This is a genomic window from Pontibacter liquoris (assembly GCF_022758235.1).
Lineage (GTDB): Bacteria > Bacteroidota > Bacteroidia > Cytophagales > Hymenobacteraceae > Pontibacter > Pontibacter liquoris.
Genome location: NZ_JALEBG010000001.1, coordinates 2,822,394 through 2,880,064 on the forward strand (window position 1 = coordinate 2,822,394; position 57,671 = coordinate 2,880,064).

The following is a 57,671-nucleotide window of genomic DNA, read 5'->3' on the forward strand; positions in this document are numbered from 1 at the left end:
GGGTGGGCATCGGCTACAAAAGCCAGCAGGTCGATGTCCATGCGTTCGTCAATCACCCCAAAAAAGCCCATGCGGGGCAGCGGAATAGTTGCCTGGTCGGCAGGTGCCGGCTGCTTTGCTTTAGCTTTGCCAAAATGGGCTTTGTCGATGCTGCTCGGGAAGGCGTAAACCTGCTCGTGCTGCTCCTTTTTAACTTCATACAAGCTCTGGCCCCCGGTAAACACCAGGTCGGCTTTCTGAAACAACTTTGCTTCCAGCTCTTTCAGGCGCGTCGGGGCAAATTTAAAGGCCGCCAGTTCATCCATGCAGTCATACACCGTGAGCACCGGGTTAAAGTCTTCGGAAAAACCGAGCGCCATAGGCGTATAGTACCAGAACAGGTATTCCTCTATCTTATGTGTGTTCAGCAGCCCGGCCAGCAGCATTTTCTGCGCCTGCTCTATTTGCTCCGGGCTAAGGCCGTGCGGCAGATGGGGTGTAACGATCTGCAGCAGCTCGGACTTTTTCTCGTAGTGCAGGTAGTGCTCCGGTGAATTAGTATAAATTGGTTCTTCCACAAAAAAGAGCCTTCCTAAGCGGGCAAACCGCGAAAGCAGGTGCTGTGGCCGCTGGTACACAAAATTCCAGCGCAAATGTGAAAGGCACACCACATCGGGCATGTTTTCCCAAATGCTTGCGGCAAGCGGAATTGCAATACTTTCTTTATCTTTTTTTGTATTTTCTACCTCTAAATAAGGCGATGCATACATCTGGGTACCTGTTTCTTCTGTCTCCTCTGATACACGGGGTTGCGCGTTTGTTTTTAGCATGGGTTAATATTTTAGAAGTAGATGCTTTGCAACACAAGGCAAACGTTGCTGCGGCTTTATGGTCCATGTACATACGTAATATGGCCTTAGGCAGTTAAAGTATAAACACGGATTTAGCACTAGGTATATATACTTGTATACCTGTATTTTGTGTGACCGATGGCTGCGCAGAACCACAGCACAGCGGCCGGACCTCACTTTTCAACTGCCGTTGCCTATCTTTGCATTTGCAAAAACATGATAATGGGCAGCGGAGAACAAGAAACAGCCTCGGCAGAGGGCAACGGCATCGGTTTACAGAATGAGCGCTCGCTGCATGCAGGCATCAAGCAATGGTATGCCTTACCGGGCGATAAGTTTGAAGTGCCTCTCAGTACCTTTGTAATCGATCTGGTGCGGGGCACGCAGCTCGTCGAGATACAGACGCGCAACTTTACCGCCATCCGTGGAAAGCTAAAAGCGTTGCTGCAAAGCCATAAAGTGCATTTGCTGCATCCTGTTACAGCCGAAAAGTGGGTGGTGCAGGTAGACCGTTCCGGTAACAAGGTGCTGAGTCGGCGCAAGTCACCGTTCAGGGGCAACCTGACCGACGTTTTTGAAGAGCTGGTGCGCCTGCCCGAACTGCTGCTGCAGGAGAACTTCACGTTTGAGGTACTCTATATTAAGGAGGAGGAGGTGCGCTGCCGCGACGGCAAAGGGAGCAAACACCGCAAGCGTGAAAGTATAAAAGACCGCCGCCTGGTAGAAGTGGTGGAAACAATCCGGTTTAACAGCCCCGCAGATTTCATGCGCTTTTTGCCGCCCACGCTGCCCCGGCCGTTTTCGAACAAAGACCTGGCCCATGCCCTGCAATTGCCCCTGCACCGCTGCCGCCAGATCACGTATTGCCTCCGGAAAATGGAAACGATAACGGTAGCCGGCAAAAAGGTGAACGAGCTGCTTTTCCAAATAGCCGCTGAGCCCGGCAAAGAAGCTTGCTCGCCCATTTCCTAAGGCTTTCCTAAAAAAAGACTAGCAGAAGTTAAACAAGCACCCAATCGTTTAACAACCGCTAGCCTTTCACCTAAAGTTTTCACCTTATAGCTACCTATACGCCAGGCCTGCAACGGGGTAGTCCCTAATTACCGTAAACCCGTATTTACACACTGTTTATACTACTTTGTACGGAGAGGGCCTCTTTTAACGCAAAAAGGCCACAACGGCTAGCTTTCCTTCGGATCGTTCCGATGGCTATACTTTAAAACAATTTTGCCGGTAGCGGGGTTAGTTGAGGCCAGGCTGAATTTCGCACCCTGCTTTGCCAGGCACCGTACACCCAATCTCATGGCGTACTTAAGTTTAATATGCCTATTTGCAAACACAGCCAGCAGGTGCAATTCTGCCGGTTAATCAAACTACATCTAAAATGGCACGACTCTTTGAACCGCTAAAACTCCGAAGTATAACTTTAAAGAACCGCATCTCTGTTTCGCCTATGTGCATGTACAGCAGCGTTGACGGCTTTGCCACCGACTGGCATTTGGTGCACCTGGGAAGCAGAGCCGTGGGCGGGGCGGGACTTGTGCTCTCAGAGGCTGCTGCTGTGTCGCCTGAAGGGCGCATTACCCCTGATGACCTGGGCATCTGGAAAGAGGAGCACATCCCGATGCTCCAACGCATTACGGCGTTTATCTCGGCCCAGGACGCTGTGCCGGGCATTCAGCTGGCCCATGCCGGCCGGAAAGCCAGCCACCGCAGCCCCTGGAAAGGCGGAGCCGCCATACCTGCCGACCAGGAAGGCGGCTGGCAAACAGTGGCTCCGAGTGCAGTTTCTTTTCAGGATTCCGAGCCCGCCCCTGCCGAACTGACGCTGGAAGGAATACAGAAAGTGATCACCGATTTTGAGAAGGCAGCCATGCGAGCCCTGGAAGCCGGCTATAAAGTAATTGAGCTGCATGCGGCCCACGGTTACCTCCTGCATGAGTTTATGTCGCCGCTCAGCAACTTTCGCACTGATCACTATGGGGGCTCTTTCGAAAACCGCATCCGGCTGGTAGTAGAGATAACCGAGCGGGTGCGCCAAGTATGGCCGCAGGACTATCCGCTGCTGGTGCGCATTTCGGCAACCGACTGGACGGAAGGCGGCTGGACAGAGGACGATTCTGTGGCGCTGGCCACGATCCTGCAGGACAAGGGCGTAGACCTGATCGACTGCTCCACGGGGGGCAATGTGCCGAAAGCCGCTATTCCGGTGGGCCCCGGCTACCAGGTACGGTTTGCAGAAAGTATACGCCGCAAGACCCGCCTGCTCACCGGCGCTGTCGGCATGATCACGACCCCGCAACAAGCCGAGCATATCATTGCCAGCGGGCAAGCAGACCTGGTGTTGCTGGCCAGAGAGCTGCTGCGCGATCCTTATTTCCCGCTGCATGCAGCCCGAGAATTAGGTGCGGATATAGCCTGGCCACCGCAGTATGAACGGGCCAAACCCCGTCAGTAAGAAAAATCCCCTGCCCATATTTCATAATGGGCAGGGGATTCTTTCTTACTGCTTTGCGATACAGCTCTTAGTATAATGGTTCCAGCTGCCGGCTGATGTCGGTGCCGGCTTTCACCAGAAAGGCATCGTAATACCCTTGTTCCTTGCCCACGGCAACATGTATAAACATTTCTGCCGGTTGCAGCCAATCGCTGAGTTGGGGGCTTTCGCCACTGGAAAGAAATTCCGTGATACTCTCTTCCCGGCCGTTTTGTAAGCCAAAGAAACTTACCTGGGACGAAAAGTCGCCAAACATATCTTCCGGAAGTTCCTTTAATTGGCGGGGTGACGAGAGCCGGAACAACAGGCTCACGCCGGCGTCCGTTTCTGCGGCGGCAGGTTCAAACCCTTTGTCAATGCCCAATCCGGCAAAATCGTTGGCTACCACCTTATACGACCAGTTGGCGCGGGTCACTTTGTCCATAAAAGGTTTGGCCACCAGTTCGGGCGTATAACGCAGTAGGCAATAGGTAGTATGACTTTCCAGCAAACTACTGGCCCAGTCCAGGTAAGTATGCAGGCGTTGCTGTGCGCCATCATTTGGAGTGGCAGCAGGCGGAGGGGTTTCAGGTGCCCCTGACACCAGCTTGTAGCAAAACAAATTCCCTTCTCTATACTTTTTTACCTGCGCAGCCATTCCCTTTCAGTTATAATGCCCTATGCTGTTCCGTACGTAGGTCAGGTAAAAGCTGTTGGGTTCGGCTGGGCTAACGTGCCATACTGTCAGTGACCTTATATATATCGGTGCTCAGCTTTAGGATGAATTCCAGTTGCTCACGTAAGGCCGCATCGGCTACCTGCACGCGGGCGTTGCCCGGCTGCAGGGCAGCTACGGGCAGCTTTGCCAGCACATTGTCCGTAGCTTTAGGATCCAGTTTCCGCACGCCGTCATTCAGCGTGGCCAGTGCCCGCCTTACCGGCTTCAGGCTTTCGTTTACCAGAGTTACCTGGTTTCCCTCTTCTGTAACAGCGGTAGAGAGCGTGGCAATGTTGGAGGCTAAAATATAGTTCAACACCACAAACTTATGCACCTCCTTGCTGTAGCGCTGGGTGCGGCGGGGCTCGGAAACCATGCGCTGGAAGGCGCCGCCGAGGTTGGCCGCACTCACATATACCTCTTTGCGGGCCAGTTTATAGTCTGTTACGGTTACCTTTTCCCCGGCCAGGCTTTCGGCCAGTGTCAGCAGGTAATTCATATTCGCTTTCAGCATGGCTTGCACATAATCCTTGATTGTGTCTGCTTCCCAACTTGGAAAGATCAGATAGCTGGCAGCCAGCGCAATGGCTGACCCGATCAGGGTATCGACTACGCGCTCCTCTACCAGGGCCACGTGGCCGATGCCCAGAAAACTGAACAGGATAAGGATATAAGGCGTCATGAAAATAACGCTGATAATGTAATTAATGCGCATAAAGCTGTACGTGCCTACCATCAGGAGCAGCAGCAGCACAAACTGCACGGTTTTATCCGGAATAAAGGCCAGGATCAGAATACCGACGAAGCCTCCCACCAGCGTACCCACAATGCGCTGGTAATTGCGTTGCTTGGTGAGGCTGTAGCCTGGTTTCAGGATGACGATGATGGTGAGCAACACCCAATAGCTGTGGTGGCCATAGGCGATAAATTTGGTCACGATAAAGCCAAAGAGGCAAACAAGCGCCACCCGAACGGCATGCTTGAACACTGTGGAGCTAAACGTGAGGTTATCCCGGAATTTGCCCGGGTCAAACTTTTCGTGTGAGACAAAGCGCGTATACTCCACGTGGTTACTTCGGCGGGTCTGCGTGGCTGCATCCGGACTAAAATAGGCCTGGATGTCATGCAGGCGCTGCGTCAGGCTGCGGAGGTTTACCAATATTTTTTTGAGCACCAGCACGCTTCCCTCCTGCTCCTTTTCCTCCAGTTGGTCGATAGTGGTTTTCAGTTGCTCGAGTCCGGCACTCAGGTCCACACTTCTCCGGTAACGCGTATTCGACTGGATCGCTACGCCGGCATTGTCTAACTCGTCGGCCGTCTGCCTGATCAGGCGGGTGATCTGCTCCAGTACCCCGGTTCCCCCGAAACGCTCCCGAACCGAAGTATAATCGTAATGGCTGGCCGTTACCTGCTCATACAAATCCATGACATCAACAAAAGCCATCAGCAGCGTGCGGCTGGTAGTGGTCGATTCTTTGATGAGCTGGCGGCTTTTAAACATCACCTCCCGCACGGCATCTTGTTTCTCGCTCACCACTACCTGCTGGGCCACCTGCTTATTATAGCTTTGCTCCAGATCGGTGTCAGGCTCATAGATCATGGCCCGCAACCGCAGGAATTTGGCCACTTCGTGTATACACTCTCCGAGCGCCTGCTGCGCCTGCCGGTAGGGCCTTATCTGGAAAAACGATAGGCTGAGCACCATATACCAGAAGCCGCCCGCCAGTACAAGGGCGCTATAGCCGGGTACCTCGGCCGGCTCCAGGCGATTGTCCATCATCAGTACCATCACCAGCAGGGCCGCCGTTCCTATGGCCGCGGCCCTGTTGCCATAAACCACGAACATGGAAAAGAAGAAGCTAAGCAGGAGCACCTCCATACCCATCAGGTAAACATTTACGCGGACGTAGCCGGTCAGCAGCGCAGTGGCAAAAATAAACAAGTTGCAGTAGAGCATGCCGTTTCGCTTGTGCACCACCGGCCCCGGCGAGTCGACAATGCTGACGCACAGCGCGCCTAACGAAAGGGTAAGTCCCGTTTCAAAATCCCCTAACCAGGAAAAAAGCAGCGACGGGAGCAGGATACCCAGGGTAATGCGCAATCCGTCTGAAAAATAATGGCTGAAGAAGAAATATTGAATTTCCCGTGCCTTGTTGTTCATTCTGTTTGTTGTATTTGTGCCCGCATGCTGTTGTGCAGCACCCGGGAGATCAGTTAATTTAAGCTGCGGCCGCTGCAAGGGTTCATACCCGTTGCTTTTAGCTATACTTCCTGCGGCCTAAAAAGGACAGCTGCCACCTGCAGCCACGCTTTAGGCTGCAATTTCTACTCTTTTTCTGTAGCAGGGTTAAACTAAAATGAATTAATTGCGATATTAGCCTCAGCGGCAGCTTGCTGAAAAAGCAGTTAGCTGCCGTGCCATTACCTGTAAGCTTACTATAGCGACCCTCAGTAGCTAACAGACAAGGCTTTTATTCGTCTTCCGGCCTTGACTAGTTACCGACGATCCTTAAACGAAAACGCACCCTGACTTATTCCTGCTAGCATTTGCCCTTACGTATGAAAAACCGCTACACATCCCCTCTCCTGCTGCTGCTTGCCTTGAGCACGCTGGCCTGTACGAACAACAACCTCGTGCAGCAACAGTCAGCAGCTTCGCAGCAGCAGAAAGCAGGCGCCATTAAGGTAGAAATCCGCCAGGAAAACGGCGCTTTTCAACTATACCGCGGTGGCTCGACCTATTATATCAAGGGAGCCGGCGGAACAAACTACATGGACCGGTTGGCGGCATACGGCGGAAACTCTATCCGTACCTGGGGCACCGAAAACGGGCAGCAGGTGCTCGACCAGGCACAGCAACATGGCCTGACAGTTACCATGGGCCTGGATGTGGCCCGCGAGCGCCACGGCTTTGACTACAACGATACGGCCGCGGTGGCAAAGCAACTGGCGCAGCTCCGCACCGAAGTAATGCGCTACAAAGATCATCCGGCCCTGCTGCTCTGGGGCATCGGCAACGAACTGAACCTGCATTATACCAATCCCAAAGTATGGGATGCCGTGAATGACATTGCCACCATGATCCATGAGGTAGACCCCAGCCACCCGGTGGCGACGATGCTGGCCGGCTTGAATCAAAAAGAGGTGGATTATATCCGGGAAAAATGCCCGGCGCTGGACCTGATCGCCATCAACGCGTACGGCGATCTGCCTTCTGTGCCGCAAAAAGTGCAGGCATATGGCTGGAAAGGCGCTTACCTGATCACCGAATGGGGTCCTACCGGGCACTGGGAAGGACCGCAAACACCCTGGAAAGCTTCGGTAGAAGAAACCAGCTCTCAGAAAGCCGCCGTTTACGCGCAACGCTACCAGGCAACCATGAACCAGGACAAAGCCCGCTGCCTGGGCTCCTATGTGTTTTTGTGGGGCCAGAAGCAGGAAAGAACACCCACCTGGTATGGCCTGTTTACAGAAAAAGGAGAAGAATCGGAGGTGGTAGATGTGATGCAACACCTGTGGACGGGCAGCTGGCCACAAAACCGCGCGCCACACCTGAGCAGTTTTTTGCTGGATGGCCACCAGGCAACCGCTAATATCTACCTGGCGCCTAACAAAGGTTACACGGTGCAGGCCGCTGTAACGGACCCGGATCAGGACAAACTGACCTACCGCTGGGAACTTCTGCCCGAAAGCACCGACCTGAAAGAAGGCGGCGATGCGGAAAGCCGGCCCCAGGCGCTGCAGGGCCTACTGAATGCCACCACCCCGGGAGCGGCCACCCTACAAACGCCGACAAAAGAGGGCGCGTACCGGCTGTTTGTATATGCCTATGATGGCAACAATAACGTTGCAACCGCCAATATCCCGTTCTATGTTAAAAACTAGCTTGCCGGCTGCACGTACGTACAAGAATGGAAAAGTAGGTGGGAGGCGCGTTGCACGGTAATTAACGTATAAGCATGCCGAAGCCATCCCTGCGCAGGAAGTCACGGGTAGTAACAGCTTGTACCACTACTCGGGGGCGCAAAGAAAACCACAGGTATAAACACATTGATTTTAACCTTTTTACCACTACCTGGGCAGCTGCAGACCGAAAATACTGTATTGCCTTCCGTTAATTTAACTATCTTGTAGTCTATTTTAGCCGTGCAAAGTACATGCGTTATCTGCGCGGGCTTTTTACGCAAACAACCACCAACTTAAACAAATTGAAATGGCAGGAATCTCGCCTTCTACCAAAACTGAGCCAGCTAACGTTGGGTACGATACGACCCAGAATTACAGAGGGCCGCTGATCATTGTAACGCTCCTGTTCTTTATGTGGGGATTTATCACCTGCATGAACGACATCCTGATACCTAAGATGCAGGAGGTGTTTACGCTGCAGCACTGGCAGGCCATGCTCATCCAAACGGCCTTTTTCGGGGCTTACTTTATTATTTCACTGCTCTATTTTATCTTTTCCATGACCAAAGGTGACCCGATCATGCGCATCGGGTACAAAAACGGTATTATCGTGGGCCTGATTGTGGCTGCAGTGGGCTGTACGCTCTTTTACCCGGCGGCCACAAACCACAGCTATGGTTTCTTTCTGCTGGCTTTGTTTGTGCTGGCCTCCGGCATTACAATCCTGCAGATAGCGGCCAACCCGTATGTAGCCATACTTGGTCCACCAGAAGGTGCCGCCAGCCGTCTGAACCTGACACAGGCCCTTAACTCGCTGGGCACCACCGTGGCTCCGGTTATTGGTGGCTACCTGATCTTTGAAGGGGTGCAGGCAACAAACACTGCTGAATCGGTAAAACTTCCTTACCTGGGGCTTGCCGCGGCGCTCATTCTGATCGCCCTGTTTATCAAGCTTGCCAGGTTACCGCATGTAGCCGGCGAAGGAAAGATCATTCCGGATGCGGGCGCGCTGAAGTACCGCCACCTGGTGCTCGGTATTATCTGTATCTTTATGTATGTGGGTGGCGAGGTAGCAATCGGCAGCACGCTGATCAGTTTCTTTAAACTACCACAAATTGCCGGCCTTGATGAAGCCAGTGCCAAGCACTACCTGGCTTTTTACTGGGGAGGCGCTATGGTAGGCCGGTTCTTCGGGGCAGCTGCATTAACCGGGTCCGGCAATAAAAACACCAAATACCTCATCATTGCAGCTGTTGCCGCTGTTGCTTTTATTGCGGTGTTCAGCATCTATGGCCTCGATCAGGCCCTGATCATCCTTGCCCTGATCGCGGTAAACTTTGTGGTGTTGCTGATAGGTGGTTTTTCGGCAAGCAGAACGCTGGGCTTTTTTGCCACAGCCGTTATCATCCTACTGCTCATTACCTGCTTTGCAACCGGAAGCATTGCCATGTGGTCCGTTATCGCCATCGGCCTGTTCAACTCGATCATGTTCCCGACTATTTTTACGCTGGCCATCAAAGGGTTGGGCGTTCATACCAGCCAGGGATCTTCGCTGCTGGTAATGGCCATTGTTGGCGGCGCAATTATACCACCCCTGCAGGGCTATATAGCAGATGTTACAGACAACCTGCAGCTCTCGTTCCTGGTGCCCCTGGTTTGTTACGCCTACATCGTATACTATGGTTTTGCCGGTTCTAAGGTAAAGCAGGTAGCCCCGGAGGCAGAGGTTCAAGTATAACACCTGCATTCTGAAGAACAAAAGAGCCCCGGTGCAGCTGCGCCGGGGCTCTTTTGTTTTAAACCCTTTCCTTTTAGCTGTACAGGTATAAAATGGCTGCTTCGGAACGTCCAGGTACCAGTGCTTCTGGCAGAGTGCAACGCCCGGCCCAGGAAAGGCTATCCAAAAAATAAAGCCTGCAGGAGCTGCAGGCTTTAGGTATAGGCATTACTTTAAAACCGGAACAGTTTCAACTCCGGAAGCAAGGTTTTAGTTTGCGTTATGGCTCTCTGGGCCTTCCTCCTTTTTGCTGCCAGCATTATACCTGGCAAAGCCATACTGCTTCTGCACAGCACCAAAACCGGCAGGGCCATAGCAGCTGGTGCGGCCGCCCAGGTATATGTTGGTACCAGTGTCATTTCCTGCCTTTTTAATGATGTGGCCGGCGTTTACGGTATACTTCCTGTTCTCCCCGCCTCCTGCGTTGTAGGTAAAGTAAGCATTTGAAGGACCATGAAGCTGCTTGATGCTGCTGAGGGCTTCTGCGGGAGCACGCATACTACTACCGGTTGCAGGCTTCTGCACCGGGAAGGTCAGGTTGCCCGCCTCCTTTTCAGAGTCCCGGAAATGGCCCGGAACGGTAAACCGCCTGGTATGCTGCAGGTGATGATGCGGCAGGCTGCGCTCGTGCCCTTGCTCCCTGTCGGCCTTGCGTCCGTACCAGTTGTTATCCTCCGCCCGATGTTGTCTTTTCATGTGCTTCAAATTAGAATTCGTCATCTTCATTTATACAGTAAACAAGGTGCAAGGCAAATTGCACACGCAACAGTACGAAGCCATTGCTCTATTAGGGGTTAAAGGGGTTAGTTAAGTATAGGTGTTTAATATTTTTAATTTTACTGTATAACAGGAAGACGCATCTTTGACACTTCCGGCAATGTCCCTGCAGAAAAGCCCCGGAGGACCTTTAACGCAGTTTTTAATCTCTTTCCGGCCTTTTTCCAGCAGGTGCAAATCTTCTCAGGCAGGGTGGCGGCCCATTATCATTCAAATTCCTTACTACTTACGTAGCTTTTTATACTTTGTAGTAGAAAAACTTGTAAAATACGCACTTCTACGTACCTCCCGCTACCCTGTTATTGCATTAAAAATTACTACTTAGAACTATGTGCTTGGATTGCTCCGCATGGTGCGTAGTTTTTGTTCGTACGGCAAACCCGATGTTTAAAAGAAGTTATAGCAAGCCATGCATGGAAACAACAGCTAAACAAACAGATGATCACAAACAAAGATTCACTTATCGCCTTTTGTGCAGGCCATATGAGAGCATTGCTTGGAGAGATTATGGGTAGGATAGCATTACACATATTATACCCTCCTTTTGAGAGGTGAATAGTTACAGCAAGATATGATAACAAACAGCATCCGGGCTTGTGGAAATCCTGGGTGGCTCTCAGTGGTTGTTGGCCGGCGGGTTACGCGCCGCTTTCCGGCTATTGCCGGCAGAGGTGCAGCCGTAGTTGCTGATAAGCGGCAGCCAGTGCCCGTGGCGGAAAATGCGCATTCAGGCCACTGGGGTTAGGCAATACCCATACATGTGTGCTGCCGATGGTATGCTGCTGCAATCCGAAAGCAGCTTTGGGGTAGCCAAAGGCCCTGCGGTAGGCGGTGACACCAAGTATAGCCAGCACCTTTGGTTTATACCGGCTCACTTTAGCCACCAGCTGCCTCCCGCCTGCTACCAGTTCGGCAGCGGCCAGCTGATCGGCACTGGTCGTTGCCCGGTCCACCACATTCGTGATGCCATACCCCAGCGTTAAAAGTGCCCTGTCTTCGTGGGGCAGGAAAAGATGGGGCGTAAAACCGGCCTTATACAAGGTAGGCCAGAACCTGTTACCGGGACGGGCAAAATTGTGCCCCACAGCCGCGGTATACACGCTGGGGTTGATGCCGCAAAACAGCACCTCCAGACCCGGCGCTATAATGTCGGGTACGGTTTGGTTTTCGGCAGCAGCCAGCTCGGCTTTGGTTGGGGTATGATACGGATGCATGGGTATAGGGCAGTGCTGATCAGGGTTTACGAAAAGTGGCAGGCAACGGCTCTACTGCAGGAAAACGCTTCCTTATAGCTGCGCCGCTATCGTCCTTTTAGAATTTGAAGTGCTGAATACGGACTGCGTTCAGGATGGCGAGCAGCGCTACGCCCACATCGGCAAAAACAGCTCCCCACATGCTGGCCAGCCCCACAGCTCCCAATACCAGTATGACCGCTTTCACCCCAAAGGCCATGCCGATGTTCTGCCACACCACCTGCTTTGTTTTTTTGCCGATCTGTATAGCCGTAGCAATTTTATGGGGTTGGTCGGTCTGGATCACCACATCAGCCGTTTCAATGGCAGCATCAGAGCCCAGCCCACCCATGGCCATTCCGACATTAGCCAGTGTTATGACGGGCGCATCGTTCAGGCCATCGCCTACAAAAGCGACTGTGCGGCCCTGCGCCTGCAGCGCTTCCACTCTGGCCACCTTCTCCTGCGGCAGCAGGTTGCCATATGCGGCATCCAGGTGTAGGGTCGTGGCCACTTTCTGCACGATGGCATCCTTGTCGCCGGAGAGCATGACCAGTTGCTGCACGCCCAAAGCACGGAGCGAGGCCATGGCAACGGCGGCATCTTCTTTCAGTTGATCGGCAATAACCAGGTAACCGGCAAAGCGGTTGTTGATGGCTACCAGGATTGTGGTTTCAGGTATGGCATCCAGTTGCGGGTCGTAGGCAACGTTATACCTGGCCAGCAGCTTGCCATTGCCCACCAGCACTTCCCGGCCCTGCAGGCTACCGCGCAATCCTTGGCCGGCAATCTCTTCCACATCACTAGCCTGCAAAAGCGGCACCGCAGCGTCGTGACAGGCAAGTATAGCCTTGGCAATCGGATGCGTGGAATGCTGCTCCAGGGCGGCCACAGTTGCTAAAAACCCGGCTTTGTCTTCCGTCAGCGCATGTACCTCCTGCACCTGGAAAACACCTTCGGTCAGCGTACCTGTTTTGTCCATCACCACCGTATCTACCTGTGTGAGCTGATCCAGAAAGTTGGCTCCTTTAAAAAGTATGCCGTTGCGCGACGCTGCTCCGATACCGCCAAAATAGCCCAGCGGGATAGACACCACCAGCGCGCAAGGGCAGGAAATAACCAAAAATACCAGCGCCCTGTAAAGCCAGTCGCCAAACACATAACTTTCCAGCAGCAGGGCAGGCAGCAGCGTAATGCCCAGGGCCAGGAAAAAAACGATGGGGGTGTATACTTTGGCAAACCGGGTAATGAATCGCTGTGTGCTGGCTTTACGGCTGCCGGCCTGCTCCACCAACTGCAGTATCCTGGAAAGGGCGCTGTCTTCGTAGGCAGCAGTCACTTGCAGCCGGATCACTTTTTCCAGGTTGATCATACCTGCCAGCACCTGCTCGCCCTGTTTTTTAGTATCTGGCTTCGACTCTCCGGTAAGCGCCGCCGTATTAAAAGACGCTGCGGGCGTAAGCAGTTCGCCATCCAGTGCCACCTTCTCTCCGGGCTTCAGCTGGATGACAGCGCCAATGGCTACCTCCTGTGGCTTTACTGCCTGCAGCCCTTCTGCAGCTTCTACCAGGACCAGTTCGGGCCGATTATCGATCAGGGCTTTGATAGACCTGCGCGAACGCAGCACCGCCGCTTCTTGAAAATGTTCTCCCACAACATAAAACAACATTACGGCCACACCCTCCGCATAATCGCCCAGGTAAAAAGCCCCGGCCGTGGCAATCGTCATCAACAGGAACTCGTTAAAAAAGCTACTCCGCACGCTCCGAATCGCATGCCATACGACGCGCCAGCCCACCAGCACATAGGCAAGGCCATACGTCAGCAGCCTTACGCTCCCGCTAAACCAGGGCATCTCCAGGGCATCCAGCACAATACCGGCTACCAGCAACACAAGGCTGATGATGGTCGGCAAGTATGATTCCCTGGCCTCTTCAGCGGCTGCCTGGGGTTTTACGACCGCATTACAGGCACCACCCGAGCAGCAGGCGGCATTGGCAAGCTGCGGCCCGGGTACCTGGGCTGTTCTGGGGGAGGTAATCTTGAGGGGTTTAAACTCGATTGTTTTATCTGTTTCCTTCATAGTAGGCTTCTTATACCAGCTGTAGTGCAATCTTGTCTTACAACTATACGGAGTGCAGGTCAAATTTCTCATAAGCAGGAGTAAAACATCCGTATCCGGACAAAAGCCTGCCTGGTTGAAACAGGTTCTATACTATGCTATTCCGGTGATGAACTGCATAAGCTGCCTGCTGCACTGCAACCCCGTTTGCCTGGCTGGGTTACTACGGTATTTTCTTGCTCCTACAAAAGTAAACTATCTGCCGGGCATACGTTTACACAATTCGGATGAACTGTTATACCTTTTTTATGATGTGGTGATAACTGTAGCGGTAAGTTCAATAAAAAGCGCCTGCAACCCCGTTCGTAACTGACGCTTTATACCCGGGTAAATAGTCTGGCAAAAGGCGGTATACTTTAACAGGCTTGTTTTTACGGAGTCGGCGCTCCTCTTCTTCGAATCTTCTGTTTCTATGCCGGGCACGATGAAGTATGGCACAATCTAAATAGCCTTTCCGGTGGCCCGAAAGGGCTTTTTGAAGTTCCGATAAAAAAGCAAAGCCGCTTTATACTTGCACCCGCTTGTTGCAGGATCAGTATAAAGCGGCTTTTAGTATTAAAAACCGTGCTTAAAAAAAGCGCTTAGGCCATGTGTGAGTTTGAGAAGTATGAGAACACCTGCAACAGCAATACGCGGCTCAGCATGATCAGTAAGGCAGTAGTAAGGTACGTATACAGCAAAGGCAAGCCGGCTATGTTAGCAAAATCAAAGATCACGATGCTACTGCCCAGCAGAACGCCATGCAACAGGAACGCATTTATCAGGTTAGCTACCTCTTTTCCGCAGGAAACAAAGCTGTCGATACGGAAGATAAAGCTGGTAAACCTGGAAACCACACCCCAGGCTAGTGCAAACAATAAGAAGAAAAGGCTGTACTGGTAATCGCCCTGGTAGACGTCTGATATTTTAAAGGCTATAGTTATAAGGGTAATGTCCAGCATCAATGATAAATTTTTGTTGCTGCTGTAGTGGTGTGCGAGCTTATTCATGTTGCTTTAAATGAATTCGATTTATAATTGCTTTACTTTTATTACTTAAACTTACTTTCGTCGCATTATAGTATAGAGAAGGAACAGCGAAAGCGCAAATCACTAAACATATAATTTAACTAATATTAATTAATTGAACTACGCGGGAGGTAAACGGAATAATATTGCGCCTCTTTAATATTGTAGCCGATATCCCTTACGGTTACTCGCTTTAGAAAGTTTACGCTTGACAGGGCATAAATAATAAAAAAAGAATATTTTAGTATTCAACAATTAATATATTATAAGGCGCATATATAGATAGAAGGCGTGCCAGCGCATCTTATTAGTGCAATTCCAGCCCTTGCTGATTGGTCCAAACTATTGCATTATATTTTACCCCTTTCTTACATATGTCTTAATCTGCTTCACACCTGCCACCGGTCGCTTCTTATTTACAAGCAAACTTGCTGTTATAACAGAAAAACAGGCTTTTCTGCTCCTCCATCGGCAAGGTTTAGGCTTTAAATTCGGATTTATTTGATAAAAACCTGGCTTGGTCGCTCCTGATTATGTATTAGCATACTGCAATTAACGTTCGCAATCATAGCAGTTCATACTTCTTTATTTGCAGGCTTTTATTTGCGGATGGAACTTTCTTACACCAAATAATTCTTTCGTAAGAACATCTATATCTATACTTTAGTAGCCATTACAGAGCTTTAACTTATAAAGGCCTGCAAAGCGCCTAAGGATCATACTTAAAAGGTATTTACAAAATAAAATATTGGTATAATTCAATCATATGACAAAACGCTACTCCCCTTCCATTTTGCACAAAATTTCTTACCTGGCCTAAGCACTGGTTGTTTGGCAACTTCTGACAAAAGCAACCGGACCTGCTCTCGGCGTGCCTGTGCAGGTGCAGCCTGTTTTCTAGCTGGCCCACCGGTCGGCGCAATAACACCTGCGCCGAATTGTATGCTTTTACAGCGCAAAGCCAGGTTTTCTGTCATCAACCCAGCGGCATTTTAGTGCAAACACGCAAATTTCCCCATATATCTTTTAGCTATGCAGCCTTTGTATAAACGCCTACTGCTGTCCCTGCTGCTTTTTTTCCTCGGATTTTGGACCGGTGCTCCTGTCTATGCGCAAGACTGCATTCCCCAGATCTCCGCCTCGCCGGCGGAAGCCAGCCTTTGCAATAACAATGAAGTGACGCTTACGGCCACTGCCGCAGCTTCCTACCAATGGTCTACCGGCGCAACCACCCAGGTGCTTAAAGTAACGGCACCCGGCACGTACTCAGTAAAAACCACCAATGCTGATGGATGCCAGGGTACTTCGGAGGATTTTGTGGTAACGGGCCCCCCGGATGCCAGCATCTCGAACCCGGTATATGACTTTACTTACTGCAGCTACTCAGGCAGTTCGGCTGCCTTCCAGCTAAAAGTCAGTAACATTTCGACCACCAAAGCTACTAACCAGCAATATGTTATCAATTGGGGAGATGGCACCACCGACACCTATGATAACACCTTTGCCAACACGGCCCATACCTATAAAGCGGCCGGTTCTTATAACCTGGTGCTGACGGTAACCGGCACCGACGGCTGCACGAGTTCCAGCACAGAGCGCGTTTTTATCGGCAGTAACCCGGGCCTTGGCATCTCGAGCCAGGGCAACAGCACAGGCTGCGCGCCGGCCACCTTCGATTTTAAGATATCAGGTATCAACAATAACTCGCCCTATACCAATTACACCTTTCAGTTCGACGACGGCACGCCGGTGTTAACCTATACCCAGGAACAGCTGGAAAAATTACCACGCGACCCGGCCACCAACGATGTGATCCTGACCCATACGTTCTCCCAGTCCTCGTCGGGCAAGCAAAACGGCTTTACCTTGACCGGAACGGCCGAAAACCCCTGCAGCTCCTCGAAGGCGACTTTTGAAGGCATCCGCATTTCGAAAGGCCCGGAAGCAAAGTTCGGCGCCAGCAGCAGCACCGGCTGTGTAAATGTACCGATCATTTTTACCGATCAGTCCACAGGGGGCTATGATGCCTCTACCCGCACCAACGTGTATAACCGTAACTGGGAGATCAGCCCAGCTACCGGCTGGCAGTTAACCGGGGGCACCCTGGAAGATCCCCGTCCCAGTATAAAATTTACCTTGCCGGGAGTATATACCGTGAAACTGACCGTCTCGCCGCTGGATCCCAACTCCACCTGCACCGGGAGCTCCAAGGAAATGACTATCACTATCAGCGAACCGCCCAAAGCGGATTTTACGCTGACCGGAAACGGCACCTGCGCCCCTGCCACTTTCACTACGAAAAATTTATCTACGGGTGATGATCTGCGCTATGCCTGGCAGGTAAGCCCCACTACGGGCTGGAACTATGCTACAGGCTCCAGCGCCACTTCTGCAACGCCGTCCTTTACGTTCACCAAGGCCGGCACCTACAAGGTTATACTTGTAGCAAGCAATAATTGCAGCCCGAGCAGCCAAAAAGAAACCACGATCGTCATTCAGGAGAAACCGGTGGTGACGCTGCCTGCGGCCACTGCTTACTGCGGCCCGCAAACCATTGCCTTTGCAGTTGCTAACGCCGCCCATGCGCCGACTTATGATGCCAAAATGAGCCCTATCAGCGCCTACAACTGGCAGGTAACCGGACCGGCCGGCGCCTCCTTTACGGCTGGAACCAGCGCTGCCTCGGCCAACCCGAGCCTGCAGTTTACAACGCCAGGCGAGTATACCGTGCAGGTGGTCGCCACCAACGGCTGCGGTGATTCAGCGCCCGCTACCCAGCGCATCACCATCCACCCGCTGCCCCAACTCACCGCTTCTTCTCCTAAAGCAGCCATCTGCCTGGGCGAAAAAACCACCATCCAGGTAACAGGAGCAGATACGTATACCTGGTCGCCGGCAACCGGGCTGAGTGCCACCACCGGCAGCCAGGTAACCGCAGCGCCCACAGCTACAACCACCTATACCATCACCGGTAAAAACACGGCCACTAACTGCACCGCCACTACTACCTTTACCGTGGTGGTTAATAACCCGCCAGTGGTGAAAGCTACTGCCAGCGTGCAGCAGATCTGCCTGGGCCAGGGGACATCCACTCTAACCGCCAGCGGCGCTGATACCTATACCTGGGCGCCTGCCACGGGCCTGAGCAGCACAACGGGCGCCAGCGTGATCGCGACGCCGGCGACCACCACAACCTATACCGTAACGGGCGTGAACCAGGCCACAGGCTGTAGCAGCAGCACAAAGGTAACCATACAGGTAAACCCGCTACCCGTAGTCAATGCCGGGCCGGATATAACCATTTGCAACAAACCTGTTGCGACCAAACTGGCCGGCAGCCCGGAAGGCGGCACATGGAGCGGGGAGCATGTATCGGCGGACGGCACCTTTACCCCTCCTGTTCAAACCGGCACCTATGAGCTGACCTATACTTATGCCAACCAGCTTGGCTGCACGAGTTCCGATAAAGTAGTGGTTACCGTAGAGGAAGCACCCGTTGCAAATGCCGGATCAGACCAGGTGGTTTGCCTCAACAGCGGGGCCTTTTCCCTGCAGGGCTTCCCGGCAGGGGGCACCTGGTCCGGAAACCAGGTGGACAGCAAGGGCACCTTCACACCGGCGGCTACAGGTACGTTCCTACTTACCTATACTTTCGGCACCGGCAGTTGCGCCACCACCGACCAGGTGCAGGTGACGGTAAACGCGCTGCCCCAGGCGCCTGTAGTAGCTACGCCGCAGCCCGTTTGCCCGGGGTCTGGCACCTCGCTACAGGTAAGCAACCCGCAGGGGCTGATTGCCTGGTACGATGCCCCTACCGGCGGCCAGCTCCTGAAAGAAGGTGCTACGTTTGACACCCCTGTACTGGATAGAACCACCTCATACTACGTGCAAACCACGATAGCAGGCGGCTGCACCAGCACCCGGCGCATGGTTACCGTAACAGTGCATCCAGCTACGCCAGCGCCTGTGGTAGACCCGGTGCAGCTCTGCGGACCGGGCAACACCGCCACATTGGTAGCCAATGGCACAGCCACCATGTATGAATGGTATGATGCGCCCACAGGTGGTAACCTGATCTCAGATAAACGAACTTTTACTACCACAGCACTTCCCGCGAGCCGATCATACTATGTGCAGGCCATCATCAATGGCTGTATCAGCCCGCGCACGGAAGCAAAGGTGGAGGTTTACCCGGTACTCTCGCAAAACACACTGCAAGGGGTAGCCACCATTTGCGCCGGCCAACAGCCTGATGTGGTGCAAGGTTCTATACCGGCCGGAGGCGATGGCTCCTATACCTACCAGTGGGAAAGCAGCATTACAGGCGCTGAAGCAGGATTTGCAGCCATCCCTGGTACTGCCGCCAAAAACCAAGACTACGCTCCTGCCCCACTGGGTCGAAACACGTGGTTTCGGCGCGTGGTAACCTCGGCCAGTTGCAGCAACACGTCCGAAGCCATACTTGTAACCGTAACACCCGTTATCGCCGGCAACACCATTGCCCTTAGCGGAGAATCAGAGATCTGCCAGGGAAGCCAGGGCGGAGAGATCGTGGGCAGCGCGCCCGAGGGCGGCAATGGCACTTATACTTATACGTGGCAGGTAAGCGTTACCGGCGCAGAAGGCGTTTATACTGCAGCCCCCGGTGATAACCGCCAACCGAATTACCAGCCCGGCACGCTGACGCAGAGCACCTGGTTCCGCCGTATTGTAAACTCCGGCACCTGCCAGCAGCACATCAGCCAGCCGGTACGCCTGCTGGTGTATAAGCCCATTGCCGGCAACAGCATTTCAGGAGAACAAATTATTTGCGCTGCCTCCTCGCCCCTGGTGCTTCAGGGAAGCCAGCCCTCGGAAGGAAACAGCAATTATACCTTTACCTGGGAGATGAGCACGGATGGCCGCACCTTTGAAGTGGCTACCGGGCAGAACAACACCGTTACCTACAGTCCGGGCCCGCTGACCACTACCACCTGGTTTAGAAGAATTGTGAGCGGCGGCCCCTGCGGCATCAACGCCAGCAATACCGTTCAGGTAACAGTAAACCCTGTGATCACCAACAACACCATTACGCCGGTTACGCCTATCTGTAGCGGCCAGCCCGCGCCGGAACTGACAGGCTCACTGCCAGCCGGCGGAAATGGCAGGTATACGTTTGAGTGGCTTGCCAGCACCACCGGGGCCAATGGCACATTTACGAAAGCATCCGGAAATGCTACCAACCAAACCTACGCACCAGGCACCCTTACCCAAACCACCTGGTACAAGCGCGTGGTGAAATCAGGCGAATGCGCCAGCACCTCGCCGGTGGTAGAAGTAACCGTCATGCCGCTTCCGCAGGCCCCTACTGCGCTGCCGGTTACAATTTGCGAGAACACCACCGCCACCCTGGCGGTTACCGAACAAACGGGCACTTTCCGGTGGTATACTTCTGCTACTGCCGCAGACCCGGTTTTCACGGGCCGCACCTTTACCACACCAGAGCCGCTTACGGCCACTACCACCTATTATGTGGAAGCAGTGAACAGCAGCGGCTGCGCGAGTGCAACCCGCGTGCCGGTACAGGTAACCGTAAACCGGAATATCAGCAACAACACGCTCACGGCACCGGTTAACCAGCCGATCTGTGCGGGCCAGACACCGGCTGCCCTTACGGGCACGCAGCCGGCAGGCGGAAACGGTACCTACACTTACCGCTGGGAAAGCAGCACCGCAGGTCCGAACACCGGGTTTGCGCCGATCACTGGCGCGACAAACAGCCAATACCAGCCAGGAGCGCTGAGTGCCAATACATGGTTCCGGCGGGTGGTTATTTCAGGCCCCTGCTCCGAAAACTACAGCGCCGCCGTGCTGCTGGAAGTGGTACCTGTGATCAGCAACAACTCCATCACCGCTGCCCAAACTATCTGCGCCGGCGATCTGCCTGCTGCTTTCTCCGGCTCCGTACCGCAGGGCGGAACCGGCCAGTATACGTACCTCTGGGAAAGCAGCACCGATGGCACGACCTATACGGCAGCAGCCGGCAACAATGCCGAACAACAGTATAAGGCCCCTGCCCCGCTCACCCGCACCATCTGGTTGCGCCGTATCGTACTTTCAGGCCCCTGCAGCCGCCAGGAGAGTGCCCCCGTGAAAGTAACCGTACTTCCTGCCATTGCCGGAAATACGTTAACATCACCGGAGCAAACCATCTGCGCGGGCGATGCACCCCTTGCCCTGACGGGCAATACTCCCACTGGCGGTACCGGTATTTATACATATGTATGGGAGAGCAGCGAAGACGGCACGACCTACACTACCGTAGCCGGCATCAGCACAAATAGCAGTTACCAGCCCCAGCCCCTGGAAAAGACTACCCTGTTCCGCCGTAAGGTTACCTCCGGTGCTTGCTACAGCTACTCCGGCACAGTGCGGGTGGTGGTTAATCCGGGCATCAACCAAAACGAAATAGCCCAAAGCCAGGAGATCTGCACCGGATCAGTGCCCCTGCCCCTTACCGGCGCGCAGCCGACGGGCGGAAACGACCAGTATACCTTCCGCTGGGAGTATTCGCTGACCGGCGCGCCATCCTCTTTCAAAGCTGTCGCAGGGAATGGAACCCAGCGCGACTATACTCCGGATAAACTGACGACCACGACCTGGTTCCGCCGCGTGGTGGTTTCAGGCGCCTGCACCAGCGTCTCCAACCTGGTCAAAATCGAAGTATCTCCAGAAATCGCCCGCAATACCATCGTCCTGTCGCAGACCATTTATGCCGGGCAGATACCGGCACCGCTAACTGGTTCTACACCGATTGGCGGCAATGGCTCCTATACCTATGAATGGCAACTGAGCGAGGACGGCGTGACATATGCTGCGGCACCGGCACCTAATACAGGCAAGAATTATGCGCCGCCCGCCCTGAAAAAAGACACCTGGTTCCGGCGTGTGGTTACGTCAGGGGGCTGCAGCCATACGTCAGAACCTGTGAAAATAAGCGTAACGCCTGCCATCGGCACAAACAACATCCAGGCCGACCAGGTGATCTGCTACGGCAACCAACCGGCTATCCTGACAGGCACCAAACCCATGGGCGGCGAAGGCGATTACAAGTTTTTGTGGCAGGCTAGCACGCAGGGCCCGGAGGCCGGCTGGGTAACAGCAGCAGGCAACAGCAGCAGCCAGGACTACAGCCCCGCACCGCTCACCCAAACCACCTGGTTCCGCCGCATCGTTATCTCCGGCACCAACACGGATATGAGTGCGCCGGTGATGATCACGGTGAAGCCGGCGATGAGCAACAACAAGATTAGCACCAGCCAGATAATCTGCTACAATACCGCGCCGGCTACGTTGGCTGGCTCGTTGCCAACCGGCGGAAGCGGCACCTATACTTACCTGTGGGAGATGAGCACGGACGGACCTGCAGCAAACTTCAAAACCGCCCCGGGCGCCAATAACAGGCAGGATTATACTCCGCCACCGCTCACACGCACCACCTGGTTCCGCCGCATCGTGACATCAGAGTCATGCCAGGCGCTGATCAGCAACGCCGTGCAGGTTACCATCACACCGCTTCCGGCAGCTCCGGTAGCACCTGCTCAGACAGTCTGCGCCGGCACGAGTGCCACTCTTTGGGCCACGGGCACCGGCGGACGACTGGAATGGTATGCCAGTGCTTCGGGCGGCAACCTGCTGCAGGCTGGCAACACCTATACCACGCCCGTGCTCACGCACAATACCACCTACTACGTGCAGGAAATTTCGCAGACCTGCGCCAGCGAGCGTACGCAGGTGCTGGTAACGGTAGCAGAAGCATCGGCCAGCGCCGGCGAAGATGTAGCCGTAGTACGTGGCCGCAGCGTGGAGCTGCATGCCTCCGGTGGCGTGACCTATAGCTGGTCGCCGGCGGCAGGCTTAAGCGATGCTACGGTTGCCAACCCGGTTGCTACGCCCGTTGAAACCACCACTTACACCGTAACCGTGCTCACGCCCGGCGGCTGTACGTTTACCGATGACGTGACAGTGACAGTGCTTCCTTTTGTAGATGTACCCAACACCTTCACGCCCAACCGCGACGGTATAAACGACACCTGGGAGATCGCCAACATCGAGAAATACCCCAACTGTACGGTAGAGGTGTTTAACCAGTGGGGCACGCTGGTCTTCCGTTCCGAAGGTTATGGCGAAAAATGGGATGGTCGCTTTAACGGGCAGGAGCTGCCGCTGGCAACTTACTACTATGTTATCCGGCTAAATAAAACGGAAAAGCCGCTTTCCGGCAGTATTACCATTGTTAGATAAAAAGACGATGCAGAAACTTTTCGCCTTAGCTTTTGCCCTCCTAACAGCAATGCAGGTCCTGGCCCAGCAAAAGCCCCAGTATACCCAGTATACCCTCAACAATTACCTGCTGAACCCAGCTATAAGCGGGATAGAGGACTATGCCGATTTACGGCTGGGAACAAGGCAGCAATGGGCCGGGTTAGAAGGTGCACCCCAGTCATATTATCTGACGCTGCACATGCCCCTGAACAAAGATGTGATTCCCTCCTACCGCGGTGGCAGAGGAAACGAGCTGCCGAAAGAAGCCTCCACTAAACGCACGAACATGTACCGGCGCGTGCGCCCGCATCATGGCCTGGGCGCCATGGCCATGACCACGCAGACCGGCCCTTTATCGCGCAGCAGCTTTAGCGCCAGCTATGCTTACCACCTGCCAGTTTCCAAGACCACGCGTATTTCGGCAGGCGTTGCACCGGGGCTGGTGCAGTATAGCCTGGACCCGAGCCTGGTGAAAACGGCCAACAGCAACGACCCTGCTATTATGGACGGGCGCGTAAATGAAGTAAAGTTCGACCTGACGATGGGCCTTTGGCTCTATTCTCAGAATTACTATGTAGGCGTATCGGGGGCGCAGCTGGTACCGGCCAGGCGCCGGTACATTCAGACGGGTACGCCGGAAGACCGGGATGGGAAACTACAGAAACACTATTTTGCGACAGCCGGCCTGCGCCTGGATGTAAGCCCGGCACTTTCGTTCATCCCCTCGGTGATGGTGAAGTTGGCCCAGCCCAGCCCTGCCTCGGTTGATGCCAACCTGAAAGCGCTTTACGGCAACCGCGTATGGGCAGGCATTTCGTACCGGCACAAAGATGCGGTGGCCGGCATGGCAGGGATCAACATCAGCCCGCTGCTGGATGTAGCCTACTCCTACGATGCCAGCACCTCGCCGCTGGGGGTATCGCATGGCGGCAGCCACGAAGTGGTGCTGGGCCTGAAGCTGCGCAACACAAGTAAAGTGATTTGCCCGGTGTGGGCATGGTAAGTAGGGCAATGATCTTACCTTACAAAAAAGGAGGCTGTTCTGCAACAGCCTCCTTTTTTATACTTGCCCATTTTATACTTGCATCAGCAGCGGTATACTTAGCTGATCTTTTCGGCCTTGAAACCGGCTTTTTCTACCGTGCTTTTGATCGTGTCAGCATCCAGTGAATCGGTTGATACCTCCAGCACTTTGTCGGGATTGTTGGTATCTACGTTCCAGTCGGCTATACCTTCCAGTTTATTCAGATGTGGGGTAACCGCTTTCACGCAGTTGCCGCAATTAATGGTTGTTTTGAATTTATAGGTTTTCATATTTAACATAATTTATCAACTGTAAATTTATTATACTTTCTTATTCGTCTCTCCTGCCAACGCCGCAATGACGACCCTGGCAATAACGCCTATTTAATCGGGCAGATCTACTTCAATACGCAGCGCCTCGCTTCCCATCCTAATCCCATCAGCTCACAAACCCACGTAATGACCGGCTTTGAAATTATTGAAAGCACAGGTATGGTATACTGTTGTAGTACTGCCGCTGTAATCTTTTCTTTTTCTTGTTTTAAACTGATAATGCAAAGATACGGCTGTACGGGAGCGAATGTGTTACAGAATTGCTGTAAAGGATTATACAATTATTTTTGTGCTATACCTTCCATTATTTTTGTGCTATACCTTCCATTTTTAAAATCTTTTAAATATAATTATTTTCAGCTTTCGAGCCTTTCATTATCTTTACAAATGCATTCAATTCTTTATTAAAGTGCATTATCAGTCTGTTTAAAGCATTTGGGAGACACCTGTATTTTGAATTATACCTTTACTAAATTGTTCTTATCAGCTCATGCCTCAAAATTTTAGTGCAGTTATTTTTCACCAGGCATGAAGTACATGAAGAAGCAAGAAGCTACCAGAGGTCTGAAGCGAACAATGCGCTACCTGGGGATCTCCTTTATTGGGCTGGCAGTTGTGCTGGTTGTGGTATGTGTGTGTTCCTATATACAGGCAATGCAGGTGCAGCAGAAGTATAGCAGCATGCTGTCGCGCACGTATGAGCGCCAGGAACTGGTCAATGACCTGCTCCGCAACAAAGAGCGGGCCCGAAGCATGCTGCGGACGTATGCGCTTGTGCAAGGGGCTGCTGCCCGGGATAGTATAGAGCAGCAGCTTTTAGCCGTGCAACAAGCCGATAAACAGGCCATTGCCAAACTAGACAAGCTGGTTCACACCAACAGCGCCCGGGCGCTGCTCCGGCATATTGCCAAAGACCAGGCAGATTATTTCAGGCAGGCAGACAGTGTGCAGGCTCTGATAGATCTGCACCAGTTGCAAGCGGCACAGGACTATAAAACAAGGGTGCTGGCACCAAACTATATTCTTTACCAGAACCGAGTTATCCACCTGAACGAGGCAATAACTACCTCGTTAAAGAAAGAAGCCGGCGGATTTATTGCTGAATATTCTTTTTTACGAAATGGCTATGCCCTGGTGCTGCTGTTTGGTCTGGCAGCTGCAGTTAGTGCAGCGCTTATACTTAAGAAAATCTTCCGGCGCCTGCACCAGGAAAATAGCCTTATCAGGGTTGAAATGCAGGAACGGAAACAGCTGCAGAATGCTTTGCTCGAAAGCCAGCAGCGGTTTAGGAGCCTTTTTAACAACAACCCCGTGCCCATGTGGGTGTACGACCAGCAGACGCTTCGTTTTCTGGAAGTGAACGAAGCAGCCATGCAGGAGTATGGCTATACCCGGGAGGAATTCATGCAGCTGACCCTGTTCGATATCAGGCCCGCAGAAGAGCGGAATGCCCTACAGCACCTACTACAAGTACGCCATAAAACAGAAGAAAGAGGCCCGCTGGAGTATACGCACAGGCGAAAAGATGGCACCAGCTTTCTGGTGGAACTTCAGTCGCATGCGTTGCCACCGCAGGGCGCACACATCCCCCGTCTGGTGGTAGCCCTGAATATACATGAGCGGGAGCAGGCCATTGAAAAGCTTAGACGGAGCGAACAGCAACTACGTGAAGTCAGCTCCAGCATTCCGGGGGCGGTCTATCAGTTGCAGATCAGCGCTGACCGGACCATCAGTTTTCCATTTGTGAGCGAAGGCAGCTATAAACTGCTGGGCATCCCGGCTGCGGCCGCCTATACCCACCCAAAAGATGTGTTCTCGCAGTTGCACCCCGACGACCGGAAAGAGCTGAATGCCACGCTTATGCAATCCTATCAGGAGCTGACGCCCTGGATACACGAATTCCGGATATGGCATGCCGATAAACAAAAGTATGTCTGGATCAGGGGCCATAGCCTGCCTTCTGTCCAGAAAAATGGCACGGTATCCTGGAATGGCACCCTGATCAATATAACAGAACAGAAAGAGGCCCAGGAACAACTGCTGCGCAGCGAAGCTAACCTGCGGGCGCTCCTCAACAGTTCGCCACAAGCTATCTTTCTGCTGGATAAGGACCTGCGTGTGCTGACGTTTAATGCTGTAGCTGCGGCCGATGTGAAGCGCTACCTGCTGAGAACACTGACGCAGGACAGTAATTTGCTTGACCTGATCGATCCCTCGCTTGTAGCACAGGTCAGGGAAAACCACAGCAAAGCTTTGCAAGGGCAGGAAGTAATGTATGAGACGGGCTCTGGAAATCACTGGCACGAGGTGGTCTTTAAGCCGGTGCTGGGATCCGACAACAGCATACTGGCCGTCGCCCTGACCCTGCTGGACATATCCGAGAAGCGCAGAGCGGTGGAGATCATCAAAAGCAGCCAGCTGCAACTGGCCCGTGCCCAGCAACTGGCACATCTGGGCCATTGGGAATACGATCTGCAGAAAGAAACCCTGGCCTGGTCAGACAGCGTTTATTCGATATTCCGGGTTAAAAAAGAAACGTTCTCTCCTTCGATCCCGAACCTGCTGCAGTTTATACCTGACAGCGAACGTACGCAGGTAACCACCCAGATCATGCAATCCCTGCAAAACAAAACAGGCATCGCGCTGGAGCATAAAGTGGTCCTTGCGGATGGCGCCGAGCGCTTTCTATACCAGATCGGGGAAGTAGTAACGGATGAAGATGGCACGCCCGTGAAGCTATCGGGTGCCGTGCAGGATATTACAGAGCGCGTATGGGCGGCGCGCGAGGTAACAGTTGCCAAAAATCTGCTGCAATCTACCCTGGAAAATATACCGGAGATCATTTTCTCGACAGATGCCCGTCTGGCTATTACATACATAAGCCCGCAGTGCCGCGAAATAACGGGCTACGCCGAAGAGGAGCTGCTGCATCAGAATGCCTCCTGGCTCGATACCCTGCAATTGGAAAACAAGGAAGACATGCTGCACACCCTTCTGCCTAACTTAAAGCAGGGCCTGCGGCAGCAACACGCCATTCGGATTCGGACAAAGGCCGGCCAGGTCAGGTGGCTGGAACTGCGGCTTTCGCCTATGCTGGATGAGAGCGGAAACCTGCTGCGCATTGATGGCTCTGCCACCGATATTACCCTGTTTAAAGCCGAGGAAGCGCAACGCAACGAACTGACCGAACAGCTAATTAAGCAAAACCAGAACCTGCAGCAGTTTACCTACATCGTATCGCATAACCTGCGTGCGCCCATTGCCAATATTTTAGGCCTGACCTCCATTTACAACTACGCACAGCCGAATGCCCTCATGAACCGGCGGGTGGTGGATAACCTGGCAAAATCAGCGCAGCTGCTCGATACTACTATCCGCGACCTGAACGAGATTTTGACGGTGCGCAGCCAGCTACAGCAGGTGGTGGAGGAGGTCTCGCTGGAGCAGGTACTAAAGGCTGTTCTGGAAAGTATGCCTCAGGAAAAAAATGATGCAATAATAACCTATAACTTCGAAGCTGCCCCAAAGGTGCTGGCGATTCGTAGCTATGTACAAAGTATTATAACTAATTTAATAACAAACGCTTTTAAATACAAATCGCCACATCGGAAATTGCATTTAACACTTTCCACTTCTCAATTTCCTGATTATATTTGCCTGAGCGTTTCAGATAATGGCTTGGGCCTGGACCTGGCAACGATTAAAGATAAGCTGTTCGGATTGTACAAAAGATTTCATCCGCAGATAGAAGGTAAGGGCCTGGGCCTGCACCTTGTAAAAACACAGGCAGAGCTGCTGAACGGCAAAGTTGAGGTTGAAAGCCAGGTAGGGATAGGCACCACATTTAATATTTATTTCAGGAGATAAGCTTACATGAACTCGGTACGGAAAGTGTTGATCATTGATGATGATGAAATTAACAATTTTGTGTGTGAAAGCATAATCCGAAGCCATCGGTTTGCAGAAGAAGTCGTTAGCTTTGAGCGGGCGGAAGATGCCCTGTCTTTTCTTAAACGCTCGGCTCAACTTAAAGCGGAGGCCTTTCCGGATTTGATCTTTTTGGATATCAATATGCCGGGGATGGATGGCTGGAATTTTCTGGACGAATACCGCGAACTGCCGGAGCCCCTTACCAAGCATTGCAGCCTTTTCATGCTTTCCTCTGCCGTAGACCGCAAGGATGTCCAATATGCCCGGAGCCATCAGGATGTGAAGGAATTTTTCTCCAAGCCTCTCTCGCCCGAAATCCTTGATCTCATCAAAGAAGAATACATAAACTAACAGGCTTCCATACTTGTTAAACTCTTAAAGAGCAGGGCCACTCGGTCCTGCTCTTTTTAATTTCTAAAAGCTTCCCCTCGCGTTACGTTCCCTCTGCCCTGCTCTCGGCCAAATCAGAATCAAGCCTCCTGATCAAACTTTTGTAAAAGGCTTTTGCAGAATCCTCGGGCTCGCAAACGCAGCCATAGGTAGCTCTCTGGCTACCGCTCATACTCCAGTATGTAGCTTGTACAGGTTATACCCCCAGAGCTTGACTTGGCCTTACTGTAAGTCGGTTATACTTCGTCAGCTATACCTGATTTTTGCCTGCAAATGCCTGCCGCATTCCTGCTAAAAACATCTTCTAAACATTCATCTTTTATAATATTCCAATAACCATATGTTACAAGGCTCTTTCTGTATTCAAAATTATATATGCCTTTAAAAGCCCTGCAAAGCACTTTTAAATAATTTTATTTAAAATGTATAACTAAAAGACAACACTATTATATGACTTCCGTTACAGCAGCCAGGAACTATATATGATTATTTGTATAGACCACACAACCTGTTGTAAAATCCTAACCTCACTAACCCCAGAGAAACCCTTACCCAACATGAAAAAATTTATACTTGCCTCTTTAATGCTCTTTATTTCGTTTGGTGCTGCTTTTGCCGAAGGTACCCAGTTAAGCCCCGATGCCGAAAAAAAGTGCAGTGATGTTACCCGGACTATGGCCAATGAGCTTCGCTTGAATGAAATGGGTTACATAAAATTAAAGGCGCTGAACAGAGAATTATATGCCGCCACCGAAGAAATCCTGCTTACTTCTAAATCAGAAGAGCAGCAGGAAAAACTCCAGGCGTTGGCAGCAAAGTATGAAACAGAGCTTGTATCCTTTCTGAGCCCTTCGCAATTGCAGGCGTACAAAAGTTACGCAGCAAGAGTTAGCAGCAGCAGCAAGTTCGTTGCCATCGTAACGCAGTAAGTAATTGCCATCAACAAGGGGCAAGATGATAAAGGCCAACTGCAGAAGTCGGCCTTTATCGAAAGCTCCCAAACAGAACAGGGCCCCGAGAAATTGGGGCCCTGTTCTGTTTGGGAGCTTATGGGGTTAGCGGCGGCTATAATCCGCGTCGTCGTCTTGCTTTTCATCTTCTCCGAAGAGCTGCTCACCACGCCGAATGCCGTTTACCTTATCATCCATTGCGGTATCGCTTCCTTCATACTCAAAGCCAGGGCCCTGCGCAAAAGATTCGATACTGTCTTTGGTGTTGGCACCATAACCGGTAGTCTCGTTGCCGCCGATCTCCAGGTTCTCTAGTTTATCTTTCTGGCCGGGGCGCTCCGTTTCTCCACCAGGCCCCATGTTCCGTTTTGCACTGGGGTCCGGGTGGTTATGATGCGACACGCGTTTGTTATAGTCGCTGTTCACGTTATTGGTCTTATTGGGCGTCTCTTCGGCATTTTCTCTGTCTTTCCGGGTCATAGTCATATTGCTTTAATTACAGTTAAGTTATACGCTAGCCTCCCGGGCTTGTTGGCAAAAGCATTCATACTTATCATAATTATTGCACTATGGCCTGTTTATACTTTCTTCTAGTTGCTGCAAGGCAAGTATAATCTGCAGTAATCCGAAGAAAACTGACTTTTACGGCAATGGCAACACTGTGCTTTGCATCGATTTCCTGCTTTTCAGCAACACGCCCTTTGTCGGTGGGAGTGGCGATCTGTTGGAACTGTTACCCTGCAATTCCCGCATATCCCCGTGGGTTCTGTTATATTTGCAAAATAATCAGCGCAAACGGCACCCAAGCAGTCATCTGTTTGTTGCCAAGAGAATCCAAAAGCAAGAGCGGCCCATGAAACTAGCTAAAATTTACGACCCCCGCGAAATGAACTCCTACCAGTTTGTGGCTGCCACCGGTCTGGTCATGACGCTGGTAGCTCACCTGATCCTGGCGCTTTTAGGCAAATCGATCCGCAACTTTGACGCGCTATACCTCTGCTGGTTTGTTTTCTTTACGCTGGGCACCATTGCCAACTTTAGAAGCAAGCCTCAGGACGATCACCACCATCATTAACTGTTGCGGCTGGGTTATTGCAGGAAACTGAGCAGGGCTTTATGGAACTTGGCAGTGGCCTCCAGGTGCGGAATATGCCCTACATTGTCGAGCTCCACTAACTTTGCTCCCGGAATGGCATCCGCTGTTTTCCGGCCTAGCTCCGGGTATTGGCCATGCGCCTGCACCACGGCTTTGTCTTTTATAAAGCCTTTGCCCACAATTGTTCGGTCCGCTTTACCCACCAGCACCAGGGCGGGCATTTTCAGTTGCCCAAACTCATACACCACCGGCTGCTGGTAGATCATGGCATAGGTAAGGGCGGCTGCTTTGGCTACCTGCGGGTAATTGGGGCTCTCGAACTGGGCTGCCGTCACTTCTACCCATTCATCGTAAGCAGGCGCCCAGGCCGTGTAATAGGTTCTGTGGTACTCCCGGGTAGCTTCTGCCGTGCGCTTCAATTCAACTTCATAGAGTTCGTCCATGGTTTTGAAGGGCACAAACAAACGGTAATCCTCCAGCCCGATCGGGTTCTCCAGTACTAGTTTGGTCGTTATTTCGGGGTACATCAGCGCGAAACGCGTGGCTACCATGCCGCCCATTGAGTGGCCCACCACGGCCACCTGGTTGATGCCGAGTTGTTGCAACAGTTGCCGGGTATTATAGGCCATTTGATGAAAGTTATAGTAAATAGCCGGCTTGTCTGATTTCCCGAAACCCAGTTGGTCGGGCACGATCACGCGGTAGCCCTGCGCTGTTAAATATGCAATGGTTTTTGCCCAGTAAGCCCCCAGGAAATTTTTGCCGTGCAGCAGCATAACCGTTTGCGGGTTAGTTACTTTTTTAGTTGGTGCCACATCCATGTACGCCATTTTATAGGACTGCCCCTCCACCTTTACCGGAAAGTATTTCACGTCATAGGGGTACTTATAGCCTTCCAGCGTAGCATTATAAATAGGTTTTTGCTCCTGGGCCCGCGCGTACAGCGGCAGCAAGGGTAGCAGGCATAACAACAGTTTAATGAGGTTCTTACTATGGTTCATGGTAACAGTTAAGTTGAAAACATTCGCTATACTTAACTCCCACGATAGGGGAATGTTCGAATCTGCCACAGCTTGCGGACGCGCGCAGGCATACCTTACAAAGCGATTCTTAAGCAAGTAACGCAAAGATCATTTTAATATTGACAGGCAGTTTCTCTGGCGCTTTAGCTGCGGGATGTTTCTACCGCAAGAAGCTATCCGCACCACTCATTTTTTCTGCGGTTAGTCGCGCCCCAATTAATATTCATTTTATACTATGTTATAGTTTATTTCAATATATTTATACCTGTTCCTGTTGCTGATTTAGTAGCCCCATGCACCTACCTGATGCAACAGGAGGTCAGCCGTATTTTAATTTAAATTTATTTTGAAAATCAACTTAAAGCCCATGAAGAAAATTTTACTTTTTGTGATGATGAGCCTCACGCTGGCAAGCTGCGGCCCACAGATCTACCAGGCCCCCTCCTTTACGCAGGTGAGCGCCAGCCATCAGGTAGTGGCCATTCTGCCCTTCGATGTGACAATTGAATCGAGAAGATTGCCCAAGGGCGTTACCGCCCAGATGATACTCGACCAGCAGAGCGACTATGGCTACGGTATTCAGAGCGATGTATACGGTTACCTGCTCCGCGAAATGAGCAAAGACCGCTATACGGTGCGGTTTCAGGATGTAAGTAAAACCAATGCCCTGCTCAACGATGCTGGCCTGACGTACGAAGAGCTCCGCCTCAAGTCGAAGGAAGAGATTTGCGATTTACTGGGCGTGGATGCCGTTGTTTCAGGACAGGCCATCATGTCAAAGCCGATGTCTGATGGCGCTGCCATTGCAGTGGGGCTGCTGGTGGGTGCCTGGGGAGCTACCAATTCCGTGAACACCACCATCACCATACACGAAGGAAACGCCGGCGAACTGATGTGGAAGTATGATTACGTTGCTTCGGGCTCGGTGGGCTCCAGCCGTCAGTCGCTTACCAACGCGCTGATGCGCAATTCGTCGAAGAAATTCCCTTACAAGAAAAAAACAACGGAAGTCGGAAGTCCTTGTCCGCAAACTTAAAAAGTCCCGGCACCTACCTGCGTGTGTCGGGACTTTTTGTTGCAGCAGGATGGTACGGTATAAAAATAAGCAGCCACTGCTAAGCAGTGGCCGTTATTACATCACAAACAAACTAAAACTATCAGAAGGTATACCCGATGGAGGCTTTTGCCACCCGGTTAAACGTATCGAAGCTACCATTATCATCAATCGTGCTCAGGCCGTAATCGTAGCCGGCGCTGATGTTAAAGCCATTGGCAAACTGGTAACCCAGGCCTCCGGTAACGGCAACATCCACATCGCGCAGGCCGCTTTTCATATCCCACTCGCGGTTCAGGGCATTGTAGCCCAGCGCGCCGGCTTTTGCCTGCACTTTGTTAGAAACCAAGTAGGAAACCTGCGGGCCGGCAAAAATATGGAACCCTTCGCCCACGTATACTTTGGCTATCACCGGCAGGTCCAGGTACTCGGCTTTATTGGTTAAGGTCACTGTCGCATTCAGGAAATCTGCCTTTTCCATCGGGATCTTGCCTACCATCTGCATTCCTTTCTGGGAGTACTGTAGCCCCGGCTCAATCTCAAATCCTTTCATGACCGGGATGGTCACGTAACCGCCAATATGAAAGCCTTCCCGCATCTTTCTGCTCACCGAGCCATCGGTATAATCGATCAGGTCCTGCACGCTCGTCATGGTTTCGCCTTCCCAATTGGCCAGGTTACCGCCTGCTTTTATACCAAACCGCACCGGGCTTTGCCCCACACTGCCGCTATAGGTCTGTGGCTGACCCACATACCGCACTTGTCTTTGCTGCGCCTGTACTTTAGTGGCTACGAAGCCAAGTACCACCGCAATTAGTAAAAATATCTTTTTCATGATCTCACCCTTTTAAATCGTTACAAATAACAAGCTGCGCGGCTCGGTTTGCTAAATGTAAAAACCGTGCCAAAATGAATTCCTTATACTACCGAAAGTGCCGACTCAACACATAACATACTTATTATCAATAGTATATTTATTTACATACTTCATTTTATTCTGGTGAGCGCCGCAGCGCTATACTTCGGAAGCGTATAAATTCCTTACCTTCGCCCCCGCATAAAGCAAAGGAAGAGATGAACGACAAAACACAGGTTCGCCTGAAAAAAGTAGCCGTGCACCGCGTGGGCAACAAAGCAAAAGCAGAGGGCGTGATCGCGTCCAAAGAACTGGTGGACCTGCACGACGAGCAGCTTTCTGATCTGCTGCTTGCTTATTTTCTGGCGCCTTTTAAACAGGAGGAATTTTTCCGCTTCACCCATACTTCGGATGTTGCCTTAAATGAGATGTTTGCTTACGCTGCCCTGATTTTCAGTGAGCCGCAGAAGTTCCAGGAATATTCGGTGCATATCCTCCACCACCTTTACGAACAGTCGGACCACCCCAAGGTAAAAAGCGGCGAACTATACGTGGCCTACTTCAGCGGCTGCGTGATGGCCGACGAGGTGGTGGATGCCATCGGCGTATTTAAATCCGAAAACAAGGACACGTTCCTTACTTTCCAGGATGCGGAAGATGACCTGAACGTAAACTATCATTTCGGGGTGAACCTGAAAGGCGTGGACAAGGGCTGTATGATATATAACGTGGCGGCAGAAGACGGTTTCCGGGTGAAGATGGTGGATGTGAACAGCACCGACGCCTTGTTCTGGCGCGAGGATTTCCTGAATGTGACCGAGCTGAAGGATACCAACTTCAATACCAAGGCGGCGCTGAATTTATGCAAGGATTTCTCGGAAGAAGTGTTTGCCAAAACGGAAAGCAAAAAGGCGCAGGTCGATTTTATCAGCCGCTCGGTGGATTATTTTTCCAAAAGCGAGACATTCGACCTGGAGGAATTTACCAGCAGCGTGATCGACGAGCCCGAAACAAAAGAGCGCTTCAAAAACTACAGCCAGGCCTTTGCCGAAGAGCGCGACATTGAAGGCTTCACGGATTTTGCCATCAACAAAAACACAGTGCGCAACATGAAGCGCCAGTTCCGTAACTTTATCAAGCTCGACACCCAGATCGAGATCAAGTTCAGTGGCTACAACCCCGAGCAGAGCGAGCAGTACGTGGAGCGCGGCTTTGATAACGAACGCGGCATGCACTTTTACAAAGTATACTTTTACAACGAAAGCTAGCGGTGGCCGGAACAGAACTATCCCGGCCACCGCTTTGTTGCCGCATAAATTGCGCCGGCACGCGTAAAAGCCGGAATGATAATTGCTTTTGCCAATGCCTTACAGCCAAACAGATTTGCATATGAAAAAGACAGCCTTTGCCCTACTCTTTGCCCTGGCTACAACTACTGGTTTTGCCCAGGTGCCTGGCGCCCAGAAACCCTCTGCCGGCACGCTACAGGCTGCGCCTACTTTAGCGCAACGCGCCGAAGCCATGACGGCAAGTATGGTTAAGAACCTGCGCCTCACGCCGGAGCAGGCCGCCAAGGTGCAGGCCATCAACCTGACAAGTATAACGAATGCCGAAGCCGCCAAAAAGAAGTATAAAGCGGACCCGCGCAAAATTGTAGCCCAGATCGACATTATCAGCCAAACACGCCTTTCGCAGATAAAGGACATCCTCACGCCAGTGCAGTTCCAGCAATACCAGCAGCACCGCGAAGAGAAAATGGGTGTGCCGCAGGAAGCACAAAGCAACCCCGAAGCCCGGCAGCGCAGCCCACTGAACCAGGAAAACAATTAACCCCTGCAAGTATAGCCGCAAGCCATGCTTTCTGGCTATAAGGAGGTTTCTGTGCTAACCGGCAACGCGAGCCAGCCTACGCTGCATTTTTATACCTTTGCCAAAAAAGATTGAACCAATGCGCATCAGAAAAAAAGTAAAAGCAACGCTGCCGCAGCAAGGCTCCCGCTTTGCTGCCCTGGACGTGTTTATAAAAGCCGCCGAAAAAGAAAACTGGACCGAGCAGGAAGTGCAGTTTGTAATAAACGAAGTAGTAGAAGCCCGCGACGATAAGGAGGCCTTCGAAATTCTGAAAGACTACAGTATGTAAAAAAGAAAAGGGCCGCCATACTTGAAATATAGCGGCCCTTTTCCTTTTTCAGGGATTTGCTCATCACGCCTGCGGGCTAGCCAGTGGCTGCAGCTGTAGTTCTTGCTGGTGCGCTTTCAGCACCTGGATGATAAAGGCAATGTGCTCGTCCATGGCCACGCCAAATAGCTCGGCGCCAATCCGCACCTCCTCCCGGTCTACAGAGGCAGCAAAGCTTTTCTGGCCCAGTTTCTTCAGCACCGATTTCACTTCCAGTCCTTCGAGGCGCTGCGGGCGCACCTGGGCACAGGCAACCACAAAACCAGTCAGCTCATCGCAAGCCAGCAGGGCTTTGTCCAGGGTGGTGTTGTAGGGCACGCCCCAATGCGTGTAATGGGCTGAAATGGCATGCGCCACTTCCTCCTCGCCACGTTCGCGCAGCAGTTTCACAATTACGTTGGGGTGTTGGTCGGGGTAGGCCTGGTAATCGGCATCATGCAGCAGGCCGGCCAGGGCCCAGGCCGCTTCATCTTCTCCCAGTTTAGTAGCATACGCCTGCATCACCAGCTCCACCGTGCGGGCGTGGCGTAACAGGCTTTCGCTGGTGGTCATGCTGTGTAGTATGGCAAGGGCTTCTTCTCGCGTCATCATTGGTAAGGCTGTCTTTTTTGAGACTCCAAAATAAGGATTTTACGCCTCCCTTAAAACATTTATACTTGGGGCGGATTATTCGGGGGCGGTGGCCCGCCTGCGGGTAGCTGCTGCAGCACTGCCTGTAGCTCGGCCCGAAGCATTTTTATCTCCCGCTCAAGGGCCTGTACCTGCTTTGCTCCCGCCACCTCCGTTTCGCTGCTGCCGGCATCCCGGTCGATGAAGAAGGTGGCCAGGGTAGCTGTAAAATAACCGAACACCGCGAACCCGTAAAGGGCCAGCAACAGGCACAGCATGCGTCCCTCCACGGTAACCGGAAAATAATCGCTGCCGATGGAGGTGAGCAGCATGACCGTCCACCACAAGGCATCGCCGTAAGTCCTGAGCCCTTCCTCCTGTTCAAAGGCAAACATGCCTGCCGCCCCCGCTGTGCTCACCACCAGCGTAAGCCCCATCACATAGCCAAAGGCGCGGCGCTGCATGGCTTTGCCCAGGCTGCGCATGCCCCTGTTGATAGACCCAAGCACTTTGACCAGCCGCAGGCCCCGGGCGGCCCGCACCGAGCGCATGATCCGGAACAACCGCGTGACCCGGAACAGGCGCAGCGCCGGCACGAAGAGCGAAATAATGGTGAGTACGTTTTTGCGCAGAAACAGAAGTTTGTGCGGGGCAAGTATAAATTTGAGGGTGAAATCAAGTATAAAGATGATCCAGATAATGGTGCTGCATACCTGCAGCAAAGGGGTGAGGCCCCAGATCAGCTCCACGACCAGCAGTACGAGCCAGATAAATCCCAGCACCACCATCGGGCCCTCCAGGGCGCGCTCTATCCGGTTTAACAGCTTCGATCTTTCCCGTGCAAGCTGGTGTTTCACAGCGGCCTGCTGCTGTTTCTGGTTTGCCATAACGTGATTTTTCCGCCTTCATAAAGTCGCGGCCAGAGTTGGCGGCACTTTGTATTGCCTTAGGGTACGGCAGGGCGGGTACTTCGGTTAGCCGGGGCGGCTCTTAGTCCAGTTTGGCCACTTGTACGTTGTTCCAGAAACCCATTACCCGGTCGTGGCGGCCTACCAGAATGTCGATGCGGTTGCGGATGCGGCTGTTCATTACATCGCGTACCACATACATGCCGTCCAAGTCGTCGGAAATGCCGGTTACCCATAGCGAATCGCCATAACTGATCTCTCCGCCCCAGCGGCTGTGCAGGTCACGGGAAACGGCAATCCAACGTTGTTTTCTGGGATTCTTTTTGTTGATGCGGGAGCCATCTGCCGTGGTATATGGGGTGGCATCGGTCTGGTTTGGCTCGGGGAAGTATACGGAAGCTGAAACGGTTATTGTTTCGGGGGTGGGGGCTTCTTTTAGCTCGGTTTGCTTGGGTTCTTCGGCAGGCCAGGCAAGCGGAGCTTTCTCGACATTCGGAGCGGGGGATTCTGCATTTACTTGGGTAAGCTCGTCAGCAAAAGCTAAGATTACCGATAGCGCTGCTGCCAGCAATTTGTACCTAAACATAAGCATTCCATTTCGTGAAACATCGATTTTAAAATAACAACCCGCTTAAACGACATACTTCCGGAATGGTTTTATGATGTTGCCCAAAAAAGTTTAAAGGCCTTATTTAACTAAAATCATGGTCGTTATAATTTTTCCTATATTTAATAAAAACAAAGGCATAATCATACTATATATCTTTACATATATAATTTATTTAGTGCAATTTATAAGAATTAAATTGCTATTCTTTATTGCAGTTTCCAGCAACATCCAAACCCACCGCCAACGGCACTTAGGGCGCGTTTAACTACCTTACCATTGACTTTGGATTCGGTGGGCGTATGCACCTTACCGCTATACCTTTAGGGCCGCTTCCAACATGCTGAAACAGGTATAGCCCTACCCCGCTGCTCCCTTTTATCCGGGGGCCGAAAGCTATACTTGTATGAGCCCAATATTTTATTTCGGATCAGGGGAAAATAAGCTGCTTTGCCCGGTTGCAGCTGCATAGCAGGGTGCTCCCGAAAAGGCTCCCTCGTTTCAATTTACCTGAACTTCCTGCCGGCGAGGCAAATAAGCTGAAACAGGTGCCAAGTGATAGCGCCGGCAGGTGAAACCCGGGCTGCTTTTGTGCGCTTTGGGGCTTATTTCTTTTGGGTCGGGGATTTTGGCCAGAGCGGCCATTTGGGAGATGCGGATGCCGGCTTTGCAGGCAAACTGAACGTGCTGCTTGCCATATGGAGCACATACGTATGGCGGGTATCCGTTGGCGGCGGGGTTTGGGGCAGCACGTTATACTGCACCAGCAAATGCCGGTAATGGAACCCTAGCGTACTGCTCAGGTGGCGCTGCGCTATACTTGCTTCCAGTGGCTGCGCCAGCGCCTCACTTTCCACTGGCTGCCCTGTGCCATACAGAACGGCAGCGACCAGGCCGGACAGCAAACCGGCCAGATGACCTTCCCAGGAGATGCGCTCTTCTGTGGGGAAAAGCCCGTAAAATAAACCACCATACAAGAACAACACTGCCAGCGATACCGCCATAGCAGCCCGGTTGCGCCGGAGGAATCCGTTAAAAAGCAAATAGCCCGCCATGCCATACACTAGGCCGCTGGCCCCCACATGGTAATTCGGTCGCCCGATCAGCCAGGTCAGCAAGCCACTGAGCACGTAGACTAGCAGCAATACACGCGTGGCCACCGGTCGGTTCATGTATAGGATAAACCCGCTCAGCAGCACCAGCGGAAAGGAGTTGGAAAGCAGGTGGACGAGACCATCGTGGATGAGCGGCGCCGCCAGCACCCCTACCAGCCCAAAAAAGTTGCGGGGCAAAATGCCCAGCCAAGCAAGATCCGCATCCGTAAGGTACGCCAGCAGGCTGATGAGCCACAGCAGGGCCACAAACAGAGTACCCGGCAGAAAACTATAAACAAACAAATCGTCTTCGGCGGTCGTAGTCTTCTGCTGTGCTGTGCGTATGCCTGGTGCCATAGTAGGTTGGGTTGCTTAAATATACTTGAATTGAACAAAAGCCACCTGCTTTCTTTTGGCCCGCTTTCATCGCACTACAAAAAATTAACGTACTGACAGGGGCAGGTGGTATTAACGTCGCTACCATCCGCCTACAGGAGTCACCACGCCGTGCATTAAAAAATTGCACGAAAAAAGGTAGCTGTGGCGTTTAAAAGCAACATGCATACAACGTATTCTCACCCTTTTATACTTGCTAAGCTGCGCAGGCTGCTGTTGCTGCTAATGCCGGCCTGTGTGCTGCTGGCTGGCTGTGAAGGCTCGGATGCGCACCGGCAACGCGCCACTTTAACGAACGAAAGCGCCTTTGCCCCGGCCGAACACGAGCCTTACGTACGGCCAGCCAACTTGATGGCTGCCCTGGACGGAGAGTCGCCGTGGGTCGATTCGGTTTTTAATACCCTCTCTCCTGATGAGCGCATCGCCCAACTCATGATCGTGGAAGCGTTTTCGGACCAGGGGCCGGCGTATGAAGCCGATGTGATGCGCCTGATCAAACAATACAAAGTAGGCGGCATCATCTTTTTCCAGGGAGGACCGGTGCGGCAGGCCATCCTGACCAACCGCTACCAGGCTGCCTCCAAAGTGCCGCTGCTGATCGCGATGGATGCCGAGACCGGCATTGGCATGCGCCTCGACAGCACCGTGCAATATCCTTTTCAACAGATGCTGGGCGCGGTGGAAGATAATGGCCTTATTTATGCGATGGGCGCCGAAGTGGCCGCAGAATTCAGGCGTTTGGGCATGCACATCAACTTTGCCCCCGTTGCCGATATCAACAACAACCCCCATAACCCGATTATCAGTTACCGCTCTTTTGGCGAGAACCGGCTGGATGTAACGGCCAAAAGCCTGGCCTATATGCAGGGCATGCAGGAAAACGGCATCATTGCAACGGCCAAGCACTTTCCGGGCCACGGCGATACAAACGTGGACTCGCACTACGACCTGCCCGTTATCCCCTTTAACCGCTACCGGCTCGACTCGCTGGAGCTCTACCCGTTTAAAGAGCTCATTAAGCACGGCATTGGTGGCATTATGGTGGCCCACATGCACATCCCGCAGCTCGACTCGACTCAGAACCTGCCCTCCACCCTCTCGCGGCCCATTGTTACGGGGCTGATGAAAAAGGAACTGGGCTTTAAGGGACTGATCTTTACCGATGCTATGGTGATGAAGGGCGTAACCAAGTTTTTCCCGCCCGGCGAAGCCGAAGTTCGTGCCCTCATGGCCGGCAACGATGTGCTGGAGCGCCTCAACAGTGTGCCTGTTGCCATCCGGGCCATCCGGGCAGCCATTGCCCGCGGCGACCTGACCCAGGAAAGTATAGACCGCCGCTGCAAGCGCGTATTGGCAGCCAAACAATGGGTGGGGCTAGATGCCTACCGGCCCATCGACCTACGCCACCTGCAGCAGGACCTGCACACAAAAGCAGCTGACAGCACAAACCAGGCCATTGCAGAAGCTTCGCTCACGCTGCTGCGCAACCACCATGTGCTGCCTCTGCGCAAACGCCGCAAGCGGCATATCGCTACGGTTTCGTTCGGCGCTAAAAGCCCGACCGTTTTCCAGCGGAAGATCAACAAGCAACTGGCGGTGAAAGATTTTGTGATTGCGCGCAATGCCGGTGAAAAAGAAACCCGTAAGCTCTGGCAGAAGCTGCAGAAGTATGATCTGGTGGTAGTGGCCCTATATGGCCCGGGCATCCAACCCAGTAATAACCTCGGGTACTCCAAAGAAACCACGGCCCTGGTGAGCAGGCTGGCTACCGCGCAGAAAGCCATCATCACGCTCTTCGACAATGCCTATGCGTTAAACCAGTTTCCGGAGATTGAGAAAAGCAAGGCCCTGCTACTGGCCTACCAGTCGCATTACCAGGCCCAGGAAGCTGCTGCCAAACTCCTGTTCGGCCGTATCCCGGCGCGGGGCAAATTACCTGTTACCGTCAACAGCCACTTTCAGTATGGCGACGGCATCAGCAAAGATAAATCCCTGATCGCCGGGCCCTGAAGTATCCTCAAAGCGTGCTTTGCGTAAGAAGAGCTAAAACAGCTATCATGCACAGGATGTATCATCTAGTAAAGTATACCTGCTTTGCAGGACTTGCCCTTTTACTTTTGGGTTGTGAGAACCGCCGCCAGGTGGAGGGCCAGGAACCGGTAAAGGAACAACAGGAACCAACTGTGAATACTGCCGGGCATGCCGATACCGCCAAAGTGGTTAAAACCGGCGAAACGACAGACGAAAAACTGGAGGAATTGCGGGGCTGGATGAACGAGCAGGCCAACAAAGGCGATACGGCTATCCGCAAGGAATGGCCGCAGATACGCGAAAAGCTTCGGGCACGCAATGCCGAGCTGGAGCAAAACTTCGACAGCCTCTCAGACAAGGGAAAGGCGGAATACCGCCAGCTCCAAAAGAATTATAAGCAATGGGAGGCCCGCCAGGAGCGACGCCAGCAACAGCCCCTGGACCAGAAAAAAGTAACGCAATGGAAAAGCACCCTGTTGGGCGAATACAGCACAGTGGATGATATCTCTGCCGCTACCATCCGCGAGGCATACCTGACCTTTATGGGCGTGGTGCGCACCAAACGCAAGGGCTGGACGCAGGACGACTGGGACTACGTGGATTATATTTACAGCCTGCTGAACCAGCGCCGCCGCCAGATAGAAGGCGAGATCTCCATGGCCGACAACATCAAAATCCGGACGCTGCAGGCAGAGTATTTAACCCTGGAAGGCACCGCCGACACCAAAAGCATGCTAGAAGGCACGAAATAATACCCTCACAAGTATAGCGCCGCTCTACGATCGCTTAAGTGAAAGTATAAAGCAGGCAGGCAAGTATAAATGCCTGCCTGCTTTTTTATAAAGCTCGCTATACCAGGCAGTACAAGTATAAACCCAACCGCTTACTTCTGCTGCAACTGCACCCACTGCTGGGCAATAATGGTTTTGGCGTCCTGGCTTTGCAGCTGCTCCAATTGCCGGGGGCTGTAGCGAACAAGCTGGATATGCTCGTTTTCGTGGGCATTGCCGCCGCCTGCTGCATGTTGTTCCGATACTTCGGCATAGTATAAGATCACTTTTTCGGTGGTGCCGCCGGGCGAGGAATAGAACGTATGCAGGTGCTGTAGCTGATCTACGCTGTAGCCAATCTCTTCCGCTATTTCGCGCCGTATACTTTGCTCGGGCTGCTCGCCTTCGTCTACCATGCCGGCCACCACTTCCACCAGCTCCGACTCCGACCCGATGCGGAACTGCTTTGTCAGAATGTATTCCGCTTTCCGGGTGTCATATACCAGCGCGGCAACCGCATTTCCGCGCTCAAACTGCTCGCGGGTAAAGGTCTGCCCTTCCTGCTCCACCGTTAGCTTGTAGATCTTAAAGAAGCCGTCGTAGGCCTTTTCTCTGTTCTTGATTTCCATGGATGTGCCTTTGGCAGCTACTGATCCGGAGTAGCTGCTGCGCTGATTAAAGTATAAAGATGCTTAAAGTTCGTTATTTTTTTGGGCCGCCTGCTGCGTGCGCTCCGTAAGGTCCGACATCGATACGTCAGTCTCGCTTTCATAGCCTTTGGCCCTTGCTTTTCCGATGCCTCCCTCTCCAGGCAACACCTTATTCACGAGTTCAAAGATATTGGTCATCAGGCCGGGCGCTACGCCGTGCAGCAACTCCCCGAACTTGGCCGGTAGTGTGGTGGTAACCGTGGCATCGCCATGACGCACGGCATCCAGCAGTTTGCGGGCGGTCGCTTCCGCGCTCATAGCCGTTAACGGGCTCGAGTCGATGATCTTGAAAAGGCTATACTCTTCTTCGTTATGGCCTTTGGCAATGGCGTGGCGCGGACTGCCTGTTACCATCAGCCCCGGCGTAGCGGTGGTAATAGTAATATCATACTGCTTCAGCTCCGCCCGAAGCCCCTCCGACAAGCCCACCAGCGCAAATTTACTGGCACTGTAGGGCACCAGGTGCGGCACACTGATCCGGCCGCCGATAGAGGAAATATTGAGGATGCGGCCACCCCGGATCTTCATCCCCGGCAATATGGCCAGTATGGTATAGAGCGGGCCCCAGAAGTGCGTGTTCATGGCTTCCTCAAACTCCCGGATCGTCATTTCTGCCACAGGGCCCACCTGTATAATGCCGGCATTATTAATGAGCACATCGATGGGGCCAAACTCATTCTGCACACGGGCCATCATGGTGTTCACTTCCTGCTCCTGTGTAATATCGCAGGGCACCACCAGCACATCGGCTCCCTGGCCGGCCAGCTCTATGCGGGCATCTTCCAGCTCCTGCGCGTCGCGGGCGCACAGTATTAGCCGGGCGCCTTCTTTGGCCAGTTGGCGCGCCATCACCAGCCCCAGCCCTCTGGAACCACCCGTGATCAGTACCACCTTGCCATTAAAATCATAAGCGGTCAACGACCGGCTGATCGCCCTGGCTGCTACCAGCGCACCTGCTCCGGCAGCCACCCACCAAAGCTTTTTCTTTTCGTCTGTTTTCATAGTTGTAGAGTTAGCACTTCCCTGCCGGCCACTTCCCTGCCGGTTTTAAGTGTACGGGGTGCTGCCATACTGGTTAAATCCCTGCAGCCACGTTCTTAGGATTTACTCCGTTTGCGGGAGAGGAGCTGGTTTGCAACCGGGGGCGTATACTGTATTTTGAGCAGGGCCACGCCATAATGGTCTTTCTTGATCAGATTGCGGGTGGAGGCAGGTTGGTAATTGTCCAGAAAATCGGTGGAGGTGACATGATAGAGCAGTTCCGGCACAAGGCTTAGCTGATCGGTGAGGCGGATGCGTAGCCCGCCGCCAACCGGGATCACGGCTGCCAGGGCGGGGTAACTTCGGGCTGGCGCATACTTGGTCTGCGATTCATTCAGGCTGCCCTGCCCGGGATAAGAGGTAGCCGTATAGTATATGCCCCCCAGGCCAGCCATCAGGTAAGGCACAACAAGGCGCCGGCGCGAAGACCGGTAATTGCCGCTTCCGCTGTAAGTATCCAGCAGGTTATACACGCCACTGACGGTCATGTCGATCACTTCTGTTTGAAAAGACATGTTGAGGGGATGTGCCGGGTTCGCTTCCTTTGCACCGAGGCGGGCGTAGCCGATGCCGCCGTTCACGCCAACCCGCGCATTCAGTTTGTAGAGCGCTCCCATCCGCAGGCGCGCGCCGAAAGTATTGCAAGCCCAACCTTTGCATATATCACTTTTAATGGCGGCCAGGCCCCCTCCTGCCTCCAGTACCAGCCGTTGCTGCTGCGCCCCATCGACCTGGTTTCTGGACTGAAGCAGCCCCTGGCAGCTGGCCGCAAACGGCAGAAGTATAAACAGAGTAGAAAGAATTACCAACGCGTAACGGTTTCTGCTCATGGTTTGGGAAAGTTTAAAAAGACTGCGGAAAAAGTAAGGGTTTTGAAGGTTTATGCCCGGCATAAGTTCGCTGGCCAGGTATAGCGCCCCATCTGCTTTCCTGCTTTGAACAAAACGAGTTGCCACTCCGCTGCCCGGGTTAATGAAAAAAGCGGAAGCAGAAAGGTTCTCTCCGCAGCTTCATAACATAGTGGCCGGAGAGTGCCGAGCGGTTTATTTCAGCTTTTCCAGCTTCGCAGCATCTGCCTGCTTTATAAAATCTATTACGAGCGAGGCAGCATCCGGATAAAAGCTTTTGTTTACATACTGGTATTCGTCGCTGGGCTGGTGGTAATGCGCGTGGTCTTCCACCCCAAAGTACAGGTATGGGATATGTTTCTGAAAGAAGGCGTAATGATCCGACTGATTCGTCCAGTCGTCGTGCTGCTGCTCGGGACGGTCGTGGCCTAATACCAGTTTGGCGTTCGGCCGGGGTTTTACCTGCGCCAGGTAAGTCTTCAACTGCGGATTATGGAAGGCGCCGCTGGCATACAGCTCGCCTTTATCGTTAATGCTGAGCATGTCCATGTTCACGTTGAGCAGGATCTTGCCAAGGGGCACGGGCGGGTTTTCTACGAAGGCTTTGGCCCCCTGCAGGCCCTGCTCCTCCCCGTCGAGGGCGGCAAATACAAGCGTATGCGTTGGTTTGTGCGCTTTAAAGTATGTGGCGGCAGCCAGCAGTGCGCCTACTCCGGAGGCGTTATCATCCGCCCCGTTATACACCTCGCCGTTACGGGTACCTACATGGTCGTAATGCGCGGTGATCACAATGACCTGCCCGGTTGTTCCGGGCACAAACCCTACCAGGTTTGTAGCCTGCGCTACAACCATTCTCTTATTTTCGAGACGGAAGTGCTGCGCATAGGTTTTACCAAAAGGCTTCACACCGATTTCGCGGAAGCGTTTCCGGATATACTCCTGCGCCATGCGATTGCCTTCGCTGCCGCTCAGCCGGCCTCCCATTGAGTCGGCCGAGAGCACTTTAATATCCTGCAGCAATTGCTGTTTGTTGAGCACCGTGCTCTGGGAAAAGCCCAGAAGCGGCAGGGCAAGTAAAAGCGGGAAGGCAAGGATCTTTTTCATGATACAGTTAAAACTCTAATGTAGCACAAGCGGGTGTATTTGCCAAACCACTCCTTTTAAAGTGCCGGCCAGGTAATCCAGTTTTTACGGCGGCAGGCCTGCGCCTGCTGTTTTAATTGGGGTACTTTGGGCGCTTTTTCCTCTTCCTGCCGGGTAGCAGGGGCGGTTTCATCCCAGCGTTGTTTGGTAGCTACCCAGCCGCCTTTGAGCGAGGTTTTCATGGCAAGCGGGTGTGCGTAACGGGTGGTACTTTTCGGCTGATGCGTGGTAGTTGCTTTCATACGAAGTAATCTTAGTGCAAAATGTATTCACTTCAGGAAAGCAAGGAGCGTGCCGCACTACGACAAGTATAAATGAAAGTTACTCTGTTAACGATTTTTTAAGTTAAAATCCGTTTTAAAGCAACACAGCCAGACGCTTCTCGTCTGGCTGTGTTGGTTATGGTTTGAGGTTGATGAAAGCTGGCAGTTCAAACGGCCCGACCGAAGTTTGGATGGTTGGTTTTATCTGCAGCGTCACGTTCGGCCGCTTCCCCTCTTCCTGGTTTAGCAGTGTGGCCAGTTGCAGTAGCTTGTTTAGATCTGCGCGGCCGTTTTCCTCTACAAACGTTACCGGGCTGCTCACACTAATGGTATTCAGCCCGTTTTTAAGTTCTACAGGCTCCTGCACAATGCCGCTGGCTGCCTGCTGGTCATCCACTAACAGCTGCCATTTAAGTTGGGTGATTGTCATGGTGCGGTCCTGGTTTTCCTCCCCCAAGTCTACGTGCAGAGCCAGGGTCGAGGTGGTTTTAAGGGTGTTCTGGGAAAAAGCCGAGAAAAGCGTGGCGGCTTCGCTGAACGAGAAATCCTCGGGGCTCTTTTTTGCCATCAGGTCAATGCCGTTTACCCGCACCGCTTCTATTCTCTCTAGGTGATAGGCTGCGTTTTTAAAAGCTTCCAGGTCATTTTTGGTAGAACATGATACACTTAGCACCAGCAGTGCCAGTAAGAAGGCAATATTTTTATACTTCAACATCATAGGTAGTGTTCATTTGTATCCCCGGAAAAACGGGGCGGTAAGTTAGTAAAAGTATGGCAGGCGCCCTAAAAGCAGCAGCCACACCTGCTCCGAAAACAAGTGTGGCTGCTAAATAAGTTTAAAAGACGGGTTGCGCCATGCTCCTGCCCGGGCTTTGCCGCTTAGGTAAAATATCCCACGCGCTCCCCGCGGCGGTTTACCAGTATACCATCTGCGGTTACAAACAGCGGCTGGGAGTCGGTTTCAAAATAGTAAGGATAGTCCTCATCCCCCGTTTTGCTCATCTTACCCAGCACTTCTACGCCCTGGTCGGTCAGGTGCACCAATTGCAGGCTTCGGGTCAAATAAAACTGCTCTTGCGGGGCCGCGCTGAAGTATACCCGCTTTAACACATCGCGGCTTGTGAGCTGCGCCACCCGCTGGGTTTGTTGCGGCGCACGCTGGGCAGGCCGGCTGGCAATGGCCCGGTCGTCAGGCTGCGGGCCGTTGGCGCTGGCCAGTAGCTGGTCGTTGGCTTTTCGCCAGCCTTTGCTGATAGCCGCCAGCCGATAGTTGCGGCCCGGGTGCGTGCTGGAGTTGTCGTCTTCCGACAGCAGGTTGATAGCGGCCTGGGCATCGGCCAGGCTCGCGCCCATTTTCCGGAGCACAAACCCTGAGAACTCATCAGCCTCCAGCTCGTCGGGTATGTTGCTGCCGCCCCGCACCAACGTATGGCCGTTCAGGTGGTGGCCGATCTCATGGGCCAGAATACTCACTCCACCCCAGTCGGTATGCACGGCGTTGTTAATGGCAGCCAGGAAATCCTCGTTGTAAAGAATATAGCGCTGGCCATCGTAGATCACCGCGGCGGCATTGTCGATGTTGGCGGGTCTTAAAGTAAAGCGTGGTTTCAAACCGATCACGTTGATGATTTCCTGCACAATATCGCGGGCCCCTGTCATGGCTATTACAGCCGAAGCAGGTTTTGCAGCAGGAACAGAAACAGCGGATGCCTGGCTCAGCACGGGCGCCAGAAGCAAGGCCAGCAGGTACGTTAATTTTTTAAAGTTTGGCATAAAGTATAAAGATGCTTTTTCTGGATTTTGTAACGGATGCAGCTCCTGTAAAACGAGCGTGCCAGGTTACCAAGTATATGAATGCAACTACTTTGCCAAAGATTTATACTGTTGCCACTTTTGTGTTTTTCGCCGGATCAGCGCTTTCAGCTTGCCGTATTTTCTGCTTAATTTGCTGCAAAATAAACTGCCGATGCTGCTCTTTTTCGTGCTCCTCTACCTGCTCTTTACCCTTGGCCTGGGCTACTGGGCTTCCAGGCGCGTGCACAACACGTCTGACTTTCTGCTGGCGGGCAGGCGGCTGCCCTTCCTTGTCTCTACAGCGGTGATCTTTGCCACCTGGTTTGGTTCCGAAACGCTGCTTGGGGCTTCTTCTGAGTTCGTTTCGCATGGGGTACTGGGCGTGATCGAAGACCCGTTTGGCGCGGCGTTATGCCTGGTGCTGGTCGGGCTGTTTTTCGCCAAAAAGCTTTACCGGATGAATTTGCTCACCATTGGCGATTACTACCGGGTGCGCTATAACCGCACCACAGAGCAGCTGGCCGCTTTCTTTATGATCATCTCCTATTTTGGCTGGATAGCGGCACAAATGGTGGCGCTGGGCATTGTACTGAACCAAATCTTTGGCCTGTCGGTAACGGCGGGCATCTTTTGCGGCAGCCTGCTGGTGGTCAGTTATACTTACCTGGGCGGCATGTGGTCGGTCTCTATTACCGATTTTGTACAAACTATCATGATTATCGGCGGACTGCTCTTTATCACCATCGACCTGATGCTGGAGGTTCCGCTGCAAACGGTCACGGCCAACCTGCCCGTAGATTTCTTCCGGTTTGTGCCCCGGGAGCAGGATGCTACCACCTGGCTGAACTACTTCGGCCTGTGGATCACCATCGGTCTGGGTTCCATTGCACAGCAGGATGTTTTTCAGCGGGTCATGTCGGCGCGCTCGGAAAGGGTGGCGGTAAGCTCTTCTATTGCAGCCGGCTTTTTATACCTCACCATAGCCCTGCTGCCGCTCGTTATTGCGCTTTATGCCCGGGCACTGCACCCGGACCTGCTGCAGCAGGACGCCCAGTTGCTGGTGCCCGGCCTTATACTTCGTTCTTCCTCGCTGTGGGTTAACGTGCTTTTCTTCGGGGCGCTGCTCTCGGCCATCATCAGCACGGCCAGCGGAGCGATTTTGGCGCCGGCCGCTATTTTAAGCGAAAACATGCTGCGGCCTTTGTTCCCAAAAATAACGGACAGAAAGCTGCTCCACCTTTCGCGGCTGAGCGTGCTGCTGGTAGCCACTGTATCGCTGGGTATGGCGCTCTCGAGCAGCAATATCTATGAGCTGGTGAGCGAGTCGTCGGCCCTGAGCCTGGTAAGCCTGTTTGTGCCACTGGTAGCCGGTATGTTCTGGCGTAAAACGAATGCTGCTGCCGCTATCGGCTCCATGCTGGCTGGCATGGGCGTATGGCTGGTGGCCCTGCACCTGGATACAGAAGTAAACCCGATGCTCTATGGCCTGGCCGGCAGCATTGGGGGTTTGTTAATTGGACTCCCAATCGGTATGTTTTTACAGCCGCAGCCGCAGCGGGCCGTGGAAACGGCAGCTGCCGGTTCTTAACGGCTTTTCAGTATCAGCTATTTCCTGGCCTGCCTACGGTAATATACCGGGGCACCTCCACTTCGCCAACCGGTGTGGCTATGGTTGGTTTGATTTGCAGGATCAGGTTGCGGCGCAGGTCCTGCTTTTTGGCCAGCAGCGTCATCAGTTTGGATAAGCCTTCATAGTTGCGAACGCCTTCCTGCTCGGCCATGACCACATTGGTATGGAGCGGAAGTGTATTGAGGCCTTCGTGCAGCTGTATGGGGTCTTCTACAAGGCCCGTCAGTGTTTCTTTGCCGTCTACCAGGAGCTGCCAGCGCAACTGGGTAATGGTCATACTACCTGCTTGGTTTGTGTCCGGTAACTGCACGTGCAGGTACAGGGTAGTGGAGGCCTTTAGCGTATTATCTGAGATGGACGCCAGGAGGCTGTCTCCCTGGCGGGTTGTAAAATCCGAAGGGCTCCGCTTCTGCATCACATCGATGCCGTTCAGTTTCACATCCGATACCTGCTGCAGGCTGTAGGTGGCTTCGGTAAAGGCTTTCAGATCGGTGGCCTGTTTGCAGCCAAAGCTGCCCGCCAGCAATAGCATCAGGGCTATATAAATCAACTTTCTTTGCTTCATGCTATCTCACTATCAATCCCCTCTACCCAGCAAAATACGCACCAGTTATACTTCTGTCAGCCTGTTTTTCCAGGTACCGGCCCGGAAACAAGGCAGCGCTTAAAGCGGGCTGCCCTAACAAACAATTCGCTTCCTGATCTCGCCAGCTGCTATTGGTTAGCGGGCGTTCATCTGCCGGAAAATTTCGTCTATTTCCTGGCGTGATGCTTTCCGGTTCCGCTCGCTTGTGCCGTAACCGATTTCCTGCTCCCCGTTCTCCAGGCCTTGTATCATGGCATCGGCAAAGTCGTTTAGCGGCGCGCCAAACGTATGCAGCCCCGGGCCTCCCAGGTCAGTATTAACAGCTGGCGGCACCAGCTCGATCACCTTTATACTTGTATGCGCCAGCTGTTGCCGTAACGACATGGTAAACGAATGCATGGCGGCTTTAGTAGCACTGTAAATAGCTGCAAAGGCGCCCGGCACAAAGGCAAGTCCCGAGGTTACGTTCATGATATAGGCTTCCGGCTGCTGCTGCAGCAAAGGCAGTAACAGCGCCGACAGGTGAATGGGTGCTTCCAGGTTAATAGCAATTTCCTGCTGGTGCGCTTCCCACGCCTCGCCAATATCGGCCACGGCCACCCGCCGCTGAATGCCGGCATTGTTGATGAACACATTCAGTTTCGGGAATTCCTGCTTCACCCAACGCGCCAGCGCCACCCTGTCTGCCGGATCACCCACATCACACACGCGGGTGTGCAGCGTTGGGTATTGCTGCCGGACCTGCTGCAGCTTTTCTTCCCTTCTGCCACAGATAATCACTTCGCTTCCTGCTTTCAGAAACCGCTCTGCCAGGGCAAAGCCTATCCCCGATGCGCCGCCGGTTATTAAAACGGTATTTCCTGCTAACTTCATTTCGTTGCTTGCTTTATGATGTAGTATGACCTATTCGGTTTACGCACATCCGCTATACCTGTTTATACGGGGCCGGCTAAGGTGTGCGCCCATGCTGATAACTAGCCCCTAGCAGCAGGAGGCATTTTCAAGTGGCGTTATTCAGTGTTGCAGAAAGGAGGATGTGCAGGAGGAATCTGTAAAGCCCGGAAACAGCACGGCCCTGCATCTGCAGGGCCGTGCTGTAAACAAAACTAAAACTAAACAAACTAAACCTATACTTAACAAAAGCGATTGGCTAAAGGCGCATCCGGCATATGCAGGTTGTGAGGGTTTTTACATTATCCTATCAGGGATAACTCCGAAATTTAAGGATGCTTTTGCCCCTTAGCGGGTAACATGAGCAGGATTTTTACGGGTTGCAGGTGCTGAATTGGTGCTTTTGTCCGGTGCTTTTGCCGGTAACGAGCTGTTGTGGTATGTGCCAGTACTGCTATCGATGCTGGGGTGTGCCGAAACTCCTTCGTTAAAACTTGTAAAAGCCAGGCCAATTGCCGCTGCCAACAAAATAGACAATCTGATTTTCATAGCTCATTTTTATATATCAAATATAATATATAAAATTTAAACTATACAAATGAAGTATAAAAAATATATCTGTTTTGTTCTATATTCTAGCAGTGTCTTCTTTTTTCCGATGATGCTTTCGTTTTGCGGCTACCCGCTTTACCTCGTTCAGCTGGAGTTTCCCCGGTGCTTCCGCCTTCTTTTTCCTGCTCAACTGCATGGTTATACCGGTAAACAAGCGTTTGCTTGCAAAAGTGACCAGCAGGTAACGTGGCTATAAAAAATACCTTCCGTGCAGGAAGTTCAGTCCGATCCTCCTGCTCCTAATATCGCTCGGTTAAAATTTAATGCGCTTTTATATAGGATTTTGAACTTATTTACAGCCGGTATAATTCATCATATTAAGTATAAGCTAACCTGTCGTTCGATGAAGCTGTTTGTTTTATTGCTGGTGCTCCTGCTTCAGTTGCGTGTAAACGCCCAGTCGCTGGAGGCTTCGCCCGCCGGCTTGCCTCTTATCCTACCTGGCACCTCAGTACAAACAGTTGCCCTCCCCGATTCGGTGGACCCTAAGCCGGCCAGCCGTAAATTTCTGCATACTGCAGCGCTGGCAACAGCGGGCGCCGGCCTGTGGCTGGCTACGTTTGCCCTGGCCGACGAACCGGTTCAGCAATTCACACAAAGTCACCAGACCAAAGTAGCCGATGCCATTTCGAATGTAGTGGAGCCGCTGGGGCACTCGGCCAACATGTCGCCATTTGCCGTGGCCGCACTGGCGGGCGGACTCGTGCTCCGCAAACCCAAGCTGACAAAAGTGGGCGCTATTGCCCTGGGAAGTATAGCGGCCAGCGCTACCATCACCGATATTGCCAAAAACTCTTTCCACCGGCACAGGCCAAGTGCCACCACCGAAAACCATGTTTTTGATGGGCCGCTGAAAGAAACGGATAATACCTCACTGCCATCGGCGCATACGACGGCTGCTTTTGCAGTAGCCACTTCTATAGCTACCGTTTACGGCGACCATCCGTATGTAGCCCCTGTTGCCTATGGCGTCGCCACGCTGGTTGGTTTGTCGCGCATCAACGACAATGCCCATTGGACGACCGATGTGATCGCGGGAGCGGCAGTGGGTTATTTTTCAGCCAAAGGCGTGAGTGCCCTGTACAAACTAGGCGAAGACCGGCTGCACCTGCGCCGGCAACGGCTGCTGGTAACGCCGCAGCTCAGCACCCGTTCTGCGGCACTCAGCGCTACACTGACCTTTTAACGCAGGCAGCTGCTACTTACCGCCGGTTAAGCGATATATTTTGCCTTTATCCCCGTACCGCACGACCAGCAGCTCTCCATTTGGGTCCACCCCAAACGAGGAGATCGGGAAACCGGCTGTCAGCAGCAATTTATTTCCGGTGGCCTTTCCGTTCTTATCTACCGTCAGCGCCCATACTTTGCCACTCACATAATCACCGTAAATATAGCTGCCCTGCAGCGCTGGCAGTTTAGTACCCCGGTACACATACCCGCCCGTAATAGAGGCGCCCTCGGCATGGGTATACTCGTGCACCGGCTGGATAAGACCAGCTTTATCGCAGTTTTTGGATGGCTCGTAGCAGGCTGTACCCTCCATAATGCGCCAGCCGTAGTTGCCTCCTTTGCGGATGATATCCACTTCCTCTATTTCGTTCTGCCCCACGTCACCCGCCCAGAGCGTACCTGTTTTGGTGTCGAAGCTGAGCTTCCAGGGATTGCGCATTCCGTACGCATAAATTTCCTCTTTAAACCCCTGCCTATTACCGGCATATGGGTTGTCGGAAGGGATGCCATACTTGTGGCTGCCGCTGGTAGTGTTCACATCGATGCGGAGAATCTTGCCAAGCAGTTTCGTTCTGTCCTGGGCATTGTTCTGCGGATCGCCGCCACTGCCGCCATCTCCCACGCCAATGTATAAATAGTTATCCGGCCCAAAGGCTACTTTACCGCCGTTGTGGTTGCTGTAAGGCTGGGCAAAGGTAAGCAGCACCACTTCGCTGGCCGGGTCTGCCTGCGTGGTGCCGGGCTTTGCCGTGAACCGGGAGATGCGGGTATGCAGCGGCTTTCCGGAAGTATAGTTCACATAAAAATAGCCGTTTTTGCGAAAGTCCGGGTGAAAGGCAAGTCCCAGCAAACCGCGCTCGCCGCCGGACACTACCCGGTCGGTGATATTGAGGAATGGCTTTTTCCCGCTACTCGAAATGCTGTAAATGATGCCCTCCTGCGCGACGGCATAAGTTTGGTTTCCTTCGGAAATTAACTCCGTCGGGTTATTTAATTCCAGGCCGGGATATACTTCTTTTAAAGTATACTGTGCCTGTGCCGTGCAGGCACTTGCCATCAGGAAGAAAGCAGAAAACAGAAGTTGGCAGTATTTTCTCATAGGACAAAGCAGGTTCTTAGTAAGTAAATGCATCGGCAGGAGCATCAGACCTTTTGTTTTCAGCTAGTTATACGGTGCAAACAGAATTCCTTTTATCGTTTACAGGAAAGTGCCCTTTTTGTTCAAATTAACAAAAAAGGCAGCCGCTGCAATGCAACGGTTGCCTTTTTTGTATAATGCAGCAACAGGTGGTTAGGCCCGTACTTATTTAAACATGCCTTTCAGCTTGGCCAGCTTCGCCTGGAAATCATCCATCGGCTCTTCCTCCTTCTTGTTTCCGCCTTTGTTATTGCGGTTAGCGCCTCCGCCAGTCGGTTTGGCAGCAGCCGGGTCGCCTTTCATACTTAGAGAGATGCGCTTGCGCGCTACGTCTACTTCCAGCACCGTTACTTCTACCTTCTGCCCTACTTTTACAGCCTCGTGCGGGTTGCTCACAAAGCGATCCGACAAATGGCTCACGTGTACCAGGCCGTCCTGGTGCACGCCTAGGTCCACAAAAGCGCCGAACGCCGTGATGTTGGTCACAATGCCAGGAAGCTTCATGCCGGCGCGCAGGTCTTTGATCTCGTTTACGCCTTCGGTAAAGCTGAAGGCCTCAAAGGTCTGGCGCGGGTCGCGGCCCGGCTTGGCCAGTTCGCTCACAATATCTTGCAGCGTGGGCAAGCCTACGGTTTCGGTTACATACTTCTTCAGGTTGAGCTGTTTGCGCAGTTCCTCCTTCTGCATCAGGTCCTGCACGGTAACACCCAGGTCTTTGGCCATCTGCTCCACGATCGGATAGCTTTCCGGGTGCACGGCCGAGGCATCGAGCGGGTTTTTCGCGCCGCGGATGCGCAGGAAGCCTGCAGCCTGCTCATAGGCTTTATCGCCCAGGCGCGGCACCTTCTTCAGCTCAGTGCGGGTTTTAAACGGGCCGTTCTGGTTGCGGTACTCCACAATATTTTGCGCCAGTGCCGGTCCAAGACCGGACACATAAGTGAGCAGCTGCTTACTGGCCGTGTTTACCTCTACACCCACGGCGTTCACGCAGCTCATCACCACGTCATCCAAAGAGTGCTTCAGGGCAGACTGGTCCACGTCGTGCTGGTACTGGCCTACGCCGATGCTTTTGGGGTCGATCTTTACGAGTTCGGCCAACGGGTCCATCAAACGGCGGCCGATGGAAACAGCGCCGCGCACCGTCACGTCTTGGTCGGGGAACTCCTCGCGGGCCACATCCGAAGCAGAATAGATTGAAGCGCCGCTTTCGTTTACCATCACTACCTGCACTGAAGCCGGTAGTTTCAAGCTCTTGATAAAGCTTTCGGTTTCGCGGCTGGCTGTACCGTTGCCAATGGCGATGGCTTCCACTTCGAAGCGGGTCACCATGTAACGCACAGCCTGAGCCGCCTCCTGCTCTTTGTGCTGGCCGGTGTGCGGGTAAATGGTTTCGTTGTGCAGCAGCTTGCCCTGCTTGTCGAGCACCACGGATTTCACACCGGTTCTAAAGCCCGGGTCGAGTGCCAGTACCGTTTTCTGGCCCAGCGGCGAGGAGAGCAGCAACTGGCGCAGGTTGTCGGCAAATACCCGGATGGCTTCTTCGTCGGCACGCCGTTTGGAGCTCAGGCGCACTTCGGTTTCCATACTTAGCTTGAGCATGCGCTTGTAGCAATCCCGTACAGCCAGGCGCACCTGCTCCGAGGCAGCATTGTTGCCCTGCACAAACATGTCTTCGAGTTTGGCAAGCGCCGCTTCATCTTCGGGCTGCGCGCTCAGCATGAGCACCATCTCGGCTTCGCCGCGGCGCATGGCCAGGATGCGGTGCGACGGCGCTTTCTCGATCGGCTCCTCCCACTCAAAATAGTCTTTGAATTTCTGTCCTTCTTCTTCTTTGCCCGACATCACGCGGCTCTTGAACACGCCTTTCTTTTCAAAGAGCTGGCGCATGGTAGCACGGGCTTCGGCGTTCTCGTTCATCCATTCGGCCATGATGTCGCGGGCACCGGCCAGGGCTTCGGCAGCATCTTTCACCTCTTTTTCTTCGGAGATAAAAGCAGCCGCTTCGGCGTCCACATCAAAATTTTCCTGCCTGAAAATGCGCTCGGCCAGGGGCTCGAGTCCTTTTTCGCGGGCAATGGTGGCTTTGGTGCGGCGCTTTGGCTTGTAAGGCAAGTAGATATCTTCCAGCACGGCCATGGTTTCGGCGGCATTGATCTGCGCTTCCAGCTCGGGCGTGAGCTTCTCCTGGTCACGGATGGATTTGAGGATGCTTTCGCGGCGCTTGTCCAGTTCCCGGAGCTGCTCCATCCGGTCGCGGATAGCGGCAATCTGCACTTCGTCGAGCGAGCCGGTCGCTTCTTTTCGGTAGCGGGAAATGAAAGGTACCGTAGCGCCTTCATCCAGCAGCGAGGCTGTGGCCTCTACTTGCTTAATGGTGATTGAAAGCTCGGAGGCGATCTTTAAAAGGTGTTCTAAATTTGGTTCCATTATAAATTCAGACTAAAGTCGAAGGAGAAACGCTCCGGATAACCTGCCGGTGCTTAACCGATACAGCCGTTGTTCCCGCCCCGTGATACAAACAAGTAAACAGATAACCTCAGGATGCTGAGAACGTCAAATTTAAAGGTTATTGCTTTAATCCGGAAACAAGTAGCCCTCGGAAATGCAGTATCCGGCCTAAATAGCCAAACAAAGCAGAAAACAAAGAAGCCGTACGGCCGCCGGAGCAGTTTACAGGCCGCACGCGCGCGTACCCGGAAAGCAGCCCGTGTTACAGGCGGTTGAAGAAGGAGGCATGTTGGAACGGTGGATTCAGAATGGAACCGGGAAGTGCCTGTACCTGAAACAGGATGAGCACACAGGTTTGCGGAAGTATAATTACCGGCAACTATACTTCTGATTTCGTTACTAACCGGGGCTCAGGCCTTTGGGTCAGTGTCGGCAGCGGCTTTCCTGCGTTTGCGATCGATCCGCCAGAGCCGGCGGCGCACGGCCAGGTGCCTGTGATAGTCCTCGAAACTATCAGGCTGCAACAAAAGCCACATAGCGCACGCGCCGATAAAGCTGAGTATTACTAACCACCATATCATACTATAAATAAACGAAAATAAAACGTAAACTGTTTATAGCAAACCCAAAATATATAGCGTAAGCTATAACCGGTTACTTTCACGCCGCGTTTACCCGGCCAGCTTCCGGATGCCGCTGCAAATGTAGTATCTTCGCCTTCTTGAAAACGGCTATCCCATCTTATCCCTCCCTGCTGATCTGGCTTGCCGGGTTGCTGCTGCTGTGCCCCGCCTGCGTGGTGCAGCGCCTCGACCAGACGCCCTATACACAAACAGCTTATTACAAGGAAACCATCGCACAACTGCCAATGCCCGCGCCAGCCGCTACAGGCGACACGCTACAGGTGGGGTGGGCAAAAGTAAATATTACGCCTCCCGTG

48 protein-coding genes (2 of these 48 cut by a window edge) are annotated in these 57,671 nt (G+C 52.9%); 20 read left to right on the forward strand and 28 right to left on the reverse strand.

The features are described 5' to 3' along the window. Nucleotides 1–809, reverse strand: partial view of a glycosyltransferase family 1 protein gene (locus tag LWL52_RS11705; protein ID WP_242920005.1) — the 5' portion only. It extends 463 nt beyond the left edge of the window; only the first 809 of its 1,272 coding nucleotides appear in the window; the start codon lies at nt 807–809; its stop codon lies off the left edge, out of view. Nucleotides 810–1,052: 243 nt separating this feature from the next. Between LWL52_RS11705 and LWL52_RS11710 the strand changes: the two genes are divergently transcribed. Beyond that, the gene (locus LWL52_RS11710) at nt 1,053–1,802 is read left to right on the forward strand and encodes a DUF8091 domain-containing protein (RefSeq protein WP_242920007.1); all 750 of its coding nucleotides are present in this window, start codon (nt 1,053–1,055) and stop codon (nt 1,800–1,802) included. Between the two features lie 209 nt (nt 1,803–2,011). Here LWL52_RS11710 and LWL52_RS20540 read toward each other — a convergent pair whose 3' ends face one another. After that, nucleotides 2,012–2,134, reverse strand: coding sequence for a hypothetical protein (locus tag LWL52_RS20540; protein ID WP_255749144.1), 123 nt, complete (start codon nt 2,132–2,134; stop codon nt 2,012–2,014). 80 nt (nt 2,135–2,214) lie between these two features. Here LWL52_RS20540 and LWL52_RS11715 point away from each other — a divergent pair, with 80 nt between their 5' ends. Next, nucleotides 2,215–3,288: an NADH:flavin oxidoreductase/NADH oxidase gene (locus tag LWL52_RS11715; protein WP_242920009.1), complete on the forward strand. Its 1,074-nt coding sequence runs from the start codon at nt 2,215–2,217 to the stop codon at nt 3,286–3,288. A 67-nt stretch (nt 3,289–3,355) separates the two neighbouring features. Here LWL52_RS11715 and LWL52_RS11720 read toward each other — a convergent pair whose 3' ends face one another. Continuing rightward, nucleotides 3,356–3,964 carry a hypothetical protein gene (locus tag LWL52_RS11720; protein WP_242920011.1) on the reverse strand — a complete coding sequence of 203 codons (609 nt, stop codon included), beginning with the start codon at nt 3,962–3,964 and terminating at the stop codon, nt 3,356–3,358. Nucleotides 3,965–4,034: 70 nt separating this feature from the next. After that, nucleotides 4,035–6,185 carry an FUSC family membrane protein gene (locus LWL52_RS11725; RefSeq protein WP_242920013.1) on the reverse strand — a complete coding sequence of 717 codons (2,151 nt, stop codon included), beginning with the start codon at nt 6,183–6,185 and terminating at the stop codon, nt 4,035–4,037. 398 nt (nt 6,186–6,583) lie between these two features. Between LWL52_RS11725 and LWL52_RS11730 the strand changes: the two genes are divergently transcribed. Continuing rightward, nucleotides 6,584–7,909, forward strand: a complete 1,326-nt coding sequence (locus LWL52_RS11730; RefSeq protein ID WP_242920015.1) for a glycoside hydrolase family 2 TIM barrel-domain containing protein — start codon at nt 6,584–6,586, stop codon at nt 7,907–7,909. Nucleotides 7,910–8,237: 328 nt separating this feature from the next. Beyond that, nucleotides 8,238–9,668 carry a sugar MFS transporter gene (locus tag LWL52_RS11735; protein ID WP_242920017.1) on the forward strand — a complete coding sequence of 477 codons (1,431 nt, stop codon included), beginning with the start codon at nt 8,238–8,240 and terminating at the stop codon, nt 9,666–9,668. Nucleotides 9,669–9,917: 249 nt separating this feature from the next. Here LWL52_RS11735 and LWL52_RS11740 read toward each other — a convergent pair whose 3' ends face one another. The 4 genes from LWL52_RS11740 to LWL52_RS11755 all read right to left on the reverse strand — a co-directional run bounded on the left by LWL52_RS11740 (nt 9,918) and on the right by LWL52_RS11755 (nt 14,827). After that, nucleotides 9,918–10,403: a hypothetical protein gene (locus LWL52_RS11740; RefSeq protein WP_242920019.1), complete on the reverse strand. Its 486-nt coding sequence runs from the start codon at nt 10,401–10,403 to the stop codon at nt 9,918–9,920. Between the two features lie 737 nt (nt 10,404–11,140). Further along, the gene (gene mug, locus LWL52_RS11745; protein WP_242920021.1) at nt 11,141–11,698 is read right to left on the reverse strand and encodes a G/U mismatch-specific DNA glycosylase; all 558 of its coding nucleotides are present in this window, start codon (nt 11,696–11,698) and stop codon (nt 11,141–11,143) included. Between the two features lie 97 nt (nt 11,699–11,795). After that, nucleotides 11,796–13,799 carry a heavy metal translocating P-type ATPase gene (locus LWL52_RS11750; RefSeq protein WP_242920023.1) on the reverse strand — a complete coding sequence of 668 codons (2,004 nt, stop codon included), beginning with the start codon at nt 13,797–13,799 and terminating at the stop codon, nt 11,796–11,798. 620 nt (nt 13,800–14,419) lie between these two features. Beyond that, nucleotides 14,420–14,827 carry a hypothetical protein gene (locus LWL52_RS11755; protein WP_242920025.1) on the reverse strand — a complete coding sequence of 136 codons (408 nt, stop codon included), beginning with the start codon at nt 14,825–14,827 and terminating at the stop codon, nt 14,420–14,422. 1,059 nt (nt 14,828–15,886) lie between these two features. Between LWL52_RS11755 and LWL52_RS11760 the strand changes: the two genes are divergently transcribed. Together LWL52_RS11760 and LWL52_RS11765 are read left to right on the forward strand one after the other, a co-directional pair. Then, on the forward strand, nt 15,887–23,128 hold the full coding sequence (locus tag LWL52_RS11760; RefSeq protein ID WP_242920027.1) for a DUF8696 domain-containing protein: 7,242 nt from the start codon (nt 15,887–15,889) through the stop codon (nt 23,126–23,128). A gap of 7 nt (nt 23,129–23,135) precedes the next feature. Further along, entirely contained in the window at nt 23,136–24,152 is a 1,017-nt protein-coding gene (locus LWL52_RS11765; RefSeq protein ID WP_242920029.1) for a PorP/SprF family type IX secretion system membrane protein, read from the forward strand. Between the two features lie 98 nt (nt 24,153–24,250). Here LWL52_RS11765 and LWL52_RS11770 read toward each other — a convergent pair whose 3' ends face one another. Beyond that, nucleotides 24,251–24,463 carry a heavy-metal-associated domain-containing protein gene (locus LWL52_RS11770; protein WP_242920031.1) on the reverse strand — a complete coding sequence of 71 codons (213 nt, stop codon included), beginning with the start codon at nt 24,461–24,463 and terminating at the stop codon, nt 24,251–24,253. 579 nt (nt 24,464–25,042) lie between these two features. On the opposite strand from LWL52_RS11770, the gene LWL52_RS11775 reads away from it, so the two are divergent. From LWL52_RS11775 to LWL52_RS11785, 3 genes are all read left to right on the forward strand, one after another. Further along, nucleotides 25,043–28,372, forward strand: a complete 3,330-nt coding sequence (locus LWL52_RS11775) for a PAS domain S-box protein (protein ID WP_242920033.1) — start codon at nt 25,043–25,045, stop codon at nt 28,370–28,372. A gap of 6 nt (nt 28,373–28,378) precedes the next feature. Next, nucleotides 28,379–28,786, forward strand: coding sequence for a response regulator (locus tag LWL52_RS11780; protein WP_242920035.1), 408 nt, complete (start codon nt 28,379–28,381; stop codon nt 28,784–28,786). Nucleotides 28,787–29,382: 596 nt separating this feature from the next. Next, nucleotides 29,383–29,754, forward strand: a complete 372-nt coding sequence (locus LWL52_RS11785) for a hypothetical protein (RefSeq protein ID WP_242920037.1) — start codon at nt 29,383–29,385, stop codon at nt 29,752–29,754. A 126-nt stretch (nt 29,755–29,880) separates the two neighbouring features. Here the strand turns inward: LWL52_RS11785 and LWL52_RS11790 are convergent, their stop codons facing one another. Next, entirely contained in the window at nt 29,881–30,255 is a 375-nt protein-coding gene (locus LWL52_RS11790) for a hypothetical protein (protein ID WP_242920039.1), read from the reverse strand. Between the two features lie 373 nt (nt 30,256–30,628). Between LWL52_RS11790 and LWL52_RS11795 the strand changes: the two genes are divergently transcribed. Further along, on the forward strand, nt 30,629–30,850 hold the full coding sequence (locus tag LWL52_RS11795; protein WP_242920040.1) for a hypothetical protein: 222 nt from the start codon (nt 30,629–30,631) through the stop codon (nt 30,848–30,850). Nucleotides 30,851–30,864: 14 nt separating this feature from the next. Here LWL52_RS11795 and LWL52_RS11800 read toward each other — a convergent pair whose 3' ends face one another. Next, nucleotides 30,865–31,872 (reverse strand): alpha/beta fold hydrolase, encoded by a 1,008-nt coding sequence (locus tag LWL52_RS11800; protein WP_242920041.1) that lies wholly within the window; start codon nt 31,870–31,872, stop codon nt 30,865–30,867. Nucleotides 31,873–32,260: 388 nt separating this feature from the next. On the opposite strand from LWL52_RS11800, the gene LWL52_RS11805 reads away from it, so the two are divergent. Beyond that, on the forward strand, nt 32,261–32,929 hold the full coding sequence (locus LWL52_RS11805; RefSeq protein WP_242920042.1) for a hypothetical protein: 669 nt from the start codon (nt 32,261–32,263) through the stop codon (nt 32,927–32,929). Nucleotides 32,930–33,050: 121 nt separating this feature from the next. On the opposite strand, the gene LWL52_RS11810 is transcribed toward LWL52_RS11805, so the two are convergent. Further along, nucleotides 33,051–33,782 carry a porin family protein gene (locus LWL52_RS11810; RefSeq protein WP_242920043.1) on the reverse strand — a complete coding sequence of 244 codons (732 nt, stop codon included), beginning with the start codon at nt 33,780–33,782 and terminating at the stop codon, nt 33,051–33,053. 239 nt (nt 33,783–34,021) lie between these two features. Here LWL52_RS11810 and LWL52_RS11815 point away from each other — a divergent pair, with 239 nt between their 5' ends. From LWL52_RS11815 to LWL52_RS11825, 3 genes are all read left to right on the forward strand, one after another. Continuing rightward, nucleotides 34,022–35,071: a nucleoid-associated protein gene (locus tag LWL52_RS11815; RefSeq protein WP_242920044.1), complete on the forward strand. Its 1,050-nt coding sequence runs from the start codon at nt 34,022–34,024 to the stop codon at nt 35,069–35,071. 121 nt (nt 35,072–35,192) lie between these two features. Then, complete coding sequence (locus tag LWL52_RS11820; RefSeq protein WP_242920046.1) at nt 35,193–35,633, forward strand: DUF4890 domain-containing protein; 441 nt, start codon at nt 35,193–35,195, stop codon at nt 35,631–35,633. 118 nt (nt 35,634–35,751) lie between these two features. Further along, complete coding sequence (locus tag LWL52_RS11825) at nt 35,752–35,943, forward strand: hypothetical protein (RefSeq protein WP_242920048.1); 192 nt, start codon at nt 35,752–35,754, stop codon at nt 35,941–35,943. 63 nt (nt 35,944–36,006) lie between these two features. On the opposite strand, the gene LWL52_RS11830 is transcribed toward LWL52_RS11825, so the two are convergent. From LWL52_RS11830 to LWL52_RS11845, 4 genes are all read right to left on the reverse strand, one after another. Further along, a complete protein-coding gene (locus tag LWL52_RS11830; RefSeq protein WP_242920050.1) occupies nt 36,007–36,573 on the reverse strand; it encodes an HD domain-containing protein in 567 nt (188 codons plus the stop codon). 59 nt (nt 36,574–36,632) lie between these two features. Continuing rightward, nucleotides 36,633–37,478, reverse strand: a complete 846-nt coding sequence (locus tag LWL52_RS11835) for a potassium channel family protein (RefSeq protein ID WP_242920052.1) — start codon at nt 37,476–37,478, stop codon at nt 36,633–36,635. Nucleotides 37,479–37,581: 103 nt separating this feature from the next. Continuing rightward, nucleotides 37,582–38,085, reverse strand: a complete 504-nt coding sequence (locus LWL52_RS11840) for an RlpA-like double-psi beta-barrel domain-containing protein (protein ID WP_242920055.1) — start codon at nt 38,083–38,085, stop codon at nt 37,582–37,584. Between the two features lie 626 nt (nt 38,086–38,711). Further along, nucleotides 38,712–39,557 carry a rhomboid family intramembrane serine protease gene (locus LWL52_RS11845; protein WP_242920057.1) on the reverse strand — a complete coding sequence of 282 codons (846 nt, stop codon included), beginning with the start codon at nt 39,555–39,557 and terminating at the stop codon, nt 38,712–38,714. Nucleotides 39,558–40,028: 471 nt separating this feature from the next. On the opposite strand from LWL52_RS11845, the gene LWL52_RS11850 reads away from it, so the two are divergent. Next, nucleotides 40,029–41,606 carry a glycoside hydrolase family 3 protein gene (locus LWL52_RS11850; protein ID WP_437179356.1) on the forward strand — a complete coding sequence of 526 codons (1,578 nt, stop codon included), beginning with the start codon at nt 40,029–40,031 and terminating at the stop codon, nt 41,604–41,606. A 56-nt stretch (nt 41,607–41,662) separates the two neighbouring features. Then, nucleotides 41,663–42,379 carry a hypothetical protein gene (locus LWL52_RS11855; protein ID WP_242920061.1) on the forward strand — a complete coding sequence of 239 codons (717 nt, stop codon included), beginning with the start codon at nt 41,663–41,665 and terminating at the stop codon, nt 42,377–42,379. A gap of 131 nt (nt 42,380–42,510) precedes the next feature. Here LWL52_RS11855 and LWL52_RS11860 read toward each other — a convergent pair whose 3' ends face one another. The 7 genes from LWL52_RS11860 to LWL52_RS11890 all read right to left on the reverse strand — a co-directional run bounded on the left by LWL52_RS11860 (nt 42,511) and on the right by LWL52_RS11890 (nt 48,175). Further along, entirely contained in the window at nt 42,511–43,026 is a 516-nt protein-coding gene (locus LWL52_RS11860; protein ID WP_242920062.1) for an NUDIX domain-containing protein, read from the reverse strand. Between the two features lie 63 nt (nt 43,027–43,089). Next, the gene (locus LWL52_RS11865) at nt 43,090–44,109 is read right to left on the reverse strand and encodes an SDR family NAD(P)-dependent oxidoreductase (protein WP_242920063.1); all 1,020 of its coding nucleotides are present in this window, start codon (nt 44,107–44,109) and stop codon (nt 43,090–43,092) included. A gap of 95 nt (nt 44,110–44,204) precedes the next feature. Beyond that, on the reverse strand, nt 44,205–44,978 hold the full coding sequence (locus LWL52_RS11870; RefSeq protein ID WP_242920064.1) for a porin family protein: 774 nt from the start codon (nt 44,976–44,978) through the stop codon (nt 44,205–44,207). A 213-nt stretch (nt 44,979–45,191) separates the two neighbouring features. Next, complete coding sequence (locus tag LWL52_RS11875) at nt 45,192–46,100, reverse strand: M28 family peptidase (protein WP_242920065.1); 909 nt, start codon at nt 46,098–46,100, stop codon at nt 45,192–45,194. A 56-nt stretch (nt 46,101–46,156) separates the two neighbouring features. Beyond that, on the reverse strand, nt 46,157–46,381 hold the full coding sequence (locus LWL52_RS11880) for a hypothetical protein (RefSeq protein ID WP_242920066.1): 225 nt from the start codon (nt 46,379–46,381) through the stop codon (nt 46,157–46,159). Nucleotides 46,382–46,538: 157 nt separating this feature from the next. Then, nucleotides 46,539–47,120, reverse strand: a complete 582-nt coding sequence (locus LWL52_RS11885; RefSeq protein WP_242920068.1) for a hypothetical protein — start codon at nt 47,118–47,120, stop codon at nt 46,539–46,541. A 161-nt stretch (nt 47,121–47,281) separates the two neighbouring features. Further along, a complete protein-coding gene (locus LWL52_RS11890; RefSeq protein WP_242920070.1) occupies nt 47,282–48,175 on the reverse strand; it encodes a M48 family metalloprotease in 894 nt (297 codons plus the stop codon). A 193-nt stretch (nt 48,176–48,368) separates the two neighbouring features. Between LWL52_RS11890 and LWL52_RS11895 the strand changes: the two genes are divergently transcribed. Then, nucleotides 48,369–49,784, forward strand: coding sequence for a high affinity choline transporter 1 (locus LWL52_RS11895; RefSeq protein WP_242920072.1), 1,416 nt, complete (start codon nt 48,369–48,371; stop codon nt 49,782–49,784). Nucleotides 49,785–49,797: 13 nt separating this feature from the next. On the opposite strand, the gene LWL52_RS11900 is transcribed toward LWL52_RS11895, so the two are convergent. The 3 genes from LWL52_RS11900 to LWL52_RS11910 all read right to left on the reverse strand — a co-directional run bounded on the left by LWL52_RS11900 (nt 49,798) and on the right by LWL52_RS11910 (nt 51,852). Next, nucleotides 49,798–50,391, reverse strand: coding sequence for a hypothetical protein (locus LWL52_RS11900; RefSeq protein WP_242920074.1), 594 nt, complete (start codon nt 50,389–50,391; stop codon nt 49,798–49,800). Between the two features lie 156 nt (nt 50,392–50,547). Next, entirely contained in the window at nt 50,548–51,285 is a 738-nt protein-coding gene (locus tag LWL52_RS11905; protein WP_242920077.1) for an SDR family oxidoreductase, read from the reverse strand. 366 nt (nt 51,286–51,651) lie between these two features. After that, nucleotides 51,652–51,852, reverse strand: a complete 201-nt coding sequence (locus tag LWL52_RS11910) for a hypothetical protein (protein ID WP_242920079.1) — start codon at nt 51,850–51,852, stop codon at nt 51,652–51,654. A gap of 406 nt (nt 51,853–52,258) precedes the next feature. On the opposite strand from LWL52_RS11910, the gene LWL52_RS11915 reads away from it, so the two are divergent. Continuing rightward, nucleotides 52,259–53,101 (forward strand): phosphatase PAP2 family protein, encoded by an 843-nt coding sequence (locus LWL52_RS11915; RefSeq protein WP_242920082.1) that lies wholly within the window; start codon nt 52,259–52,261, stop codon nt 53,099–53,101. 12 nt (nt 53,102–53,113) lie between these two features. Here LWL52_RS11915 and LWL52_RS11920 read toward each other — a convergent pair whose 3' ends face one another. After that, entirely contained in the window at nt 53,114–54,244 is a 1,131-nt protein-coding gene (locus tag LWL52_RS11920; protein ID WP_242920085.1) for a PQQ-dependent sugar dehydrogenase, read from the reverse strand. Between the two features lie 204 nt (nt 54,245–54,448). After that, nucleotides 54,449–56,710 (reverse strand): Tex family protein, encoded by a 2,262-nt coding sequence (locus tag LWL52_RS11925; RefSeq protein WP_242920087.1) that lies wholly within the window; start codon nt 56,708–56,710, stop codon nt 54,449–54,451. A gap of 362 nt (nt 56,711–57,072) precedes the next feature. Between LWL52_RS11925 and LWL52_RS11930 the strand changes: the two genes are divergently transcribed. Both LWL52_RS11930 and LWL52_RS11935 read left to right on the forward strand, forming a co-directional pair. Next, a complete protein-coding gene (locus LWL52_RS11930; RefSeq protein WP_242920089.1) occupies nt 57,073–57,300 on the forward strand; it encodes a hypothetical protein in 228 nt (75 codons plus the stop codon). Between the two features lie 152 nt (nt 57,301–57,452). Continuing rightward, nucleotides 57,453–57,671, forward strand: the start of a protein-coding gene (locus LWL52_RS11935; RefSeq protein ID WP_242920091.1) for a neutral/alkaline non-lysosomal ceramidase N-terminal domain-containing protein. 1,143 nt of this gene lie beyond the right edge of the window; 219 of the gene's 1,362 nt are visible here — the first part of the coding sequence; it begins with the start codon at nt 57,453–57,455; its stop codon lies beyond the right edge, outside the window.

Coding starts and splice junctions, on each gene's coding strand:
- LWL52_RS11860 (WP_242920062.1), bottom strand. CDS start 43,026: ATGGAAATCAAGAACAGAGAAAAGGCCTACGACGGCTTCTTTAAGATC.
- LWL52_RS11775 (WP_242920033.1), top strand. CDS start 25,043: ATGAAGAAGCAAGAAGCTACCAGAGGTCTGAAGCGAACAATGCGCTAC.
- LWL52_RS11710 (WP_242920007.1), top strand. CDS start 1,053: ATGGGCAGCGGAGAACAAGAAACAGCCTCGGCAGAGGGCAACGGCATC.
- LWL52_RS11815 (WP_242920044.1), top strand. CDS start 34,022: ATGAACGACAAAACACAGGTTCGCCTGAAAAAAGTAGCCGTGCACCGC.
- LWL52_RS11725 (WP_242920013.1), bottom strand. CDS start 6,185: ATGAACAACAAGGCACGGGAAATTCAATATTTCTTCTTCAGCCATTAT.
- LWL52_RS11735 (WP_242920017.1), top strand. CDS start 8,238: ATGGCAGGAATCTCGCCTTCTACCAAAACTGAGCCAGCTAACGTTGGG.
- LWL52_RS11905 (WP_242920077.1), bottom strand. CDS start 51,285: ATGAAGTTAGCAGGAAATACCGTTTTAATAACCGGCGGCGCATCGGGG.
- LWL52_RS11925 (WP_242920087.1), bottom strand. CDS start 56,710: ATGGAACCAAATTTAGAACACCTTTTAAAGATCGCCTCCGAGCTTTCA.
- LWL52_RS11915 (WP_242920082.1), top strand. CDS start 52,259: ATGAAGCTGTTTGTTTTATTGCTGGTGCTCCTGCTTCAGTTGCGTGTA.
- LWL52_RS11930 (WP_242920089.1), top strand. CDS start 57,073: ATGAGCACACAGGTTTGCGGAAGTATAATTACCGGCAACTATACTTCT.
- LWL52_RS11795 (WP_242920040.1), top strand. CDS start 30,629: ATGAAACTAGCTAAAATTTACGACCCCCGCGAAATGAACTCCTACCAG.
- LWL52_RS11845 (WP_242920057.1), bottom strand. CDS start 39,557: ATGGCACCAGGCATACGCACAGCACAGCAGAAGACTACGACCGCCGAA.
- LWL52_RS11885 (WP_242920068.1), bottom strand. CDS start 47,120: ATGATGTTGAAGTATAAAAATATTGCCTTCTTACTGGCACTGCTGGTG.
- mug (WP_242920021.1), bottom strand. CDS start 11,698: ATGCATCCGTATCATACCCCAACCAAAGCCGAGCTGGCTGCTGCCGAA.
- LWL52_RS11715 (WP_242920009.1), top strand. CDS start 2,215: ATGGCACGACTCTTTGAACCGCTAAAACTCCGAAGTATAACTTTAAAG.
- LWL52_RS11765 (WP_242920029.1), top strand. CDS start 23,136: ATGCAGAAACTTTTCGCCTTAGCTTTTGCCCTCCTAACAGCAATGCAG.
- LWL52_RS11800 (WP_242920041.1), bottom strand. CDS start 31,872: ATGAACCATAGTAAGAACCTCATTAAACTGTTGTTATGCCTGCTACCC.
- LWL52_RS11850 (WP_437179356.1), top strand. CDS start 40,029: ATGATCGTGGAAGCGTTTTCGGACCAGGGGCCGGCGTATGAAGCCGAT.
- LWL52_RS11770 (WP_242920031.1), bottom strand. CDS start 24,463: ATGAAAACCTATAAATTCAAAACAACCATTAATTGCGGCAACTGCGTG.
- LWL52_RS11910 (WP_242920079.1), bottom strand. CDS start 51,852: ATGAAAATCAGATTGTCTATTTTGTTGGCAGCGGCAATTGGCCTGGCT.
- LWL52_RS11720 (WP_242920011.1), bottom strand. CDS start 3,964: ATGGCTGCGCAGGTAAAAAAGTATAGAGAAGGGAATTTGTTTTGCTAC.
- LWL52_RS11820 (WP_242920046.1), top strand. CDS start 35,193: ATGAAAAAGACAGCCTTTGCCCTACTCTTTGCCCTGGCTACAACTACT.
- LWL52_RS11755 (WP_242920025.1), bottom strand. CDS start 14,827: ATGAATAAGCTCGCACACCACTACAGCAGCAACAAAAATTTATCATTG.
- LWL52_RS11830 (WP_242920050.1), bottom strand. CDS start 36,573: ATGATGACGCGAGAAGAAGCCCTTGCCATACTACACAGCATGACCACC.
- LWL52_RS11920 (WP_242920085.1), bottom strand. CDS start 54,244: ATGAGAAAATACTGCCAACTTCTGTTTTCTGCTTTCTTCCTGATGGCA.
- LWL52_RS11895 (WP_242920072.1), top strand. CDS start 48,369: ATGCTGCTCTTTTTCGTGCTCCTCTACCTGCTCTTTACCCTTGGCCTG.
- LWL52_RS11785 (WP_242920037.1), top strand. CDS start 29,383: ATGAAAAAATTTATACTTGCCTCTTTAATGCTCTTTATTTCGTTTGGT.
- LWL52_RS11780 (WP_242920035.1), top strand. CDS start 28,379: ATGAACTCGGTACGGAAAGTGTTGATCATTGATGATGATGAAATTAAC.
- LWL52_RS11890 (WP_242920070.1), bottom strand. CDS start 48,175: ATGCCAAACTTTAAAAAATTAACGTACCTGCTGGCCTTGCTTCTGGCG.
- LWL52_RS11900 (WP_242920074.1), bottom strand. CDS start 50,391: ATGAAGCAAAGAAAGTTGATTTATATAGCCCTGATGCTATTGCTGGCG.
- LWL52_RS11750 (WP_242920023.1), bottom strand. CDS start 13,799: ATGAAGGAAACAGATAAAACAATCGAGTTTAAACCCCTCAAGATTACC.
- LWL52_RS11855 (WP_242920061.1), top strand. CDS start 41,663: ATGTATCATCTAGTAAAGTATACCTGCTTTGCAGGACTTGCCCTTTTA.
- LWL52_RS11790 (WP_242920039.1), bottom strand. CDS start 30,255: ATGACCCGGAAAGACAGAGAAAATGCCGAAGAGACGCCCAATAAGACC.
- LWL52_RS11840 (WP_242920055.1), bottom strand. CDS start 38,085: ATGTTTAGGTACAAATTGCTGGCAGCAGCGCTATCGGTAATCTTAGCT.
- LWL52_RS11835 (WP_242920052.1), bottom strand. CDS start 37,478: ATGGCAAACCAGAAACAGCAGCAGGCCGCTGTGAAACACCAGCTTGCA.
- LWL52_RS11880 (WP_242920066.1), bottom strand. CDS start 46,381: ATGAAAGCAACTACCACGCATCAGCCGAAAAGTACCACCCGTTACGCA.
- LWL52_RS11805 (WP_242920042.1), top strand. CDS start 32,261: ATGAAGAAAATTTTACTTTTTGTGATGATGAGCCTCACGCTGGCAAGC.
- LWL52_RS11825 (WP_242920048.1), top strand. CDS start 35,752: ATGCGCATCAGAAAAAAAGTAAAAGCAACGCTGCCGCAGCAAGGCTCC.
- LWL52_RS20540 (WP_255749144.1), bottom strand. CDS start 2,134: ATGAGATTGGGTGTACGGTGCCTGGCAAAGCAGGGTGCGAAATTCAGC.
- LWL52_RS11870 (WP_242920064.1), bottom strand. CDS start 44,978: ATGAGCAGAAACCGTTACGCGTTGGTAATTCTTTCTACTCTGTTTATA.
- LWL52_RS11875 (WP_242920065.1), bottom strand. CDS start 46,100: ATGAAAAAGATCCTTGCCTTCCCGCTTTTACTTGCCCTGCCGCTTCTG.
- LWL52_RS11730 (WP_242920015.1), top strand. CDS start 6,584: ATGAAAAACCGCTACACATCCCCTCTCCTGCTGCTGCTTGCCTTGAGC.
- LWL52_RS11740 (WP_242920019.1), bottom strand. CDS start 10,403: ATGAAAAGACAACATCGGGCGGAGGATAACAACTGGTACGGACGCAAG.
- LWL52_RS11810 (WP_242920043.1), bottom strand. CDS start 33,782: ATGAAAAAGATATTTTTACTAATTGCGGTGGTACTTGGCTTCGTAGCC.
- LWL52_RS11865 (WP_242920063.1), bottom strand. CDS start 44,109: ATGAAAACAGACGAAAAGAAAAAGCTTTGGTGGGTGGCTGCCGGAGCA.